Annotated in this window: 49 protein-coding genes, 1 tRNA gene and 1 riboswitch (1 of these 51 cut by a window edge); of the genes, 15 read left to right on the forward strand and 35 right to left on the reverse strand. The window is 68.5% G+C overall.

What is annotated here, in order from left to right; translation table 11 throughout:
- A protein-coding gene (locus NI1_RS15475) for a DUF1266 domain-containing protein (protein WP_067820401.1) crosses the window boundary here: on the reverse strand, positions 1-370 show its beginning. Its footprint begins 467 nt before the window's first position; the window shows 370 of its 837 coding nt (coding positions 1-370); its start codon is at positions 368-370; the stop codon falls past the left edge of the window.
- A 127-nt stretch (positions 371-497) separates the two neighbouring features.
- Between NI1_RS15475 and NI1_RS15480 the strand changes: the two genes are divergently transcribed.
- Positions 498-767 (forward strand): DUF2277 family protein, encoded by a 270-nt coding sequence (locus tag NI1_RS15480; protein ID WP_067820403.1) that lies wholly within the window; start codon positions 498-500, stop codon positions 765-767.
- Between the two features lie 33 nt (positions 768-800).
- On the opposite strand, the gene NI1_RS15485 is transcribed toward NI1_RS15480, so the two are convergent.
- Complete coding sequence (locus tag NI1_RS15485) at positions 801-2051, reverse strand: PucR family transcriptional regulator (RefSeq protein ID WP_067820406.1); 1251 nt, start codon at positions 2049-2051, stop codon at positions 801-803.
- 548 nt (positions 2052-2599) lie between these two features.
- Here NI1_RS15485 and NI1_RS15490 point away from each other — a divergent pair.
- From NI1_RS15490 to NI1_RS15500, 3 genes are read left to right on the forward strand one after another with little or no spacing between them, the layout of a single operon-like run.
- Entirely contained in the window at positions 2600-4180 is a 1581-nt protein-coding gene (locus NI1_RS15490; protein WP_067820609.1) for an aldehyde dehydrogenase family protein, read from the forward strand.
- Position 4181: 1 nt separating this feature from the next.
- Positions 4182-5015: an SDR family oxidoreductase gene (locus NI1_RS15495; protein ID WP_067820409.1), complete on the forward strand. Its 834-nt coding sequence runs from the start codon at positions 4182-4184 to the stop codon at positions 5013-5015.
- Between the two features lie 37 nt (positions 5016-5052).
- Positions 5053-5943: a PfkB family carbohydrate kinase gene (locus tag NI1_RS15500; RefSeq protein WP_067820412.1), complete on the forward strand. Its 891-nt coding sequence runs from the start codon at positions 5053-5055 to the stop codon at positions 5941-5943.
- Here NI1_RS15500 and NI1_RS38715 read toward each other — a convergent pair.
- The 3 genes from NI1_RS38715 to NI1_RS15515 are packed head-to-tail and all read right to left on the reverse strand — an operon-like array spanning position 5928 to position 12417.
- On the reverse strand, positions 5928-6611 hold the full coding sequence (locus tag NI1_RS38715) for a nucleoside/nucleotide kinase family protein (protein WP_067820612.1): 684 nt from the start codon (positions 6609-6611) through the stop codon (positions 5928-5930). The genes NI1_RS15500 and NI1_RS38715 overlap by 16 nt on opposite strands.
- Before the next feature lie 53 nt (positions 6612-6664).
- A complete protein-coding gene (locus NI1_RS39865; RefSeq protein ID WP_067820415.1) occupies positions 6665-9910 on the reverse strand; it encodes a protein kinase domain-containing protein in 3246 nt (1081 codons plus the stop codon).
- A complete protein-coding gene (locus NI1_RS15515; RefSeq protein WP_067820418.1) occupies positions 9907-12417 on the reverse strand; it encodes a serine/threonine-protein kinase in 2511 nt (836 codons plus the stop codon). The genes NI1_RS39865 and NI1_RS15515 overlap by 4 nt, the downstream gene beginning before the upstream one ends.
- A 434-nt stretch (positions 12418-12851) precedes the next feature.
- Here NI1_RS15515 and NI1_RS15520 point away from each other — a divergent pair, with 434 nt between their 5' ends.
- Positions 12852-14141 (forward strand): amidase, encoded by a 1290-nt coding sequence (locus NI1_RS15520; RefSeq protein WP_067820615.1) that lies wholly within the window; start codon positions 12852-12854, stop codon positions 14139-14141.
- Between the two features lie 135 nt (positions 14142-14276).
- Here the strand turns inward: NI1_RS15520 and NI1_RS15525 are convergent, their stop codons facing one another.
- The 5 genes from NI1_RS15525 to dacB form a co-directional block, all read right to left on the reverse strand.
- Entirely contained in the window at positions 14277-15167 is an 891-nt protein-coding gene (locus tag NI1_RS15525) for a LysR family transcriptional regulator (RefSeq protein WP_067820421.1), read from the reverse strand.
- A 389-nt stretch (positions 15168-15556) separates the two neighbouring features.
- Positions 15557-16114 (reverse strand): hypoxanthine phosphoribosyltransferase, encoded by a 558-nt coding sequence (gene hpt / locus NI1_RS15530; protein WP_067718685.1) that lies wholly within the window; start codon positions 16112-16114, stop codon positions 15557-15559.
- Positions 16115-16130: 16 nt separating this feature from the next.
- Positions 16131-17147 (reverse strand): tRNA lysidine(34) synthetase TilS, encoded by a 1017-nt coding sequence (gene tilS / locus NI1_RS15535; RefSeq protein WP_067820424.1) that lies wholly within the window; start codon positions 17145-17147, stop codon positions 16131-16133.
- Positions 17148-17225: 78 nt separating this feature from the next.
- On the reverse strand, positions 17226-18428 hold the full coding sequence (locus NI1_RS15540) for a zinc-dependent metalloprotease (RefSeq protein ID WP_084523269.1): 1203 nt from the start codon (positions 18426-18428) through the stop codon (positions 17226-17228).
- A gap of 13 nt (positions 18429-18441) precedes the next feature.
- Positions 18442-19902, reverse strand: a complete 1461-nt coding sequence (gene dacB / locus NI1_RS15545; protein WP_084523239.1) for a D-alanyl-D-alanine carboxypeptidase/D-alanyl-D-alanine endopeptidase — start codon at positions 19900-19902, stop codon at positions 18442-18444.
- Positions 19903-20058: 156 nt separating this feature from the next.
- Between dacB and ppa the strand changes: the two genes are divergently transcribed.
- Positions 20059-20550, forward strand: a complete 492-nt coding sequence (ppa, locus tag NI1_RS15550) for an inorganic diphosphatase (protein ID WP_067820427.1) — start codon at positions 20059-20061, stop codon at positions 20548-20550.
- A 45-nt stretch (positions 20551-20595) separates the two neighbouring features.
- Here ppa and NI1_RS15555 read toward each other — a convergent pair whose 3' ends face one another.
- Both NI1_RS15555 and NI1_RS15560 read right to left on the reverse strand, forming a co-directional pair.
- Positions 20596-22164, reverse strand: a complete 1569-nt coding sequence (locus NI1_RS15555; RefSeq protein ID WP_067820430.1) for an MDR family MFS transporter — start codon at positions 22162-22164, stop codon at positions 20596-20598.
- A gap of 109 nt (positions 22165-22273) precedes the next feature.
- Positions 22274-23095, reverse strand: coding sequence for a crotonase/enoyl-CoA hydratase family protein (locus NI1_RS15560; RefSeq protein WP_067820433.1), 822 nt, complete (start codon positions 23093-23095; stop codon positions 22274-22276).
- A gap of 146 nt (positions 23096-23241) precedes the next feature.
- Between NI1_RS15560 and NI1_RS15565 the strand changes: the two genes are divergently transcribed.
- Genes NI1_RS15565 through NI1_RS15575 form a run of 3 tightly spaced genes read left to right on the forward strand, consistent with a single transcriptional unit; the run spans position 23242 to position 24681 of the window.
- Positions 23242-23562 (forward strand): 2-oxo-4-hydroxy-4-carboxy-5-ureidoimidazoline decarboxylase, encoded by a 321-nt coding sequence (locus tag NI1_RS15565; RefSeq protein ID WP_067820436.1) that lies wholly within the window; start codon positions 23242-23244, stop codon positions 23560-23562.
- A gap of 40 nt (positions 23563-23602) precedes the next feature.
- Entirely contained in the window at positions 23603-24076 is a 474-nt protein-coding gene (locus NI1_RS15570) for a YbaK/EbsC family protein (RefSeq protein ID WP_067820438.1), read from the forward strand.
- Positions 24077-24132: 56 nt separating this feature from the next.
- The gene (locus tag NI1_RS15575) at positions 24133-24681 is read left to right on the forward strand and encodes a flavin reductase family protein (RefSeq protein WP_067820441.1); all 549 of its coding nucleotides are present in this window, start codon (positions 24133-24135) and stop codon (positions 24679-24681) included.
- Position 24682: 1 nt separating this feature from the next.
- Here the strand turns inward: NI1_RS15575 and NI1_RS15580 are convergent, their stop codons facing one another.
- Together NI1_RS15580 and NI1_RS15585 are read right to left on the reverse strand one after the other, a co-directional pair.
- Complete coding sequence (locus tag NI1_RS15580; RefSeq protein ID WP_067820443.1) at positions 24683-25303, reverse strand: LysE family translocator; 621 nt, start codon at positions 25301-25303, stop codon at positions 24683-24685.
- 202 nt (positions 25304-25505) lie between these two features.
- On the reverse strand, positions 25506-26183 hold the full coding sequence (locus NI1_RS15585; protein ID WP_067820446.1) for a biliverdin-producing heme oxygenase: 678 nt from the start codon (positions 26181-26183) through the stop codon (positions 25506-25508).
- Positions 26184-26365: 182 nt separating this feature from the next.
- A riboswitch (SAM riboswitch) is annotated at positions 26366-26479 on the forward strand.
- A gap of 53 nt (positions 26480-26532) precedes the next feature.
- On the opposite strand from NI1_RS15585, the gene NI1_RS15590 reads away from it, so the two are divergent.
- Complete coding sequence (locus tag NI1_RS15590; RefSeq protein ID WP_067820624.1) at positions 26533-27846, forward strand: aminotransferase class V-fold PLP-dependent enzyme; 1314 nt, start codon at positions 26533-26535, stop codon at positions 27844-27846.
- On the opposite strand, the gene NI1_RS15595 is transcribed toward NI1_RS15590, so the two are convergent.
- The 3 genes from NI1_RS15595 to NI1_RS15605 are packed head-to-tail and all read right to left on the reverse strand — an operon-like array spanning position 27843 to position 29151.
- Positions 27843-28031 (reverse strand): hypothetical protein, encoded by a 189-nt coding sequence (locus tag NI1_RS15595; RefSeq protein WP_067820449.1) that lies wholly within the window; start codon positions 28029-28031, stop codon positions 27843-27845. The two genes, NI1_RS15590 and NI1_RS15595, sit on opposite strands and share 4 nt — an antisense overlap.
- Positions 28032-28048: 17 nt before the next feature.
- Positions 28049-28498 carry a DUF2752 domain-containing protein gene (locus NI1_RS15600; protein WP_067820627.1) on the reverse strand — a complete coding sequence of 150 codons (450 nt, stop codon included), beginning with the start codon at positions 28496-28498 and terminating at the stop codon, positions 28049-28051.
- Positions 28499-28503: 5 nt separating this feature from the next.
- Complete coding sequence (locus NI1_RS15605) at positions 28504-29151, reverse strand: TetR/AcrR family transcriptional regulator (RefSeq protein WP_157535130.1); 648 nt, start codon at positions 29149-29151, stop codon at positions 28504-28506.
- 120 nt (positions 29152-29271) lie between these two features.
- Between NI1_RS15605 and NI1_RS15610 the strand changes: the two genes are divergently transcribed.
- Together NI1_RS15610 and NI1_RS15615 are read left to right on the forward strand one after the other, a co-directional pair.
- Positions 29272-30060: an SDR family oxidoreductase gene (locus NI1_RS15610; RefSeq protein ID WP_067820454.1), complete on the forward strand. Its 789-nt coding sequence runs from the start codon at positions 29272-29274 to the stop codon at positions 30058-30060.
- A 25-nt stretch (positions 30061-30085) separates the two neighbouring features.
- The gene (locus NI1_RS15615; RefSeq protein WP_067820458.1) at positions 30086-31150 is read left to right on the forward strand and encodes an NAD(P)H-dependent amine dehydrogenase family protein; all 1065 of its coding nucleotides are present in this window, start codon (positions 30086-30088) and stop codon (positions 31148-31150) included.
- Between the two features lie 57 nt (positions 31151-31207).
- Here NI1_RS15615 and NI1_RS15620 read toward each other — a convergent pair whose 3' ends face one another.
- From NI1_RS15620 to NI1_RS15645, 6 genes are all read right to left on the reverse strand, one after another.
- Entirely contained in the window at positions 31208-32611 is a 1404-nt protein-coding gene (locus NI1_RS15620) for a PLP-dependent cysteine synthase family protein (protein ID WP_067820461.1), read from the reverse strand.
- A 250-nt stretch (positions 32612-32861) separates the two neighbouring features.
- Positions 32862-32937, reverse strand: a tRNA-Thr gene (locus NI1_RS15625).
- A gap of 134 nt (positions 32938-33071) precedes the next feature.
- Positions 33072-34286, reverse strand: coding sequence for a DNA polymerase III subunit delta' (locus NI1_RS15630; RefSeq protein ID WP_067820630.1), 1215 nt, complete (start codon positions 34284-34286; stop codon positions 33072-33074).
- 108 nt (positions 34287-34394) lie between these two features.
- Entirely contained in the window at positions 34395-34898 is a 504-nt protein-coding gene (locus NI1_RS15635) for a DinB family protein (RefSeq protein ID WP_067820464.1), read from the reverse strand.
- Between the two features lie 125 nt (positions 34899-35023).
- Positions 35024-37960 carry a type I DNA topoisomerase gene (gene topA, locus NI1_RS15640; protein WP_067820467.1) on the reverse strand — a complete coding sequence of 979 codons (2937 nt, stop codon included), beginning with the start codon at positions 37958-37960 and terminating at the stop codon, positions 35024-35026.
- A 243-nt stretch (positions 37961-38203) separates the two neighbouring features.
- A complete protein-coding gene (locus tag NI1_RS15645) occupies positions 38204-38407 on the reverse strand; it encodes a cold-shock protein (protein WP_029925108.1) in 204 nt (67 codons plus the stop codon).
- A 434-nt stretch (positions 38408-38841) separates the two neighbouring features.
- Here NI1_RS15645 and NI1_RS15650 point away from each other — a divergent pair, with 434 nt between their 5' ends.
- A complete protein-coding gene (locus NI1_RS15650) occupies positions 38842-41238 on the forward strand; it encodes a DEAD/DEAH box helicase (protein WP_157535131.1) in 2397 nt (798 codons plus the stop codon).
- 360 nt (positions 41239-41598) lie between these two features.
- Here the strand turns inward: NI1_RS15650 and NI1_RS15655 are convergent, their stop codons facing one another.
- The 7 genes from NI1_RS15655 to ssd form a co-directional block, all read right to left on the reverse strand.
- On the reverse strand, positions 41599-41931 hold the full coding sequence (locus NI1_RS15655; RefSeq protein ID WP_245663234.1) for an Rv3654c family TadE-like protein: 333 nt from the start codon (positions 41929-41931) through the stop codon (positions 41599-41601).
- Between the two features lie 14 nt (positions 41932-41945).
- Positions 41946-42251 carry a TadE family type IV pilus minor pilin gene (locus tag NI1_RS15660; RefSeq protein ID WP_245663235.1) on the reverse strand — a complete coding sequence of 102 codons (306 nt, stop codon included), beginning with the start codon at positions 42249-42251 and terminating at the stop codon, positions 41946-41948.
- Positions 42252-42295: 44 nt separating this feature from the next.
- The gene (locus tag NI1_RS15665; RefSeq protein ID WP_067820638.1) at positions 42296-42490 is read right to left on the reverse strand and encodes a DUF4244 domain-containing protein; all 195 of its coding nucleotides are present in this window, start codon (positions 42488-42490) and stop codon (positions 42296-42298) included.
- Between the two features lie 75 nt (positions 42491-42565).
- Positions 42566-43165 carry a type II secretion system F family protein gene (locus NI1_RS15670; RefSeq protein ID WP_157535132.1) on the reverse strand — a complete coding sequence of 200 codons (600 nt, stop codon included), beginning with the start codon at positions 43163-43165 and terminating at the stop codon, positions 42566-42568.
- Positions 43166-44094: 929 nt separating this feature from the next.
- Complete coding sequence (locus tag NI1_RS15675; protein WP_067820473.1) at positions 44095-44904, reverse strand: type II secretion system F family protein; 810 nt, start codon at positions 44902-44904, stop codon at positions 44095-44097.
- 364 nt (positions 44905-45268) lie between these two features.
- Positions 45269-46453: a TadA family conjugal transfer-associated ATPase gene (locus NI1_RS15680; RefSeq protein WP_067820644.1), complete on the reverse strand. Its 1185-nt coding sequence runs from the start codon at positions 46451-46453 to the stop codon at positions 45269-45271.
- 352 nt (positions 46454-46805) lie between these two features.
- On the reverse strand, positions 46806-48320 hold the full coding sequence (gene ssd / locus NI1_RS38810; protein ID WP_218026750.1) for a septum site-determining protein Ssd: 1515 nt from the start codon (positions 48318-48320) through the stop codon (positions 46806-46808).
- 362 nt (positions 48321-48682) lie between these two features.
- Here ssd and NI1_RS15690 point away from each other — a divergent pair, with 362 nt between their 5' ends.
- A complete protein-coding gene (locus NI1_RS15690) occupies positions 48683-49483 on the forward strand; it encodes an HAD family hydrolase (RefSeq protein WP_067820476.1) in 801 nt (266 codons plus the stop codon).
- Between the two features lie 806 nt (positions 49484-50289).
- On the opposite strand, the gene NI1_RS15695 is transcribed toward NI1_RS15690, so the two are convergent.
- The 5 genes from NI1_RS15695 to NI1_RS15715 are packed head-to-tail and all read right to left on the reverse strand — an operon-like array spanning position 50290 to position 56177.
- Positions 50290-51036: an oxidoreductase gene (locus tag NI1_RS15695; RefSeq protein WP_067820479.1), complete on the reverse strand. Its 747-nt coding sequence runs from the start codon at positions 51034-51036 to the stop codon at positions 50290-50292.
- A 49-nt stretch (positions 51037-51085) separates the two neighbouring features.
- Positions 51086-52759: a dipeptide ABC transporter ATP-binding protein gene (locus NI1_RS15700; RefSeq protein WP_067820482.1), complete on the reverse strand. Its 1674-nt coding sequence runs from the start codon at positions 52757-52759 to the stop codon at positions 51086-51088.
- Positions 52756-53715: an ABC transporter permease gene (locus NI1_RS15705; RefSeq protein WP_157535133.1), complete on the reverse strand. Its 960-nt coding sequence runs from the start codon at positions 53713-53715 to the stop codon at positions 52756-52758. Before NI1_RS15705 ends, NI1_RS15700 begins: the two co-directional genes overlap by 4 nt.
- Positions 53716-53728: 13 nt before the next feature.
- Positions 53729-54655 (reverse strand): ABC transporter permease, encoded by a 927-nt coding sequence (locus NI1_RS15710; RefSeq protein ID WP_067820487.1) that lies wholly within the window; start codon positions 54653-54655, stop codon positions 53729-53731.
- A gap of 10 nt (positions 54656-54665) precedes the next feature.
- Positions 54666-56177, reverse strand: coding sequence for a peptide ABC transporter substrate-binding protein (locus tag NI1_RS15715; protein WP_084523276.1), 1512 nt, complete (start codon positions 56175-56177; stop codon positions 54666-54668).
- Between the two features lie 381 nt (positions 56178-56558).
- On the opposite strand from NI1_RS15715, the gene NI1_RS15720 reads away from it, so the two are divergent.
- On the forward strand, positions 56559-57260 hold a 702-nt coding region (locus tag NI1_RS15720; RefSeq protein ID WP_157535134.1), incomplete at its 3' end, for an AMP-binding protein.

Raw genomic sequence — 57260 nt, forward strand, 5'->3', positions numbered from 1 at the left:
CGAAACGATCGCGCTCGGCGGAGTTGATGGCGGCCATGACGAGCGGATGCACCAGCGCGTACAGCGGGGCGTGCATGCCGTCCAGCAGTTGCTCCATGGATGCCATGGCCTCGGTGCCGTCGGTGATGCCCCACGCGCCGGTCAGCGTGTCGATGGCCAGCTCGCGCCGGTCACCCAGCGGGTGCTGGCGTTCCGGTCCGAGCAGCAGGGCGTCGTGGAAGGCGTCCCAGCGCGCCGAATAGAAGCCGCCGAGCGCCAGGGCGCGCAGTTCGTCGTCGTTGACCTGCGCACCGGACCAGTGGTCGTCCTCGCGCTGGTCGAGCTCCGGGTACGGAAATGTCGTCAGCGTTGGCACGTCGCGGGCGGGCATACCGTCGATTGTTCCCCATCGATCTTGGAGTGGCCCACTATTCGCCGATAGCGTGTGGCGGCGCTCTCCGGACAGTGGCGAATTCTCGCCCTGTCACACAAGGTAATCGGGCGCTAACCTCTCGGGCATGAGCGGGAACATCACCCTCCTGCGTGGGCTGACACCGGCAGCCACGGAGCAGGAAATCTACGCCGCCGCACAGGAATACGTGCGCAAGGTCGGCGGGGTGTCTGGATTGACCACCACCACCAAACCAGCGGTAGACAAGGCGGTGGCGGCCATCGCGGCGGCGACCACCGCGCTGCTGGCCGAATTGCCGAGCCGGCCGGCGCCGGCGGAGAGTGAACCGCCCTTGCGGCGGCGGGCGGCGCGCGAGGCGCTGGACGACGCGAGTTAGCCCCGGCAGTTTCACGAACCGCCGAGCCGGTTTTCACACGCCGTAGACAGCGACACAGTCAAGGGCCATATCCAAACGCGCCCCACGCTGATCGATGGAGCGGCCGAGCAGTTCCTCTATGCGCTGAATGCGATAGCGGACCGTGTTCTTGTGCACGCCGAGGCTCTTGGCCGCGGCCTCGGGACTGCGCCTGGCGCGCAGATACGCGTGCAGCGTCTCGCGCAGCCGCGCCGATTGCGCGTCCGGCGCCGCCAGCGGCCCCAGTTCACGGGCGATGAGCGCCCGCATGGCGGTCTCGTCCACGCCGGCCAGATAGGCGACTTCGATCTCCGCGTAATGCAATACGCGGGGCAATCCCGGCCGGGCGCGCTCGGCCACCTGACGCGCGGCCACCGCCTCACGGTGACTGTCCCGGAATCCGGCGATATGCGCGGCCGGGTTACCGACGGCGATACGGACCGGCGGGACGGCCGCGGCGCCGAGGATTTCGCGGGCGGCCGCCTCGTCGTCCAGGCCGATCCAGGCCCAGAGTGCGGAGGCGCCGGCGGGGAGGGTGAGAGCGCTGCCGTTGCCGAGAGCGGCGGCGGTGCGGGCCACCACGCGTTCGAGCAGGCCGGCTACCACGTCCGGGCTTTCCGGGCGGACGACGGTCGGGTCCTCGTCGGTCCACAACAGCAGGGCCAGGTGACGCTGGGCGAGACGGTAGCCGAGGCGGGCGGAGGCTTGTTCGGGGTCCAGGTCGGTGCCGTCGAGCAGGGCGCGGACGGTGTCGGTGCGCTGGCTCAGGGCGGCGCGCAGGCCCTGTTCGCGTTCGCGCATGTAGGTGTCGGTGAGGGTTTCGATGGAGGAGCTGACCCAGCGGGTGGTGCGGTCGAAAAGGCGCAGCAGGACGGCTCTTTCGATATCGCGCGGGAGTGGTTCGCGAACCTCCAGGACGTCGGTCATGTAGTCGAGCACGGCCTCCTGGCCGACGTGGTAGACGCGCAACAGCAGGCGGACGTCGTGGCCGCGGCGGGCGAGGGTGCGGGCGAAGGCGTGCGCCTGTTCGGGGACCGGATAGTCGACGCGTTCCTGGGTGAGCCCGCTGAGCACCTCGAGCGCGTGGGCGCGGGTGCTGGCGGCGAGGTCGCGGCGCATATCGCGGTCGCGGAGTTCGGGGATGCGGGCGATGATGGCGTTGTCCAGGCGGGTCACCACGCCCTCGAGGGTTTCGGTGCGCAGGGTTTCGGCCACGAAGTCCGCGATCCACTGCCGAATCACCTCGGTGGTCGCGTCCGTTTCCACTCACCGCTCCCCTGTTTAGTTCCGGAGCACAAAACCGCCCGGAATACTTGAGCCGAGAGGCCAAGAAAGCCCCGCCGAAATTGTGTCACGATCATAGTTCAGTGAGCTGTGGCACAGCTCGAGGTCGGCCGTACGCAATGCAGCGCACGTGGGGAGAAGACAACGTGACCAATTCCGAACCCGCCGCGGGCCCAGCCCGCAAGGCCCCGGCGCGCAAGGCCGCCGCGAGCAAGGCGAACGGCGGACCGGCCCCGGCCGACCCCGCCGCGGCCGACGCGGCGCCCGCCGAACCCGCCAAGGCGGCACCGGCCAAGACCAGGACGGCCCCCGCCAAGGCGGCGAAGTCCGCACCGGCCAAGGCAGCAGCCGCGAAAACGGCCAAGACCGAGGCTGCGCAGGCGACCAAGACCGCATCGGTCAAGGCGGCCGAGGCCGAGTCCACCACGGAGTCCAACCGCGAATCCGTCGCGGCGGCGAAGGCCGACCCTGTTGCGGCGGCGAAGTCGGAATCAGTCGCGGCGGCAATAGCCGAACCTGTCACCGCAGCAATAGCCGAACCTGCCGGGGCGGCAAGGGCCGAACCTGTTGCGGAGGCAGCCCCGACCGAGCTCGAGGTGCGCAATCCCGCGAGCGGTGAAGTGGTCGGGACGGTGCCGATCGATTCGGCGGCGACCGTGGCCGCGAAGGTGCGGGAGCTGCGGGTGCATCAGCGGGAGTGGGAGGCCATCGGCCCGGATGGGCGGAAGGAATGGCTGCTCAAGTTGCAGGACTGGTTCGTGGACAACACGGATCGGCTGGCCGATGTCTTGCAGTCGGAGACCGGTAAGGCGCGTATCGATGCGCTCATCGACCCGGCGTTCTCCATCGACCTCACGGGTTATTACGCCCGGCGCGCGGCGAAATTCCTTGCGGACGAACATCCTTCGCCGCACAGTCCGCTCGCGCGGGTCAAGACGCTGACCACGGTCTTCCGCCCGTACCCGGTGGTCGGCGTCATCACGCCGTGGAACTTCCCGCTCGCCATGCCGGTCATCGATGTCATTCCGGCGCTCGCCGCGGGCGCCGCGGTCATTCTGAAACCGTCGGAGGTGACACCGCTTTCGGCGATGGAGCTGGCGCGCGGCTGGCGGGAGATCGGCGCGCCGCCGGTGCTGGAAGTGGTCACCGGTGCGGGCGCGACCGGCGCCGCCGTGGTCGCCAACGCCGACTACGTGCAGTTCACCGGCTCCACCCCGACCGGCCGCAAGATCGCCGCCGCCTGCGTGGAGCGCATGATCCCCTACAGCCTGGAGCTCGGCGGCAAGGATCCGGCCATCGTGCTGGCCGACGCCGACCTGGAGCGCGCCGCGCACGGCATCGCCTTCGGCGGCCTGTTCAACTCCGGGCAGGTCTGCATCTCCGTGGAGCGCGTGTACGTGGAAGCGCCTGTCTACGAAGAGTTCCTGAAGAAGCTGACCGCCGCCGTCAAGGAGGTCCGCCAGGGCGTGGACGGCCGCGAACCCAAGTACGACATGGGCGCGCTGGCCAACGAGAACCAGGCCGATATCGTCACCCGTCACGTCGACGACGCCGTCAAGGCGGGCGCGCGCGTGCTCACCGGCGGCAAGCGCACCGGGGTCGGAACGCTTTTCGAGCCGACCGTGCTCGCCGATGTCGACCACTCCATGACCTGTATGACCGAGGAGACCTTCGGGCCGACCCTGCCGGTCATGAAGGTTGCCGACGAGACCGAAGCCGTTCGCCTGGCCAATGATTCGATCTACGGGCTCTCCGCGTCGGTGTGGAGCGGCGACAAGGATCGCGCGGAACGCATTGCGCGGCAATTGAACGCGGGCGCGGTGAACATCAACGACGTGTTCTCGAACATGTTCAGCTTCGCGCTACCCATGGGCGGCTGGGGCCTGTCCGGCGTCGGCGCGCGCTGGGGTGGCCCGAACGGGGTGCGCAAATACTGCAAGCAGCAGGCCATCACCAAGCCGCTATTGCCCACGCAGACAAAGGAACTGCTCTGGTTCCCGTACAACACCACCAAGCTGGGCTTCGCGCTGGCCGCCATGCGCGCGGCCGGTTCGCGCGGTATGCGCCGGCTCTCCATTCAGGATGTCTTCAACACGGTTCGGGGGAAGTGACATGACCGACTTCGGTTCGATCGCCGGCAAGGTGGTCGTCATCACCGGTGGCGCCCGCGGTATCGGCCTCGCCACGGCGACGGCCCTACAGGCGCTGGGCGCCCGCATCGCCATCGGCGACATCGACGAGACCACCGTCAAAGAGTCCGGTGCGGCAAGGGGTTTCGAGGTCTACGGCAAGCTGGACGTCACCGATCAGCAGTCCTTCACCGCGTTCCTGGACGAGGTGGAGCAGCGCCTCGGCCCGATCGATGTACTGGTCAACAATGCCGGGATCATGCCCACCGGCCGCCTGGTGGACGAACCCGATCAGGTTACCCACCGCATTCTGGACATCAATGTGTACGGCGTGATCCTGGGCTCCAAGCTGGCGCTGGCGCGCATGCTGCCGCGCGGGCGCGGGCACGTCATCAATATCGCGTCGCTGGCCGGCGAGACCCATATTCCGGGTCTGGCCACCTACAACGCCTCCAAGCACGCGGTGCTCGGCTTCACCGACACACTGCGCGAGGAGTACCGCGGCACCGGTCTGCGGTTCTCCTCGGTGCTGCCGACGCTGACCAAAACCGAACTGGGATCGGGTGTCACGGCTCCCAAGCTGCTGCGCCCGGCCGAGCCGGAGGAGATCGCCGACGCCATCGCCAAGCTGATCGTCGAACCCAAGTCCAAGGTCCGGGTGACCGCCGTCGCGGGCATCATCGCCCAGGTGGTCGGGCTGCTACCCGAGGCGGTGGGCGATGCCATCGGCCGGGCGCTGGGTGCGCAGAACGCGTTCCTCGACGATGTGGACTCCGACGCCCGCAAGGCGTACGAGAACCGGGTCCGCAACGACTGAACGGCGGCGACCGGTCGGACCGGTATCGTCGTCCGCCATGGATACCGGTGCGGTCTTCGTCGGCTTGTCCACGCTGGATCTGGCCTACACGGTGGGCCGGTATCCGGCGGAGGACAGCAAGACCCAGGCCGACGATTTGTTCCTGGGGGCCGGTGGTCCGGCCGCCAATGCGGCGGTGACCTACGCCTTCCTGTCGAATCGGGAACCGGCGCTGGTCACCGCGCTGGGCAAACACGCACTGGCGGAGCTGATCCGGGAGGATCTGCGGCAGCACGGGGTACGGGTCGCGGACCTGACACCGGAGCGTGCGGCGCAGCCGCCGGTCTCCTCGATCGTGGTCGCCACCGAGTCCGCCACCCGGACCATCGTGTCGCTGGACGGTTCTCGCATCGAACCGGCCTTCGACACCTCGGCCGTCGAACTGCCGGCGGGCGCGCCGCTGGTGCTGGTCGACGGCCACTACGCGGAACCCGCACTGCGCCTGGCGGAAGCGGCGCAGCTCGCGGGCGTCCCGGTGGTGCTGGACGCCGGACGCTGGCGGGAGGTGCACGCCGATCTGCTGCCGTTGGTCGATATCGCCATCTGCTCGTCGGCTTTCGTTCCGCCCGGCGTGCAACAGCATTCGGCCGAAGCGGTGATCGAGTTCCTGCATTCGGCGGGGCCGGATCTGGTGGCGATCACGGACGGCGGGCAGCCCATCACCTATTCGCTGTACGGCGAGCGCGGTCAGGTCTCGGTGCCTGTCGAAGGAGCCGTCGACACCCTCGGCGCCGGCGATATCCTGCACGGCGCGTTCTGCCATTTTCATGCCCTCGGCGAACCGTTCCCCACCGCCCTGGCGCACGCCGCGGAGGTGGCGACCGAGTCCTGCCGTTTCACCGGCACTCGGGAATGGATGCGACACCGGACAATTCAGCCGAAGCGATAACCGCGCCCGTATTTGCGCAACACCAGATCCGCGGTGAACCGGGTCGTCTCCACCAGTCGCGCATTGAGCAGGTCACTCTGTGCCACTTTGTCCTTCGCCGCTTCCGGCGTGCGCCCGCCGCGAATATGCCTGCGCAGCAATCGCCTTTCGATGATCGGCCGCGGCACATCCAGATACCAGGTCTCGTCCAGCAGCCGCCGCACCGCCGACCAGCCGGGCGTCCCGTGATCGTCGAGCAGCAGGTAATTGCCCTCGGTGATCACGACCCGCTGCCGATCGAAAACCACGCCGCCGGGGACGGGTTCGTGCAGTTCCCGCGAGTAGGTCGGCCACGCCACCGTCTCCCCCAGTGGAGCCTCCCGCAGCGCCCGCAGCAGCCGCACATACCCGGCGACATCGAAGGTGTCCGGTTCCCCTTTGCGCGCCAGCTTCCCGTCCGCAGACAATCGCGCATTGCTGAAATGGAAGCCGTCCATCGGCGCGACCTCCGCGAACTCGCTGCCGGCGGCAATATTCAATTCGTCCCGAACCCCGCGCGCCAGCGTGGATTTCCCGGCTCCGGGCGGTCCCGCGATCCCCAGCACGAACCGTCCGCCCCGTCCGTCGGCACGCGCGCGAATCCGCGCCGCCAACTCCGCCAAGGAGGTCTCGACAGTGCCCCGGGTCACCCGCCCAGCGTACGGAACCGGCACCGGAATCCGGGCGGGCTCGCCCGGATGCGTCACCCTTGTCGCGCGCCCTGCGGAATCGCCCGCACCAGGGCGCGCAGGTCCGCCTCCAGACGCTGAAAAAGCAGGAAGCTGAGCACGAAGGCGAGTATGCCGCCGACGCTGAGCCAGCGCACCGTCACGATCACCACCGCCATCTCCGCCCCGGAGACGAAGGTCGCGCTCGCCACCCCGAGCAGCGGCACCGAGGCCGCCACCGCCAGATAGAAATTCGCCCGCCGCGCCAAGGCCGACAGCTGCCGCCGATCCTCCGGCCCGATCGCGCCCCGAGCCAGCAGCTGCGGATACAGCGAGCGCACCGAGTACACCGCGATCAGGAAGAACGGATAGGCCAGCGCGATCGCCGCACACACCACTTGCGCCGCGAAGAAGTGCGCGTACGCCTGCCCAGATAGATGCGCCCCCATCCGCGAAAGTCCCAGTGGCCAAGCCACTCCCGCGAGTATCCACATGGCGAACGGCACCCATACCGTCCGCTCCCCCATGAGCAAGGTATCCCGCCGCGCCCGCTCCAATTCCGCCGGCGCATAGTGCCGCCCGCGCGCCAGCCGATAGGTGACGGTCAGCGGTCGCCGCGCCAGCCACAACAACACGAACGCGGCCAACGGAAACGCGATCCCATTGTTCACCAGCGCCACCGTCGCGAACCGCTCCTGGTCGGCCGCCGACAACCGATCCACGATCAAACTCTGATTCAGCCGAATGTTGTACACACTCGCCAGCAGATTCGGCAACCCCACACACAAGGCCGCGATCGGCACCGGCCACCCCCGCAACCGCGCCCACGAACTCCGCGGCGGCGCATCCACCAGATCCCGAGCCCGCGCATCCAAACAAAGATCCAACTGCCCCGCCAACTCGGCCCCGTTCTGCCACCGCCGCTCGGGATCGACCTCCAAACAGGTAGCCAGCACCCGCCGCAACGTCGCAGGCGTATCCGCGGGCAGACCCTCGAACGCCCCCTCAGGAACCCCGATCATCCGCTGCCGCAACAACACTCGCACCCTGCCATCACCGGCCGACCCCACCGAAGAGCCGCCCAGGTCCAACGCCGCCCCGGCCGCACCTCCCCCGCCGGGGGTTGCCGCCGCACCCACCGAAGAGCCACCCCGGTCCAATGCCGCCCCAGCCGCGCCACCCACACCCGGCACCGCCGCACCTCCCTCGCCGGAAGTTGCCGCCGCACCCACCGAAGACCCACCCCGCTCCAAAGCCGCCCCAGCCGCGCCACCCACACCCGGCACCGCCGCACCTTCCCCACCCGAGGTTGCCGCCGCACCGCCCACGGTCACCGCTCCACTCGACGCGCGTGCCGAAATGCCGCCCGGGCGTGGATCGCTTTCCGGCGCATCCGCCACCGCGCGATGCCCGTCCGGCAGTCCATCTGTCACCGGCTCATCGAAGGGCAGTGTGCCGGTGAGCATTTCCCATAGCAGCAGGCCGAGTGAGTAGATGTCGCTGCGCGTGTCGGGGACAGCCGATGCACCCTGTCCTTCGGCACCCGAGGCGACGTAGCCGGCGTCCAGTGCGGCGCGCGGGTCCAGTGCGGCGAGCGCTTCCGGCGAGCGGTAGCGCAGCGTTTCGATGCCTGCGCGATCGTCGGGGGGATACAGCGGTCCGACCGTGAAATCCGCCAGCTTCGGCACGCCTTCGGCCGTGAAGATCACGTTTCCGGGCCGGATATCGTGATGCAGCACCCCGTGCCGCTGCGCGTACTCGAGCGCCTCCGCCAGCCGCCGGCCCACCCAGGCGACGGTCTCCGGCCAGCTCAGCTCCGCGATCTCCGCCCGCACCGGCGACGATGCGGCGGAACGAATCTCGCCCCGCGCCTCCATGGCCGCATCGACCGCCGCGAGCAGTACCGCGCCGGTGATGCGGGGTACGTCGGAATGCCCGCGCCCCGTACGCGCGGCCGCGACCGCTCGCCCGATCCGCACATCGGCCCGCAGTCGCTCCGACCGAGGGACAACTCTGCCCACGTCGGTCGGCATGGAGTCGCTGTCCACGTCGGTCGGCATGGAGTCGCTGTCCACGTCGGTCGGCACCGAGTCTCCGGCCGCATCGATGGTCACCGAGTCTCCGGCCGCATCGGTCGAAGCCGAGACTTCGGCCGCATCGGTCGACGCGGAGACTCGGGCTACGTCGGACGGCGCGAAGCCTTGAGCCGCATCGATCGGCACGGAGACTCCGGCCACGCCGGACGGCGCGAAGCCTTGAGCCGCATCGATCGGCACGGAGACTTCGTCGACGTCGCTCGACGCGGAGACTTCGTCGACGTCGCTCGACGCGGAGACTCCGCCCACGTCGCTCGGCACGAAGACTTCGTCCACATCGGTCGGTCCGGAGACTCCGCCCGCGTCGCTCGGCACGATGACTCCGTCCACATCGGTCGGAGCGGAGACTCCGTCCGCGCCGGTCGACGCAGTGACTCCTGGGCGACCGGCTGGAGTAGAAACTCCCGAATGCTCCACCGGGACCGGTTCTCTCGCGTGCGGATTCGAATCTCGTTCCGCCGGGGTCGATTCGGTTGCGCGGGCGTGGCGGAGTTGGGTGAGGACGCCATCCACGGTGCCGCCGGGGTGGTATTGCATGTAGAGCAGGCGGAGGGGTTTGCCGGTGCTGCCGTCGGCGATGAGGCGCTGGTCGTAGACGCGGACGATGTGCTGATGGTCGAGCTGGGCGACGGTGGGGGTGTCGCTGTCGGCGCCGGATTCCACGCGGACGGCGACGAGGCGTTGCATGGAGCGTTGGCGGGCCAGGAACATGCGGCTGTGGTCGGTGCCGCCGAGCCGGGTGAGCAGGTCGAAATCGTCCAGGCGGCGGCCGGTTTCGATATCGTCGGGCAAGGAGGTGGGGTCGGGGCGGGGAGCGGCGGCTTCGGTGGCGCGGCGGCGGATCTCGTCCGCCACCTCTGGGTAATCGACGACGAAGGTTTCGACGTCCGGTTGCCCGCGGCGGCCGCAGGCGAGGAATTCCTCGAAGACCAGGTCGGCGTATTCCGGGCTGGCGGTGACCTCCGGGAATTCGGTGCGGTAGTCGAGGATCCGTTTCTCCAGACCGGCCCGCCGCCGGCGCCTGCGCACATCCATCCACACCAGTTCGGTGAGCAGGGCCAGGCGCGCCTGCCGTCCATCGGGCAGGAAGGGCTGGAGTCGGGGCGGTTCGTTCCGTTCCCCGCGCAGCGTGGATTCCCATTCGGCGGCGAATCGGGAAACCGCCTGCGCCGGATGCTCGTTCACGTCCGGCTGCCTGATGCGTCCCCGCCCTCGTGTGCCGCCCGCCCCGGCGCCACCACGCGTTCCAGCGCCAGCAAGTCCGCCTCCAGCGCCCGGAACATGGCGTACACCGCCACGAAGGCCGCGATCCCGCCCACGCTGAGCACCCGTACGGCCACGATCACCCGCGGAATGTCCTCGGGTGGCAGGAAGGTCACCCCGGCGACCGCCAGCAGCGGCACCGACGCGGCGATGGCGAGGTAGGTGGTGCAGCGCCGTCCGAGCCGGCGCAGGCAGGCGGCATCGTCGACGCTGATATCGCCGTGCCGCAGGAACATCGGATAGATGCAGCGCACCAGATAGAAGGTTACAAGGAAGAACGGATAGGCGACCGCGATAGCCCCGCACACCACCAGTGACACCAGGAAATGCACCACGCCCCGCATCGGCAGATCCCCGCTCGCCAAACGCAATGCGACCGGGAAGGTGAGCCCCGCGATCACCCACAGCGAGAACACCACGAACGAAATGCGTTCCCCCGTGAGCAATACGTCCGAACGAGCCCGCCGCAACGTCTCCGGGTCGTACACCTTGCCTTTGCGCAGCCCGCGCGGCACCACGATCACCGCCCGGCACAGATAGGTGATGACCACCGCCCCTAACGGGAAGAACACCAGGTTGACCAGCGCCGTGGTGAGCGTGAACGTCCGCATGGCCGACTCCGACAACCGGCTGATGATCAGGCTGTCGTTGTGCGCGATGTTGTAAAGCGAGGCGAGCCCGTTGGGGATCGCGACCGCCAGCACGACAATGGGAAGCAGGTAGGGCCGCAACCGTTTCCGCCAGCTGTCGGGCGGCGGATCGACCAGATCGCGGGCGCGTTCGTCGAGGCACAGCTCGAGCTGCTGAGCCAGCACGCCGCCACTGCTCCAGCGCTGATCGCGATCCGGGGCCAGGCAGGTGAGCAGCACCCGGCGCAGCGCGGCCGGGCAGTCGGCGGGAAGCCGTTCCAGGGCAGCGGCTTCCACCCCGCCGTGGCGGCGATCCAGCATCGCCTCCAGGGTGGTGCGGTCGCCGTGCTCACCGGGCCCGGCCGTGCTGTCGTCGAATGGTTTTGCCCCCGTGAGCAATTCCCACAGCACCACGCCCAGCGAGAAGATGTCGGCGCGGGTGTCCAGGTCGGCGGCGCTGGTGGCCCGGCCCGGATGGCAGGCCTCCAACTGTTCGGGCGACATGTAGGACAGCGATCCGCCGAAGTAGGCGACCGGGCTGGCATCGTCGAGATTGCGGCTGAAGCTGATATTGAAGTCGGCGAGTTTGGGCACGGCTTCGGCGGTCAGCAGCACATTGGCGGGCTTCACATCCCGGTGCAGCACCCCGTGCCCGTCGGCGTATTCGAGGGCTTCGGCGAGCCGGCGGCCCAGCCACGCAACGGTTTCCGGCCACGACAGGGCCGCGATCTCGGCTCGCACGCTGGAATCGGTGGGCCGGATCTCGCCCTTCTCCTCCATGGCGGCGTCGACGGCATCGAGCAGCAGTTGCCCGCTGCGTTCGGCGGCCGGGGTGGCGCGCACCCAGCGCAGCACGCCGAGCAGCGTCCCGCCGGGCAGGAACTGCATGTACAGCAGCCGCAGCCGGCGTCCGGTCTCGGTGCGCATACCCGACATCAGCCGCTGATCGAAGACCCGCACGATGTAGTCGTGATCGAGCTGGGCCAGGGTCTGCGGTTCGGTGCCGTGATCGGCGGAGATCTTCACCGCGACCAGCCGTTGCAGTGAGCGCTGCCGGGCCAGGAACACCCGGGCGAACGCGCCGCTGCCCAGCCCGGTGAGCAGATCGAAATCATCGATCCGCTGCCCGATTTCGATGCGGTCCAGCAGGTCCGAGCTGCCGGGGATGGACATGCCGCCGGTGGCCCGGGTCGAACCCTCGGCCGCCGCGGTGAGCTGGGAGGCGTCCAGCCGGGTCAGCTCCCCCGCGTCCGGGACCCGGGTGCTCTCTTCCCCGGGCAACGGCCGGGCCTCGGGCGCCGCGTACGTGGTATCACCGAGCGCGGTGCCCTCCAGCCTGGTGCCCCCGAGCGTCGACTCGTCGAGAGCGGCGCGGCGGGTGCTCTGATCCTCGTCGTCGGCATTGAGCAGCTCCCGCAATTCGGTCGCCTGATCCGGGTACTCGAGCAGATAACCCCGGGGATCGACGCGTTCGCCGCTGTGCCGGCGGATCACGAACTCCTCGTACACCAGCCCCGCGGGCAGGTCGCGCGCGGTGAGCTCCGGGAACTCCGCGCAGTACTCGCGCAGCCGTTTCGGCACGCGCGCCCGCTGCCCCACGGGCCGCAGCCAGCGATGCCGCATATCGATCCGGATCAACTCCAGCAGGGCGCTGCGCCGCAGCGTGCGCGCGTCGGGCAGGAAGTCGGCGATGCTGGGCGGCGCGGCGCCGGTATCCCAGGCGGCGGCGAACGCGGCCACCGCGCTGAATTCCGTTCCCGCCGTATAACGGCCGGAACGGTGGTCGGAACCAGAAGTCATGTCCGCACCCCGCTGGCTCGGCACGGAAACAGTCGAATCCGCACAGTCGATCCGTGGCTGCGACGAAGAATTTCCGCCACACCCGACACCATCATCCCCGAGCAATAGCCCGAATGATAACTTGCGGCTGAACAGCGGATCACCCGATTTCGACCACGAAGCGACGGGGGAACACCAGCATGTACGACGAGGGCACCCAGCTGACGGGCGGTATAGCGGCGGGGGACGGCCCCCGAACTCCCGGCGAAACGCAACCGGCGGCAGCAGCCGGCGTCTCCGCACCGGATGCACCGGCCACCGCGTCCGAGCCGGATTCCCCCACCCCGTCCGAGCCGGATTTCCCGGGCACCACCGTCCGCGCGGCCAGCGAAGTGAACCCCGCCCTGCTGCCCGGCGGTACGGCCGGACAGATCGCGGCCGCCGTGCAGAACGGGATGGTCACGCCCGAAGAGGTGGTGGCGGCGACGCTGGAGCGGATCCGCGCGCGGGATCGGAAGTTGAACGCGTTCAGCGTCGTTCGCGTCGATGCGGCGCGGAGCGAGGCGCGGGCGGTGGCCGAGCGGCCCGAACTGGATGTGCTGCCGCTGGCGGGGGTGCCGGTGGCGGTGAAGAACAATGTCGATGTGGCCGGGGAGGTGACGCGGGGCGGATCGCTCGCGGTCGCGGACCGGCGGGCCGAGGATGATCACCCGGTGGTGCGGCGGCTGCGCGCGGCGGGGGCGGTGGTGGTCGGGCTGACGACGATGCCCGAGTTCGGGTTGTGGGGCGTCACCGACGGGCCGGACCGGATCACCCGGGGGCCGTGGAATCAGCGCTTCAGCGCCGGGGGCTCCTCCGGTGGCGCGGGCGCGGCGGTGGCGGCGGGCATGGTGCCGGTCGCGCACGGCAATGACGGGCTGGGCTCGATCCGGATTCCGGCGGCCTGCTGCGGACTCGTCGGTATCAAGCCCGGACGGGGCCTGGTGCCCGCCGAGGTCGGCGTGGATTCTTGGCACGGGATGACCGAGAACGGGGTGCTGGCAACGACTGTCGCGGATGCGGCGCTGCTGCTCTCGGTACTGGCCGACCGCCCCGATCTCGCGGATCTGGAGACCCCGCCGGCGCTGCGGATCGGCCTGGCCACCGCGGCCCCGCTCCCGCTGATCCGGGTGGATCGGGCCTGGACCGCCGCCGCCGACAAGGCCGCCGCCGCGGCCTCGGCCGCCGGGCACACCATCGGCGTGGCCGAACTCCCTTATCAGGGTGCGGCTTTCGCGACGGCGTTGCGCTGGCTGGCGGGGGCGGCGGTGGAAGCCGCGGCCGCCGCGTATCCCGAACGGCTGCAACGCCGTACGCGCACGCACGCGAGGCTGGGGCGGCTGGCGCTGAAGTCCGGCCTGCTGCGGCCGTCGCAGGTGGATCGCGTCGAGGCCCGGCTACAGGATTATTTCGAACGCTACGACGTGGTCATCACGCCCACGCTCGCGACGCCGCCGCCGCGCGCCGGGCGCTGGCATGCCCGCCCCTGGTTCGCGAATGTCGTTGCGAATACTCGCTTCTCGCCGTTCACGCCGCTGTGGAATCTGGTCGGCTGGCCCGCCATCACGGTTCCGATGGGTTTCCATCCGCGCACCGAGACCCCCGTGGCCGCTCAGCTGGCGGGCCCGCCCGGCAGCGAATCGACCTTGCTGTGGCTGGCCGCCCAACTCGAGTCCGCTCATCCCTGGCCGCGCACGACCGCTTAGCCCGGTACGCGCAAGAGCCGCCCGCAGCGGTGCTGCGAGCGGCTCCTCGAATTCGGTTCGGCGCGAACCTCACCCGCGGCGGCGGCAACCTCCGACTCCTGCCGCCGCCCGGCGCGGGCGCACGCCGGTGACGCGCTACTGCGCGGCAACCGCTTCCTTGGCCTCCGCGAAACCACCTTCGAGCACACGCGCGGCGAACTCCAGAATGGTCGGGCGGTCGTCGTCGGCGCGCCAGGCCACCGCGAGCTCGCACGGGGCGAGGCCGGTGAGCGGGCGGGCGGTCAGACCGGGCCAGCGGTACATCGGGACATTGTTCTCGGCCAGCAGGCAGACGCCCAGCCCCAGCGAGACGGCCTCCAGGCGCTCCTCGGCGGTGGCGGCCTCGGCGCCGATCTTGATCTGGCGTCCGGCGCGGGCGTCCGCACCGAGCCAGAAGTCGCGGGCCGCACCGGCTTCGGCGGGCATGGCGATGAAGGGCTCATCGGCCAGATCCGCGAAGTCGATGGTCTCCTGATTGGCCAGCGCGTGGTTCTCGGGCAGCAGCACCCAGCGCGGCTCGGTACGCAGCACCTGCCAGCGATAGCGGCTGGTGTCGGGTACGGGCAGCCACATCAGCGCCAGGTCCGCCTGTCGCCCGGCCAGGCCGGAGGAAGGGTCGGTCCAGGATGCCGAGTGCAGGGCCAGGCGGTGTCCGCTGGCGCTCTCCAGATCGGTGATCAGCCCGCGTCCGATGGAGGACTGGATGCCGACGCGCAGCACCTCGCCGGCCTCCTGGAGCGCCACGTTGGTGACCTCCCAGAGCTCCAGGATCTTCCGGGCGCCCTCGAGCAGTTCCTTGCCCGCGACGGTCAGTGCCACGCTGCGCTGGTTGCGGTCGAACAGGACCACGTCGAGCTGCCGTTCCAACTGACGGATCTGCCGGGAGAGGGTGGGTTGAGCGATGTGCAGCCGCTGCGCGGCATTGGTGAAGTGCAGTTCCTCAGCGACGGCGACGAAATACCGCAGGTCGCGCAAATGCGGGTCCATAGCCCCTTGCTATCAGAATCGGTCTTGAATTTCCAGCTGAATCCGACCCGAAAGTTTGCAATCGAGTCAGAAAACAGCCGTCAGGTTTGTTACAGACAGCATAGGGCTGACTCGAAACTTTCCGGTAACCGGCGTCGCGAATTCCTGGCCATTCTCTGCGACGGGCTGTCTCACGCATCATGTGAACATGTGACCAGCAGTAACATACGCCACGGTTTATCCGGGCGCTCACCTGGGGACAGCACGCGCGGACTTTCAGCAACGGGACCCGGCAACCGGCCGCACCGCCCCTGCGTACCAGAAGTGAAATTAGTCACATAAGACGAAAAGCCGCCCACCGAAGTCGGTGGACGGCTTGAACTCGAGCGCCCGTTCAGCAGTCTCGCGGGCTATTTTCCGCCGTAGACCTTCGGGTCCAGGGTGCCGATGTACGGCAGGTCGCGGTAGCGCTCGGCGTAGTCCAGGCCGTAGCCCACCACGAACTCGTTCGGGATGTCGAAGCCGACGGCCATCACGTCCACCTGGGTGCGCAGCGCATCGGGCTTGCGCAGCAGGGTGACGACCTCCAGGGAGGCCGGGTTGCGGCTGGAGAGGTTGCGCAGCAGCCACGACAGCGTCAGGCCCGAGTCGATGATGTCCTCGACGATCAGGACGTTGCGCCCCGCGATGTCCTTGTCCAGGTCCTTCATGATCCGGACCACGCCCGAGGAGGAGGTGGAGGATCCGTAGGAGGAGACCGCCATGAACTCCATCTGGGTCGGCACGGTCAGCTTCTTCGCCAGATCGGTCATGAAGAAGATGGCGCCCTTGAGTACGCCCACCAGCAGCAGATCGCCCTCGGGCGCACCGGCCGGATAACGCTTGGCAACCAGTTCCGCGAGCTCGTCGACCTTGGCCGCGATCTGGTCTTCGCTGATCAGCACCGACGCGATGTCATCCCCGTACACGTGCGCTGGTTTCCCTTCAGTGATGATGTCGACCCAGATCGGGTCCGATGTGGTGCAAGCCCAGTATGAGCCTGCCATGTTCACGCCCGGCAACCAACCTGGTCCCGCTGATCGAACCGCCCACGGCCACCCCGCCCTGCCCGCGCCACGCCGTGACCAGCGCTTCCACCGCGCGTAAATTGCTGTCCGTCAATGATTTTGCGCCGGCTGAAAGCAACCACGCCCGAATGACCCGGCGGCGCAAGGCGGGCGCCGCAGTGGCGAGCGTCTCGATCACCAGCGTCTCGCCATCACGCGCCTCCGCCAGCAACTTCTCGGCGAGCCCATCCAGCACCGCCCCGTCCTCGCGCAACTGCGCCGCGGTCCGCCCCAGCGCCGCGGCCACCCCGCCGCCGAGTACCTCCTCCAGCAAGGGCAGCACCTCGGTACGCAATCGCACCCGGGTGAATTCGGGCGAGCTGTTGTGCGGATCCTCCCAAGCCGTCAACCCGAGATCCGCGCAGACCTGCCGCGTCGTCTCGCGCCGCACCCCGAGCAGCGGCCGCCCCCACGGATCATCGAACTCCGCCATGCCTTGAATGGACCGCGCACCGGACCCTCGCGCCAAGCCCAGCAGGACGGTTTCGGCCTGATCATCGAGGGTGTGACCGAGCAGCACCGGTGCCCCCGCGACCTCGATGCGAGCCGCCCGCAAGGCCGCGTAGCGAGCACGCCTGGCGGCCGCCTCGAGGCCGCCGGCCCGTCCGACCTCGACGCGCAGCACCCGGGCGGATCGGCATCCCAGGCGCAGCGCGGCGGCCACCGCGTCGGCCGCCACCACGTCGGACCCGGCCTGCAATCCGTGATCGACGACGAAGGCATCCACCGCGTCCGCTTCGGTCACGGCGGCGGCGGTCAGCGCCAGCGAATCGGCGCCACCGGAAAGCGCCACGGCCACCACGCCTTCGGGCAGGTACCGCCCCAACCACCCCCGGACCGCGTGCCGCACTGCCAGCACGGCCCGCGTCTCGGGCAAACGGGGACGATCGTTCACGCCCCGATCGTCGCATGCGCCGACCTGCCGTCCGGCATCTCGGGATCCGATCTTGCCGCCTGCCGGGTCGCCGTGGCCTCAGCCGAGAACGCGCCGGACCCAGAGCTGGGGTTCACCGATCTCGTCGGTGCGGGGCAGGGTTTCCGGATCGGTCCAGATGGTGTTGAAGCGTTCCATGCCGACGGTGTTCACCACTTCGTCGACAAAGGCTTTGCCTCGAACATATTGCGCCACTTTGGCATCCATGCCGAGCAGCGCGCGGAGTAGTCGTTGCAGCGGATTGCTGGGGCGTTTGCGGCGCTGATCGAAGGCGGCGCGAATGCGGGCGACCGAGGGGACCACGGCGGGGCCGACGGCGTCCATGACGTGATCGGCGTGGCCTTCGAGGAGGGTGCCGAGCATGAGGAGACGATCGAGGGCGTCGCGCTGAGGTTCGGCCTGGGTGGCGCGGAGCAACCCGACCACGCCGGCGGCGGCCGGATCCTGGGTGCCGTTGCGACGGTCGCGCACCGCTTCGGCCAGGCGGGCGAGCATATCGGCGAGGGGTTCCTCACCGGCCTCGCCGAGCGTCTCCACGTTCTGCTGCATGTAACCGGCCAGCCAGGGCGCGGAGGAGAACTGCACGCGATGGGTGACCTCGTGCAGGCACACCCAGAGCCGGAAATCGCTGGGCGGCACGCCGAGTGCGCGCTCCACCGACATGATGTTGGGCGCGACCAGCAGCAGCGTGCCGTCGTCGCCGGTGAACGGGTCGTACTGCCCGAGGATCGCGGTGGACAGGAACGCCAGCATGGCGCCCGCCTGCACGCCCGCCGGTTTGCCGCCCAGCATGCCCTTGGCGGGCCCGTCCCCCACCCCGGTCCCGGTGAGCTGGGCCATGGAGTCGGCGGCGGCCCTGATCCAGCCGGGCCGGTCCACGATCAACGCCGCGGGCACCGGGGCGTCGTCGACGAGCCGGCTCACCTCCCGCACCGGACCTTCGGCCCGCACCGAAGCCTCCGCCAGTTCGGTGACGGCCTGCTCGGCGGAGTACCGGCTGGTGCGCGGCCCGGAGGGCACCAGCGCCGCACCCGTGCGCGCGGCCAGCCCCCAATCCACCGACCCGGCCAGCTGCGACCGTTTTCCGGTCGGCTCCTTCGTCTCGGTATTGCTCACCGTCTGCTCCCTCCGGACGAATTCACCGTGCTCTCGTGCCTTCCGGCCGGACTCCGGACCGGGATCGCCGGAGGCGTGCTCCCCGGGGCCCGGCCGGCCGGCCGAATTCGGTTCGGGTTCGGTCATGTTCATCCACCCGTCAGGAGCAGCCACAGTTGCGCAGTGCGGTGGCGACGGCGTCCAGCGCCGGACGGCTCGCCTCGGGCGGCCGTTCGTTGGACATCAGCGCGAAGGTGAGCACCCGGCCGTCGCGATCCAGCACATACCCGACCAACGTGCTTGCCACGGAAAGAGTTCCGGTCTTGGCCCGCACCCAGCCCGCACCGGCCCGGTCGCGGGTGACATAACGGCTGGCCAGCGAGCCGGTGCCGCCCGCCACCGGCAGGTAGTCGAGCAGGCCGGCGAGCGGATCGTCGGCGGCGCCGGCGGGGGTGGGGTCGCCGGTCGAATTGCCTTGGCCGCCAGCGGTGTCGGGCAGCGCGGCCACCGTCAGCACCCGATTGAGCAGGCGGGCGGGGATGCGGTCGTCGGTGGACAGGCCGCTGTTGTCGAGCATGGTCATGCCGGTCAGATCGAATCCGGCGGCGCGCAGCACGGTGCTCATGGCGGTGACCGCGCCGGTGAAGGACGGCTCCTGCCCGGTGGCCACGGCCAGTTCCCGCCCGACGGCCTCGGCCAGCACATTGTCGGAGTGGATCATCAGATCGCGCAGCCGGTCCCGCAGCGGCGCGGACTGCACGGCGGCGAGCTGGGTGGCCGCGGCGGGCTTGCCGCCGAGCTTCACCCGCGCCGGATCCACCCCGAGCGCGGCGGCGAGTTTGCGGCCCGCGTCGAGCGCGGGCGAATCGGTGCGCGGCGAGTACTCCACCAGCGGATCCAGCCGCCCGCCGTCGATCATCACCGAATCCATCGGCGCGATGGAGCCGCCCGCGATATCGGGCGCCTCCCAGCCCGGAGCCATGCTCGGCCCGGTATAGGCGGAGTTGTCGACCACGATCGAATCCACCCGCTGCCCAGCGGCTTTCACCTGTGTGACGAGATCCGAGAGCTTGGCCGAGTTCGGGTAGTAGCCCTTACCGTCCGGCTGTGCGGTGATGGTCGGATCGCCGCCGCCCACCAGCACGATCTCGCCGGGCGCGGAACCGGTCACCACGGTGGTGGTGAGGCGATGATCACCCGGCAGCGCCAGCAGCGCCGCCGCCACGGTAATGATCTTGGCGGTCGAGGACGGGATCATCGGCTTATCCGCGTCCTGCGTCCAGAGCACCTGCCCGCTGTCGCCATCGGAGACCGAAGCGGCGAAGATCCCCAGGTCGGGATTGCCGACCACGGGTGCGAGCGCCGCCGCCAATCCGGCCGTGCTCGGGGCGGGCGCGGTCACCGGCGCGGGCGCGACCTGCGGTATCGCCTTGACCGGCGCGGGCGGCGCGGCGATCGTCAAACCACCGTGCCGGAACTCCTCCGTCCACGGTTTCACCGTCAGCACCACGGCCGCGACCGCGACCACCACGACGACCAGCGCTGACAACACCACGATCCAGGTTCGCTTGCGGCGCTTGGCCTCCAGACCACCGATGTTCTGCTTGTTCTTGACCGACACCTGCCCGCTGTCTCCCTGATACCTGTGGTGGGGAATGCCCCGGGCGTCCCTGCCGAACCCACACGCCCGCGCTCCACACTATCCTCGTTGCGCAGTCGTTCCCCCGAACGAGCTGGCGAGTCGGCAGCCATACCGCCCACTGAAGAAGGAGTTGACGTGGAGTTCGACGTCACCATCGAGATCCCCCGGGGTCAGCGCAACAAGTACGAGGTCGATCACGAGACGGGACGCGTGCGGCTGGACCGCTACCTGTACACGCCGATGATGTACCCGGCCGACTACGGATACATCGAGAACACCCTCGGCGGCGACGGCGATCCGCTGGATTGCATGGTGCTGCTGCCCGAGCCGGTGTTCCCGGGTGTGCTGGTCGAGGCGCGTCCGGTGGGCGTGCTCATCATGAGCGATGAGGCCGGCACCGACGAGAAGCTGGTCGCGGTCCCGAACAAGGACAAGCGCTGGGATCACATCCAGGACGTCGAGGACATCCCGGAGTTCCAGCGCAAGGAGATCGCGCACTTCTTCGAGCGCTACAAGGACCTGGAGCCCGGCAAGTGGGTCAAGGTCGAGGGCTGGGAGAACCGTGAGAAGGCCGAGAGACTGGTGACCGAGGCGTACGCCCGGTTGAAGGAGCAGGGCTCGCACTGAGTCGCGGGTGAGGGGGCGTGGGCCGGATCGGTTCGCGCCCCTTCGTCATTCTCCGGCTCCGAGCCCGGCGGTGGTGCGGAGCGGTACTTCCTTCCAGAACAGGACCAGGATCAATGCCACCAGCGTGACCGCCGAGGTGGTCAGGAACACCGTGGACAGCGATTCGGCGAATCCGTCCTGGAAGGCCCGCGCGATCTGCGGGGGCAGGTGTTTGATGATCGAACTGTCGCTGAGCACCTTCTCGGTCGGCGCGTTCGAGGTCTCTACCGTCACACCGAGTTTCGACTTGATGTTCGGGACGAGCCGGGTGAAGAGAATCGACAGGAAAACCGCCGCGCCCAGCGTGCCGCCGATCTGCCGGAAGAAGGTGGCGGCGGCGGTCGAGACGCCCATATCCTTGGGCGGCAAGGCATTCTGCAAGGCCACGATGAGCGGCTGCATGAGATTCCCGAGCCCGAATCCCACGCACAGCATGTACAGCACCACGATCCAGAACGGCGTATCGGTGCGCAGATAGTGCAGCAGGAACAGGCCCAGCGTGATCATGGCCGCGCCCAGAACGGTGTACGGCCGATAGCGCCCGGTCCGCGAGATCAGCTGCCCGGACAGTACCGAGCCGAGCATCATGCCCAGCACCATCGGCAGCATCTCCAGACCGCCGACCATCGGGCTCGCGCCCCGCACCACCTGCAAATACTGTGGCAGCAACAGGATTCCGCCGAACATGCCCGCGCCCACCACGAACGAGATGATCACGCCGAGCGCGAAGGTGCGGTTGGCGAAGATGCGCAGCGGGATCAGCGCGGCATCGCCCATGACGGCCTCCACCGCCACGAATCCGAGCACGCCCAGGCCGCCGATGACGTAGCAGAGCACCGAACGTCCACTGCCCCAGCCCCATTCGCGACCCTGTTCGGCGACGATCAGCAAGGGCGTGAGGCCGATGACCAGCACCAGCGCACCCCAATAGTCCACGCGGTCACGGGATTTCTCCCGCACCGGCAGCTGCAAGACGCGCGTCACCACCGCCAGCGTGAACAGGCCGATCGGCACATTGACCAGGAAGACCCAGCGCCAGCCCGCGATTCCGAGAATGCTCTCCTGCCCCGCGAACAAGCCGCCCAGCACCGGGCCGATCACGCTGGAGGTGCCGAACACCGCCAGGAAATAGCCTTGGTAGCGCGACCTTTCGCGCGGGCTCACGATATCGCCGACGATGGTGAGCGCCAGCGACATCAATCCACCCGCACCCAAACCCTGAACGGCCCGGAAAATGGCCAGCTCGTACATGGATTGCGCGAAGGTGCACAGCAGCGAACCGGTCAGGAAGATGGATATGGCGGCGAGGTAGAAAGGCTTGCGCCCGTACATATCCGAGAGTTTGCCGTACAGCGGCGTGGCCAGCGTGGCGGTGATCAGATACGCGGTGGTGGCCCAGGCTTGCAGGGCGTAGCCGTCGAGATCATCGGCAATGGTGCGGATCGCCGTGGAGACGATGGTCTGATCCAGCGCCGCGAGCAGAATGCCGAGCAGCAGGCCACTCAAGATCACCAATATTTGCCTGTGGGTGAAGTCGCCTTCGCCGGTCGACTCGCGCACTTCGGATGTAGCCATGAAGAACCTCCAGCCCCGACCAACCATAGGCCGGGGAACCGGAGGTGCACAGTCCTTTTAGCAGATCCCAGGGGGTTCGGGGCGAAGCCCCTGAGAGCTACGAGAGTCGTTACCTACCCCGGAAACGCGGGGGGCGCTTCTCGAAGACCGCCGTGATGGCCTCGGTGAGGTCCTCCGACGGCAGGAAGGCCGCGTTCCAGGCCGAGACGTAGCGCAGACCGTCCGCGACCTTGCCGCGGTTCGGCTGATCGAGCACGTCCTTGATGCCCTGCACCACCAGCGGCGGGTTGGCGGCGATCTCCCGCGCCATCTCGTGCGCCGCGTTCAGCACCGCGTCCTGATCCTCGAACACCTCGTTGATCAGCCCGATCTTCTCGGCCCGCACGGCGTCGATGTCCTTGCCGGTGAGGGCGAGCTCGCGCACATGCCCCTCGCCGATGATCCCCGGCAGCCGGTGCAGCGACCCGATATCCGCCACGATCGCCACCTTCGCCTCGCGCAGGCTGAACTTGGCGTCCGCGCTCGCCAGCCGCACATCCACGGCCGCGATCAGATCCAGCCCGCCGCCGATGCACCAGCCGGAGATGGCCGCGATGACCGGCTTGCGGCAATCCGCCACCGCCGTCACCGCGTCCTGCATCTCGCGCACGTGCTTCAGGAAGTCGGTGCGCGGCCCGGCCAGGGCCTTGTCGGCCAGCAGCGGCCCGAACAGCGGGCTCATGGCGGGCAGGTCCAGCCCGTAGGAGAAGTGCTTGCCCGACCCGGTCAGCACGATGGCCCGGATCTCCGGGTCGGCATCGAGTTCGCGGAAGACGAGCGGCAGCTCGCGCCAGAAGTCCGGGCCCATGGCATTGCCCTTGCCGGGGCCGGTCAGGGTCACCTGGGCGACGTGGTCCTTGCTTTCTACCTCGAAAGCCTTCCAATCGGTCATCGGTCCAGCGTATCGGGGGTGCCGGTGTCCCGGACAGGCAGTGTTAAAGGTGTGCTAATTCTGCTGGGCCGCACTGTTTTACGCATGGTTGCGGACGCACGATTAGGGGGTCCGCACAAGCTACACCCCCAGTGTGTGAGGTCACGATGTTGATGCATCACGGAATCGGCCTCGACCGCTTCAATCACCTCCCCAGGACCCGGGCCATCCACGCCCTCTACGAATGCTGTTGCAACGTCACCTGGGCCGCGAAGCTGGCCGACGGCCGCCCCTATCCCGGCTACCGAGCGCTGCAAACCGCGGCGACCGCCGAAATCCACGCCCTCTCCCCCACCGATCTGGAGCGCGTCTTCGATTCCTGTGTCCACGAACAGGTTTCGGAGCACTCCACCGCGGAGCTGATCCGCATCACCGAAGCGCGAATCCTGCGAATGCTCGGCCCCGAGGACGGCTATCCCGATTACTGATCCCCCGCACATCCACCGCAATCGCTCTACCCTGGTTGCCATGCGCAGGTCCCTGCCACCGGTCGCGACAAGGGTTTCCGACACCTTGATCCAGCGCGGCCATCACGGGGTGATAGTCACCCAGCCCACGCCCACCCACACCGCGGCCGAGGCGGCGGAAGCCCTGGGCGTGGACGTCGGAGCCATCACCAAATCCCTGGTGTTCCTGCTGGACGAGGATCCGGTGCTGCTGCTGGTCTCCGGCGCGCACCAGGTGCATCTGGCCAATACCGGAAAGCGCCTGGACGGCACGCTGACTCGGGCGCCGGCGGCCATGGTGCGCGAGGTGACCGGGCAGCCGATCGGCGGGGTGGCTCCGCTCGGGCATCCCACCAACCTGCCCACCTTCATCGATAACGCGCTCGCCCGGCATCAGGAGTTGTGGGCGGCGGGCGGGCATCCCAGCACGCTGTTCCGGACCACGTTCGGGGAGCTGGTGCGGATCACCGCGGGCCTGGCCATCGACGTGGATTGAGCGAGATTTCGCACAGCCTGGGAATAAGCGGCCGGGCGCGGGCGTAGGTTCGAGGCGTGAGCGATTCTCCGGTGCCCGGGTCCGAGCTACAGGTGCCCGATGATCTGAGCGGTATCACCGCGCAGCAGTATCGGGCGGCCATGCGGCATTACCCGGCGGGCGTCACCATCGTGACGCTGAACTCGAAGAACGGTCCGGTCGGTTTCACCGCCACCTCGTTCGCGTCCCTCTCGGCCCAGCCACCCCTGATCTCCTTCAATATCGCCCACACCTCGTCGAGCATCGAGGCACTGCGGCACGCCGACTCGGTGGTGGTGCATTTCCTGGGCGAGCATCAGAAACATCTGGCGCAGCGCTTCAGCCGCACCGCCGAGGAACGCTTCACCGACCGGTCGCTATGGAACACCCTGGAGTCCGGCGAGCCGATCCTGCACGGCACGCCGATCTGGGTGCGCGCCACCATCTACCAGCGCATCGAACTGGGCGACCACGATCTGATCATCGGCCTGGTGACTCGGGTCTACGACCAGACCCAGGACACCCCGGCCGCGGGCCCGCTCGTCTACTACAACGGGGCCTACCACCGCGCCGAGATCGCCGACTGATTCACGCCGCCGACGCGGCCGTACCGATCCCGAGCGCCGCCAGCACCGCCGCGCTCGCCCGCTCCAGCCGCCGGCGCACCCTGGGCCGCCGCAACAGCGCCACCGCCCGCGACGCGGCCACCGCCAGCAGCACCATTTCGACTGCGGCCACACTGGATTCGATGGCCCCCAGCGTCAGCGTGTTCACGAAAGTCACGTCGGCGAGAAACTGCGGCAGCACCGCCAGATAGAACAACCCCACCTTCGGGTTCAGCACACAGGACAGCAATCCCGCAGCGAACGCGGAGCGAACCCGCGAATCCGGTTCCGGCACCGCGCCGGACTGCTCCGATTCATCGCCACGACGAGCCAGCAGCGCGCGAACTCCCAAGTACACCAGGTAGATTCCGCCGATCACCTTGAGCGTGCGATAGGCAGCCGCAGACTGCTCCAGCAGCGCCGCCACCCCCGCCGCGACCACCACCGCCCACACGATGCCCCCGGCCGCCGATCCCATCGCCGCCGCCACGGCCTGACGTCGCCCGGCCATCGAAAAGCGCAGGACCAGAAAGGTATCCGGCCCGGGCGTCAGAGCGAGCAAGACGCACAATCCCACAAAGCTCAACAGCAGCGGAAGACTCATGCCCTCTATGCCAACTCACAATGTGATGACCAGGCAAGTCCCACAATGACAAGACCGCTGACCTGTCCCCGACAGGCGGCCATTGATACCAGCGGGACAACTGATTTCGTGAGACCTGGGTAACTCGCCGGGTACGCCCAAAATTGTCTCGGCACCCGACCGCAGGCACGGGTCGACGACGCCGACGTCCCTCAGCCGACCGCTAAATACGCGAAGAGGCGGGGGAGCACTCTGTGCCCAGTTCACGGAAGAGGTCGGTGTTCATGGTGAAGGCGAGTCGCGCTTCGTCGAGGACCCGCTCGACCTCGGCTCCGGCGATCGGCATGGCGTCCAATGCCTCTCGGTATTCGCGCTTGAACGCGGCCGGATTCGAGATGCCTTCGAACACGTAGAACCGCACGCCGTCGCCCTTCTTGGGCAGGTCCCACAGCTTCTCCGCGGTGCCGCGAATGACCTGGCCGCCAGAGAGATCGCCCAGGTAGCGGGTGTAGTGGTGCACCACGTACCCGGCCGGCCACTCGTTCGCGCACTCCTCGATGCGGGCGGCGTAGGCGGCGGTGGACGGCAGCGGGGTCAGCTCGTCGCGCCAGTTCGCGCCGCCCAGGTAGTCGAGGTCGGTCTCGAGCGCGGCCAGGCGGTCCAGCTCGGGGCGCACGAACGGACCCGCGACGGGATCGGAAGCCAATGCGGCGGAATGCTTTTCGAGTGCTTCGTAGACGAACCAGAGCTGCCCGGTGTAGCGGTAGAAGGCTTGGACGCCGAGCTGTCCGGTGAGCAGATCGCGCATGAAGGTGGAGTGCTCGGCCTCGCTGTGCTGCTGTTCGGTCGCGGTGCGAATGAGCGTCGAGAACGGCGTAGCGGCGTCTACCGTGCTGGTCATGGTCGAGCTCCCTCGTGATCAACTCCGGGCGCACTCTTTAGGCCACCCTAACTTCGTCTCCGACTGTACGCCTCAGCAACGATCTCGCGATTCGAACTTCGGCACCCTCCCACTCCAACTTTCGGATGATTTTCGCGGCGGGGTTGACAACCACCCGAGCCATCTGCCAGCCTCTCCAATCAGGTCATGAGTACCAGCGTCAAGCCCTGGCTAGCTGGTCGGCAACCCTCCTCCGCGGTGGGGTGCTCCAGGTGACGACCGGGCCGTAGTCCGACCGGACACGGCAAGCGCGGACTCTCGATCACCTGTTGTGCTGATCGCGCGTCCCATGATCCGACGGGATTTCGTGATGACTGCTTTCGCCGACCAGACCTGTGCCCCGCTCGCCGCCGTCTCCGGCTGCGACCTCCAGGTCCCCCTCGTCCAGGGCGGAACCACCACCTACGCCAACTTCGACTACGCCGCCAGCGCCCCCGCATTGCGGCAGGCCACCGACCGTATTTCGGAGCTGCTGCCGTACTACGCCAGCGTGCACCGCGGCGCCGGCTACGCCTCCCGCGTCTCTACCGACTGCTACGAATCCGCCCGCGGCTCGGTCGCGCGCTTCCTCAACGCCGCCGACGATCAGGTCGTGGTCTTCACCCGCAACACCACCGACTCGCTCAATCTGCTCGCCTCCTGCGTACCCGGCGACACCGTGGTGCTGGATGTGGAACACCACGCCAATTTCCTGCCGTGGGAGCGGCACGGCCGCCGGGTGGTGCCGGTCGCGGACACCATCGAGGAGACGATTCAGCGGCTGGTCGCCGAATTGTGTTCGAAACCCGCTGCGCTGCTTGCGGTTACCGGGGCGTCGAATGTGACCGGCGAACTGCTGCCCATCGAACGCCTAGCCTGGATCGCGCACCAGTGCGGCACCCGCATCCTGGTCGATGCCGCCCAGCTGGCCCCGCACCGCCGCATCGATCTGCGGACCTCCGGCGTCGACTACCTGGTGTTCTCCGGCCACAAGGCGTACGCCCCCTTCGGCGCGGGTGTACTGGTCGGTCGCCGCGACTGGCTCGACGCCGCCGAACCCTACCTGGCCGGCGGCGGCGCGGTCCGCTCCGTCACCAGCGACAGCGTCGAATGGGCTCCGGCCCCGCAGCGCCACGAGGCCGGCTCGCCCAATGTGCTCGGCGTGGCCGCGCTCGCCGCCGCCTGCGATGCGCTCGCCGCCATCGACGAGACCACCGCCGTCGAACACGAGCAGTACCTCACCCATCGCCTGCGCTACGGCTTGAAAACCGTTCCGGGCGTGAACTTCCTGCGCATCTGGCGCGACAGCACCGACGCCGTCGGCATTGTCGCCTTCACCGTCGACGGGTTCGAACCCGCCCAGGTCGCCGCCTATCTCTCCGCCGAGCACGGCATCGGCGTGCGCGACGGCCGTTTCTGCGCGCACCCGCTGCTGGCGCGCCTCGGCGTCGATGCCGCCCTGCGCGCCAGCATCGGCCTCGGCACCACGGCAGCCGATGTGGACCGGCTCATCGATGCCGTCGCCACCCTCGTCGAATCGGGCCCGAAGTGGAATTACGCTCGCACCGAAGGGCATTGGAACCCGGTGCCCGAAACCCGCCCGTTCGGCAGCGGCACCGACGGCGCCGCGCCCTGCGCGTTCTAGAAGACCAGATAGCGGGCGGCGAGCTCCTCGATCAGGGGGTCGCCGTCCGCGACCGCGTCGAGTGTCTCCAGGTCGTCCTGCACCGAGATCTGGCGTGGATCATCCTGATCCGGATCCGGCGCACCGTCCTCGTTCAGTTGGCGAAGCAGCTTGGCACGTACACGTTCCTTGAGGGAATCGGTCATATCCAGAGCATTACCGATTACACGGGAGCTAGCCAGCTACCCCACGGGGTATTTCGGAAAACCGTATAGCCGAGGAGAAAGGCGGCGGCGATCCAGACCGCGCGGGGCGGCAGAATCCGCGGGAGCGCCGGAACTCGGCCGTCGCCGCGCCGCACGCGCGCCAGCCAATTCACCCAGTAGGCGAAGAAGCCGAGGACCAGCGGCAGCACGAAGATATTGCTCTGGATCGCATCGAGAATCCGGCCGTCGGTGAGATTGTGCAGGCCGCGCAGGCCGCCGCAGCCCGGGCACCAGTAGCCGGTCAAGGTGTAGAAGGGGCAGACGCCGTAGGAACCTTCGGCGTGCGGATCCCGGAAATGCAGCAGCGCCAGCGTTCCGGCTGCGGCCGCGCCGGTGAGCAAGGGCAGGCCGACGCTCACCCAGCGCGGGCGGTTCGGGGCTTCGAGCTCGGGCGAGGCGGTGTCCACGAGGATCAACGGTAGCCGCGCGCCCGATCCACGGCCAGGCCGATGACCGGTGCGATCAGCGCTCCGGCGAGCAGGTCGATGACTTCTCCCCAGGCATCCACATCCCCCGCGCGCACCTTCCCGGCTTCCACGGCGCGTTCGTGATCGGCGAGCAGCGCGAAAAGCATTGTGGTGAGGGCACGTAACCGGCGCACCCGCAGGCGCGGCGGCAGTTCGTCCAGTTCCCGCTCGAGGCCCTGCATGATCACCCGCACCGAAGTGCGGTCAGCGCCTTCCAGATTCTGCGCGTCGGTCACCACGGGGTGGGTGTGGATCTGCTCCAGGAAACGCGCGTAATGGTGGGCCCCGTGCCGCTCGCCGAGTTCGAACATCGGGATGACCAGTGCTTCGAGCAGGCCGTGCACGCCCGGTGGCCGCCCCGAACCCGCTTGTTCGGCAAGCAATTCCAGCCGCCGCACCTCCAAGGTGGCCAGCCGCCGCTCGACCACGGCTTCGATGAGCCCGTCCCGGGAGCCGAAGTGGTACTGGATCGCCGAATTGTTCCGCTGTTCCGCGGCCGCGGCGATATCCCGCAGCGGCACCGCCTGCCCGCGCTCGGCGATCAAGCGTTCCGCCGCGGCGATGATCCGCTCCCGCGCGTCTGTCCCTGCCACAGTCAGCAGAGTAGCCGCTCACCAGCACATAAAGAACTCATCCTTGACACTTAAGAGCTAGTTCTTAAAACTGCTTGTAACCGCCGTCACGAGCGGGCATCTCCGAGAAGGACTTACGCCATGATCCTGGACACCTTCCGACTCGACGGCCGCGTCGCCGTCGTCACCGGCGCCGGCCGCGGCATCGGCGCCGCCACCGCGCTCGCCCTCGCCGAAGCCGGTGCGGACGTCGCCATCGCCGCCCGCACCGCCGGACAGCTCGACGAAGTCGCGGGCAAGATCCGCGCGCTGGGCCGCCGCGCCGTCACCGTCACCGCCGACCTGTCGGACCTGTCCGCAGTCAAGGACTTCGCCGAAACCGCCGCCGCCGAACTCGGGCGCATCGACATCGTGGTCAACAATGTCGGCGGCACCATGCCCAACACCTTCATGACCACCTCGCCGCAATTCCTGGAAGACGCCTTCCGGTTCAACGTCTCCACCGCGCACGCCCTCACCCAGGCCGCGGTCCCGCATCTGCTGAAGTCCGGCGGCGGGTCGGTCGTCAACATCACCTCGATGATGGGGCGCACCGCCGGGCGCGGATTCCTGGCCTACGGCACCGCCAAGGCCGCGCTCGCGCACTGGACGCGAATGGCCGCCACGGATCTGTCGCCGCGGATTCGCGTCAATGCCATCGCGGTCGGATCGGTGCTCACCTCGGCGCTGGAAGTCGTTGCGCAGCAACCGGAAATCAAGGCCAAGATGGAGGCGGCCACGCCATTGCAGCGACTCGGTGAGCCCTGGGAGATCGCGGCCGCCATCGTCTACCTGAGCTCGCGCGCGGGCGGCTACGTCACCGGCAAGGTGATCGAGGTCGACGGCGGCATCGAACACCCCAACCTCGACCTCGGCCTGCCGGACCTGTGATCGCTACCCGCACAAAGGATTTGCCATGACATATCGCGTAATCCAGTGGAGCACCGGCAATGTCGGTGCGCGAGCGCTGCGATCGATCATCGCCCGGCCCGAACTCGAACTCGTCGGCGTCTGGGTGTCCAGTGACGCCAAAGCCGGTAAGGACGCGGGCGAACTCGCCGGTCTGGACGTCGAAACCGGCATCGAGGCCAGCACCGACGCCGATGCCCTGCTCGCCCTGAAGCCGGACTGCATCCTGCACACCGCCATGGCCGATGACCGGCTGATGGAATCGGTCGAGGATCTGAAGCGGTTCCTGCGGGCGGGCATCAATGTGGTCTCCAGCAGCCCGGTCTTCCTGCAATTCCCCTACGGCGTGCTGCCCGACGAGGCCATCGCGCCGATCGTCGCGGCCGCCGAGGAGGGCGGAGCCTCGCTGTGGGTCAACGGGATCGACCCCGGGTGGGCCAACGACTGGCTGCCATTGCTGCTGAGCAGCGGCTCCGAGCGGATCGACAAGATCATCTGCTCGGAGATCATGGACTACTCCACCTACGACAATCCCAAGGTCGTCTTCGACATCATGGGCTTCGGCAGCGAGCTCGACGCCCTGCCCATGCTGCTGCAACCCGGCATCCTCACCCTGGCCTGGGGCAGCGTCATCCGGCAGCTGGCCGCCGCCCTGGATATCGAACTCGATTCCGTCACACAGCATTTCGAACGGCTACCGGCGACCGACAAGATCGTAATCGGGGACCGCACCATCGCCCCCGGCACCGCGGCGGCACTGCGCTTCCAGGTGCACGGGGTACGCGGCGGACGCGAGATCCTCACCCTCGAACACGTCACCCGGCTGCACCCCGACCTAGCTCCGGAGTGGCCGCAGCCCGCCGGAAAGGGTTGCTACCGAGTGGAAATCCAGGGCGACCCGGACTATCAGCTCGATCTCCAGCTGTACAGCAACGGCGACCACGCGCTCGCCGGCGTCGTCGGCACGGCGGCCCGCCTGGTCAGCGCCATCCCCGCCGTGGTCGAGGCCCGCCCCGGCCTGCTCACCGCCGTCGATCTTCCGCTCACCACCGGTCGCGGCCTGGTCTCCTGACCCACGCGCCCATCGACCTGCGTGCGATGGGCGCCGAACTCGACGCGCGAGCTGAATTCAATCGGCCGCGCGCGCATCAGCGAAGCGGGCGGCAGCCACGACGGCGACCGCCCGGCCTTCGTGCGCGATGACCACCGGCCCGGTATGTTCACCGAGCCGGGCGAGCGCCGTCCGTACCGGCTCGGTAGTCCCGGCCACCGGCAGCGGCGAGCTCAGATGGTCGCGTACCAGATCCGAATCCGGCACTGCGGCAAGATCTTCCGCCGTGACCGCACCGATGATCTCGGCGACCACGACCGTGTCGGGCTCTTCGCGCTGCAACAGCACCGGCAAGGCGGACGCCGATCGGAGCAGTTCCCGAGCCGCCGCGGCGGTCGCTCCCGAAGGCACCACCCGCGCCACCCCGCTCGTATCAGGTGCGAGCAACTCCCCCACCGTCACCTCGTCGACCGGGCTTGCCAGCGGAAATCCCAAGGCCCCCAGCCATTCATCGTTGTAGTACTTCGACAGGTAGGCCCGGCCGGAATCCGGCGCGATCACCACGACCGTGTCCTCAGGCCCCAATTCCCGCGCGATGCGCAGCGCCGCCGCGATCGACGTCCCCGACGACCCGCCCAGCAGCAGCCCCTCCTCTCGCGCGAGGCGGTGCAGCACTCTGATCGCCTCGACATCCGGAATGCGCTCGATCCGATCCACCACCTCGGGATGAAAAGCCTCCGGCCACAGATCCTCCGCGGTCTCCGGATGCCGGAAATGCCCCACCGCCTCCATGTACCAGATCCGCCCGTCACCCCCGCCGTACACCGAGGTCTCCGGGTCGGCCCCGATCACCCGCACCGCACCCCCCGACGCCTCCTTCAAGAACTCCCCCGCCCCCGTGATCGTCCCGCCGGTCCCCACACCGGCCACGAAATGCGTTACCCGCCCGCCGGTTTGGGCCCAGATCTCCGGCCCGGTAGTCGCCCGATGCGCCGCCGTATTCGCCGGATTGTCATACTGTCCCGCGAACCAGGCCCCCGGAATCTCCTCCACCAATCGCAAAGCGACACTGCGCAAATGCTCCGGATGCCCCACCGGCCGCAGCCCGGGCGTCTCCCGCACCTCCGCCCCGTACGCCCGCAGCACCGCCTTCTTCTCCTGGCTCACCCGATCCGGCACCACCACGATCGTCCGATACCCCCGCGCCGCCGCCAACGCCGCCAGCCCCAACCCGGTATTCCCCGAAGTCGCCTCCACCACCGTCCCGCCCGGCCCCAGCTCCCCGGACTCCTCGGCCGCAACCAACATCCCCAGCGCAGCCCGATCCTTCACGCTCCCACCGGGATTCAAATACTCCAGCTTCACATAAACCGCGGCCCGAATCCCCGCCGTGACCCGATTCAACCGCACCACCGGCGTATGCCCGACCGCCTCCGCGAACGACTCGTACGCCCCCGCCTGGAACTCGACACCGACAGTCACGCCACACCCCTGTCATCCACTGACCCCGGCGAACCCGGACCAGCTCAGATTCCCAGAAACCCACCCCACCCGAACATCTTTCGCCGCACCCGGAATACAACTCGCCGCACCGGCCCCGGCGGCACATCGCCACCGAGTAAGAGCGGAACGGCATGACTCGCCGGTGTCACGGTGCGCCGCCGCAGTGCGGACCGCCGGAACGCAAAACACCCCACTCACTGCGAATCCGCAGGACGAGTGGGGTGTTCGATGGAGCCGCCTGGGGGAATCGAACCCCCGACCTTTTCATTACGAGTGAAGCGCTCTACCGACTGAGCTAAGGCGGCGTGCCTTCCGGCGCTGCGAGTCTATCGTCTCCCGCCCGGATCACGAAAACGGGTGGTCGGACTCCGCCTCGAACGGCCGAGCTCACGTGAGCAGGACACGCTCGGACGGGCGCCCGCGATGCAGTGCCGCCGGGCTATCCGGAGCGGGCGGCTATCAAGGTGGCGGCCATGGCGGCGACGGCGAAGCGGGGCTTGACGTTCGTTTCGAGGGCTTCGCGGCAGTCGAGGACAGCTTGGATGGAGCGGAGCAGGCCCTCGGGGCGGACATCGGTGGCGAGTTCGCGGATCTGGTCGGCCATGTCGGGGTGGGTGAGGGTGACGCCGGATTTGGAGTCGGCGGTGGCCGCTCCGAATCGGACCGCGAGAGCGTCGCGGTAGAGGCCCGCGACATCGATGAGCGCCCGGTCCAGGGCGTCGCGGCCGGTGCGGGTGGCGCGCGACTTCTGGCGTTTCTCCAGGTCTTTGAGGGCTCCGGCCGATCCGCGGGTGGCTCCGGCGGTGCCCTTGCCGGTGCCGCCGGCGCCGAGTGCGGTCGCGAGTTCCTCGCGTTCCTTGTCATCTCGTTCGGAGCTGACCTGTTTGGCCTCATCATCGGCCAGTTTCACCAGTGCGTCGGCCGCGGCATAGGCGGCCGCGGGGCGGGCAGTGGCGGCGACCAGGGCCAGGGCTCGTTTACGCCGGGCCCGGGCCTCCTCATCGGTGGCCAATCGGCGGGCGCGGCCGACATGCCCGCCGCTGACCGAGGCCGCCCAGGTGGCGACCTGATCAGAGAGCCCGTCACGTTCGCGCAGCACCTGCGCGATGGACGGCACCGACGGCGTGGCCAGATGGACGTGACGGCAGCGCGAGCGCAGGGTGATGGAGATGTCCTCGGGGTCCACCGAGGGCGCGCACAGCAGGAAGACCGTCCGCTCCGGCGGCTCTTCGACCACCTTGAGCAGCACGTTTCCGGCGGCCTCGGTCAGCCGGTCGGCGTCCTCGACGACGACCACCTGCCAGCGCCCGGTGCTGGGCCGCCGCGAGGCGACCTGCACGATCTCGCGCATCTCCTTGGTGCCGATGCTCAAACCCTCCGGCACCACCCGGCGCACGTCACCGTGGGTGCCGGCCATGGTCGTGGTGCAGGCATGACACTTGCCGCACCCGGGCGTTCCCGAGTCCGTGCACTGTAGAGCCGCCGCGAAGCACAGCGCCGCCACCGACCGCCCCGATCCGGGCGGGCCGGTGAACAACCACGAATGCGTCATTGCCGACGAGGACCCCGCGCCGTCGCGCGCGGCCACCGCGGCAGCGGTCAGTTCGGACTCGACCGCACCTTGGCCGACCAGCCGATCGAAGACACCCGCCACGTCGTACACCCTAGCGGCCCGCACCGACAGCCCAGCCCGGCCCACCCGCGCGGCCGCGACACACCCCGCCCGCACCCGATCCGGCGCGGGCATCGAACGAATCGGGTGTCAGGCGCGCTGGTAGGTGGTGTTCGCGCCGTCCAGCGCTTCGCGAATGATGTCGGCGTGCCCGGAGTGGTGCGAGATCTCGCGCAGGATGTGCAGCAGGATGAAACGCGCTGTCCACCACATGCGTTCGGGCGACCACGGGGCGGTCGGAATTGGAATGGAGTCGTCCAGGTTGTCCAGCTCGCGAATGAGCTTGGTGGTCTGTTCGACGACCGCATCCCATTCGGCCAGCAGACCCGCCACCGTCTCGTCCGGCCCCATCCGATATTCGGTATCCATACCGGAGACGTCGAACTCGGCGTTCTCGTCCCGCTCGACAATGACCGTGGTCCAATGCCGTTCGGTATTGATGACGTGGTGTAGCAGCCCGCCCAAGGTCAACTCACTGACCGTGCTGCGCTGCCGCGCCTGATCATCCTCCAGCCCACGCAGGGTGATGCGGAAAATCTCGCGCTGTTCGGCGAGCAGGTCGATCAGATCCTCACGGCTCCGGTCCACGGTCATCGAATGTCCTTCCGCTGGTGCGTGTTCCGGATTACACGCTACGGCAGGCCACCGACAGAAAGAACCGCCTCAGACCAGTCGGTACGGTCTGAGGCGGCCCCCAATTCTCTCGGCATCGAGCCGGCTCAGGACTTCGAAGCCGCCGCGGTCTTCTTCGCGGGAGTCTTCTTCGCCGCCGTCTTCTTGGCCGCGGCCTTCTTGGTGGTGACGCCGTCGGCGGTCTTGGCCGCCGCCTTCTTCGCCGCCGCCTTCTTGACCACGGTCTTGGCGACCGCCTTCTTGGCCGGCGCCTTCTTCGCGGTCTTCTTGGCGGCCTTCTTCACCGGCCCGCGCGCCCGCCGATCCGCCAGCAGCTCCGAGGCCCGCTCGTCGGTGATCGACTCGACCTCATCGCCCTTGCGCAGGCTGGCATTGGTCTCACCGTCGGTGACGTACGGCCCGAACCGGCCGTCCTTGATCACCATCGGCTTCTCCGACACCGGATCCACCCCCAGCTCACGCAGCGGCGCGGCACTGGCCGCCTGCCCGCCCCGGCGCTTGGGTTCGGCATAGATCTTCAGCGCCTCGTCCAGGGTCACCGTGAAGATCTGATCCTCCCCGGCGAGCGACCGGGAATCGGTGCCCTTCTTCAAATACGGCCCGTATCGCCCGTTCTGCGCGGTGATCTCGTCACCGGAGGTCGGATCCACACCCACCACGCGCGGCAGCGACAGCAGCTTGAGCGCATCGTCGAGCGTGATCGAGGCCAGGTCCATCGACTTGAAGAGCGAGCCGGTGCGCGGCTTGGGCGCGGTCGCCTTCTTGGCCGGCTTCTTCGCCTCCGGCTCCTCGGCCGGCTCGGGCAGCACCTCGGTCACGTACGGACCGAAACGCCCTTCCTTGGCGACGATCTCGTGCCCCGACACCGGATCCACGCCCAGCGAGCGACCCTCCTGCGGCGTCGAGAACAGCTTCTCGGCGACCTCGGGCGTCAGCTCGTCCGGCGGCAGATCGTCGGGCAGGTTCGCCCGCTGCGAAACCGAATCCCCTTCCGGGTCATCGGGATTGACGATCATGCGCTCCAGGTACGGACCGAACTTGCCGACCCGGACCACCACATCGCGGCCTTCTTCGTCGGCGAACAGCTTGATGGAGTTGACTTCTCGCGCATCGATCCCGTCGAGATTGTCACCCACCATCCGCTTCAGCCCGCCGGAGCGCGCCACCGACCCTTCGGCGCCGTGATCGCCGCCGAAGTAGAAGCTGGACAACCAGTTTCCGCGCTGCTCGCGCCCACCGGCGATGGCGTCGAGGTCGTCCTCCATGGCCGCGGTGAAGTCGAAGTCCACCAGCCGCCCGAAGTGCGCCTCCAGCAGCCCGACCACCGCGAACGCCACCCACGACGGCACCAGCGCGCTACCGCGCTTGTACACGTAACCGCGATCGAGAATGGTCTTGATGATCGAGGCGTAGGTGGAAGGACGCCCGATGCCGAGCTCTTCCAGGGCCTTGATCAGCGAGGCTTCGGTGAACCGCGCCGGCGGATTGGTGGTGTGCCCGTCCGGCAGCAGCTCGATGGCCGTCACGCCCTGACCCTCGGTCAGCGCGGGCAGGCGCGATTCGGCGTCGTCGGACTGACCGCCCGCCTCCTCGTCCACGCTCTCCACGTAGGCCTTCAGGAAGCCCGCGAAGGTGATGGTCCGGCCGGAGGTCGAGAAGACGCATTCCTCACCGGTATTCGCCACCCCGGTGACCCGCACGGTCATGGTGGTGCCGCGCGCATCGGCCATCTGCGAGGCCACGGTGCGCTGCCAGATCAGTTCGTAGAGCCGGAACTCGTCGTTGTCGACCCGCGAATGCACCTGGCCGGGCGTCATGAAGGTGTCACCCGAGGGACGAATCGCCTCGTGCGCCTCCTGCGCGTTCTTGACCTTGCGGGTGTACTGCCGCGGCGTCGGGCTCACGTACTCCGCGCCGTACAGCTGCGTGGCCTGCGCCCGCGCCGCCTGAATCGCGGTGTCCGACAACGTGGTCGAGTCGGTACGCATGTAGGTGATGTAGCCGTTTTCGTACAGCCGCTGCGCCACCCGCATGGTGCGCTCGGAGGTGAAGCGCAGCTTGCGCGCCGCCTCCTGCTGCAAGGTCGAGGTCATGAACGGCGCGTACGGTTTCCGCGTGTACGGCTTGGACTCGACCGAGGTGACCGCCAGGTCCACCCCGTGCAACGATTCCGAGAGCCGCTGTGCGTACCCGGCGTCCAGCACCACCACACCCGAGGGCTTCAGCTGTCCATCCGGTCCGAAATCCCGGCCGCTCGCCACCCGCGAACCATCGACGGCCACCAGGCGCGCCCCGAAGACGCTCGGATTCCCGCCCTCCTGGGTACCGGCGTCCAGCTTGGCCGCGATATCCCAGTACTCGGCGGACCGGAACGCCATGCGCTCCCGCTCGCGCTGCACGATGACGCGCGTCGCCACCGACTGCACGCGGCCCGCCGACAAACGCGGCATGACCTTCTTCCACAGCACCGGCGAGACCTCGTACCCGTAGAGCCGGTCCAGGATGCGCCGCGTCTCCTGCGCGTCGACCAAATCTTTGTCCAGCTCGCGCGTGTCGGCCGCCGCGGCCTGAATCGCGGACTCGGTGATCTCGTGGAACACCATGCGCCGGACCGGCACCTTCGGCTTCAGCGTCTCCAGCAGATGCCACGCGATGGCCTCGCCCTCGCGGTCGGGGTCGGTGGCGAGGTAGAGCTCGTCGGCGTCGGCGAGCAAGCTCTTGAGCTCACTGACCTTGGCCTTCTTATCCGGGCTCACCACATAGATGGCCTCGAAATCGTTATCGACATCGACGCCGAGCCGGGCCCACTGCTGGCCCTTGTATTTGGCGGGCACGTCCGCCGCACCGCGCGGCAGGTCCCGGATATGCCCCACCGAGGCCTCCACGGTGTACCCGCGGCCCAGGTAGGGAGCGATCTTGCGGGCCTTCGTCGGCGACTCGACAATGACGAGACGACGCAGGGGCCGGCCCTGGTCGGGCGCTGCCTGGGAGTTCGGCGCTGCACCGCGGTCTCGTGTTGCCACCGGCGAACACACCTTTCGTCTCGATCCGCGGGGCGCGGCGGGCGCGCAATACGCGGCTTGGGGCAAGCGGCTGCGACTACATATATCGCTGCCAGCAACGTTTATACCGTGTTGAAGAGCTGCACCTGCTGTGCAGCGACGATGTCGCCCCGGGTTGTGATCGAGTGTAATGGGTCCGGATATGGGTCGTCCCCCACCGCCGGGGAGGCGATGGGGGACGGATACCTGTGGGTAGGCCCGCTATCAGAGCGCGCGAACACCAGTGGCCTGCGGGCCCTTGGTGCCCTGACCGACCTCGAACTCGACCTTCTGGTTCTCCTCGAGAGTGCGGAAGCCCGAACCCTGGATCTCGGAGTAGTGGACGAAGACGTCAGCGGACCCGTCCTCGGGCGCGATGAAGCCGAACCCCTTCTCCGCGTTGAACCACTTCACAGTTCCCTGTGCCATTCTGTTCCTTCTCTTTCCATACCGGAACGGCGGACAAGTAGGTTCATCCACCGGGTCCGTTCCGACCGTTGTACTCTGTTCCCCCTGCAGGAAAGCACCCAGTACACCGTTCGCAACATCGATCCTGCTGATGGTTTGGACTTTGGATCCGTCCCTCGAACACAGAAGCTTGCGACCAGGACCCACTTAACCATGTCTCCGCTCAATTCAACAGCCGAGTTACCCACAATTTGCAAAAAAGTTGATCTTGCGAATGCGCAGGTGAGGGGCACAATGCCCAAATCCGTACTTGAAGTAGGTTTGCTTCCCGATAACAGAGCGAGCATCCGGCAAACTGGGTGTGAGGCGGGTCGCTACTCGGTAGTGAAATGGCAGGTAGAGCAACGGACGTACACACCGTTCGCAGCGCGCGGGCGTGTCGCGGCAACGGTTCGATGAAAGTGACGGAGCCGACGAGCCGGGACGGCCACGGATGCGAAACGAGCTACGGTCAATCGTTGCTGAATCGTGTCCTAAATGGCTTCGGGAATGGTGACCCCCGCCTCACCCATATAGCCGAGCTACCGGCGCGCGCCGCCCAGGTCACGAATTGGCCCGAATGGATATCGCCCGAGGTGATCAGCGCAGTTCAGGGCCTCGGGGTGGAACAGCCGTGGAGTCATCAGAGCGCGGCGGCGGATCTGGCTTACCGAGGGCGACATGTCGTGGTGTCCACCGGAACGGCCTCCGGCAAGTCGCTGGCCTATCAATTACCGGTACTCACCACGCTGCATCAGGATCCGCGGGCCACCGCGCTGTACCTCTCCCCCACCAAGGCGCTGGGGGCCGATCAATTACGCATGGCCTGCGAACTGACCGGGTCGGATGCGTTGCGCGGCATTCAACCCGCCTCCTATGACGGCGATACGCCGACCGAGATCCGGCAATGGGTACGAGCCAATGCACGCTGGGTTTTCACCAATCCCGACATGCTGCACCTGGGTGTCCTCCAGTCGCATCAACGGTGGGCGCGGCTATTGCGGCAGTTGAAGTACGTGGTGGTCGACGAATGCCATACCTACCGGGGCGTTTTCGGGTCGCACGTGGCGCTGGTGCTGCGCCGGCTGCGGCGGATCGCGCAGCGTTACGGGGCCGATCCGGTCTTCGTGCTGTGCTCGGCGACCACGGCGGAACCGGCCGACACCGCCTCCCGGCTCATCGGCGCGCCGTGCGCCGCGGTCACCGAGGACGGGTCGCCGCAGGGTTCGCGGACGGTTGGATTGTGGGAGCCGCCGCTCATCGGTGCGGGCGTGACCGGGGAAAACGGTGCGGCAATCCGGCGTTCGGCCGGGGCCGAGGCGGCGCAGGTGATGGCCGAGCTGGTGGCCGAAGGGGCGCGGACGCTGACCTTCGTACGGTCCAGGCGCGGCGCGGAACTCATCGCGATGGATACGAAGCGACTGCTCGCGGACGTGGACGTGACGCTGCCCGGGCGGGTGGCGGCGTATCGGGCCGGATATCTCGCGGAGGACCGGCGGGCGCTGGAAGCCGCCCTGTCGGAGGGGTCACTGCTGGGTGCGGCGACCACGAACGCGCTGGAGTTGGGCGTGGATATCGCCGGGCTGGATGCCGTTGTGGTGGCGGGATATCCGGGCACCGTGGCCTCGTTCTGGCAGCAGGCGGGGCGGGCCGGGCGGCGCACCCAGGGGTCGTTGGTGCTGCTCATCGCGCGCGACGACCCCCTGGATACGTATTTGGTGCACCACCCCGAGGCGCTGTTGGGGCGGCCGCTGGAGGCCAGCATCACCGATCCGCACAACCCGTATGTGCTGGCGCCACATCTGCTCTGCGCGGCCATGGAACAGCCGCTCACCGATGCCGAAGTGCACGGCTTCCAAGCCTGGGAACTGCTCCACGACCTGGCCGGACAGGGCTTGATCCGGCGCCGGGACGGGGTGGCGCGGGACGGGGGCGCGCGCTGGTTCGTCACCGCCGACGCGCATCCGCACGATGCCGTGGACGTGCGCGGCGGGATCGGATCGGCGGTGGCCGTGGTGGACGGTGAGACCGGGCGGATGCTCGGCACCACCGATGCCGGGCGCGCGCCCGCCACGCTGCACCCGGGGGCCGTTCATCTACATCAGGGCGAAAGCTTCGTGGTCGATGAACTGGACCTGGAAGCGGGCGTCGCGCTGGTGCACGCCGAGACGCCGGGGTGGACCACCAGTGCGCGGGCGGTGACCACCACCGAGCTCGGGGAGGTGACCGAGCATCGGCTGTACGGGCCGGTCACGACCGCATTGGCACAGGTCCTGGTGACGCGGCAGGTGATCGGTTACCTGCGGCGGCTGCCCAGCGGCGAGGTGCTCGACATGGTGCCGCTGGACCTGCCGCCGCAGACGCTGCCGACCCGGGCCGTGCTCTATACGGTCACGCCGGATCTGCTGGAACGGGCCGGGATCGACGCGAAGCGGGTGGCCGGGGCGCTGCACGCCGCCGAGCACGCCGCCATCGGCATGCTGCCGCTGGTCGCGACCTGTGATCGGTGGGATATCGGCGGCGTGTCGACCGCGGCACATCCCGATACCGGGCTGCCCACGGTCTTCGTCTACGACGGGCATCCCGGTGGAGCCGGCTTCGCCGAGCGGGGATTCGCGCGGCTGCGGCACTGGCTGGGCGCGACCCTGTCCGCCATCGAATCGTGCGGGTGCGCGGGCGGGTGCCCGTCCTGCGTACAGTCTCCGAAGTGCGGAAACGGCAATAATCCCCTGGACAAGGCCGGTGCGGCGCGGCTGTTGACCGCGGTGCTGGCCGAGCTCGGGCTCGATGACGGTGACGCCGTCCAACCGTGACCCGGCCGCCTCCGGAGCGAGACCGGAGGGCCATCGGAGCGGCCGGGCGGCCAGATCAACTGGTTGGTATCGGACACGGTCCGAGAGGCCCGGCACGAGTCATGCACCGCGGAGCCCGTAGCCGAATAAAAAGGGATGTGATCCTGTTAACTGGGGGGTTGCCCCGTTCGATAATGTCGCTAGCGCATTTACCTGTGCATTCTTTCGAATCAGACTTCCGCAGCGAATAGGAAAGTGATCGATACCCAATCCTTCCGGCTCCGACTTTCATCGAATTTCGACATTGATCGACAGGTTGTGTGGTCCGCGCCATCGCATTTCTAACCAACCGCTCGGTACGAGATTGCACCTTTGTTCGCACTACTCCCATTCGGCCACCGGTCCCGCCCGCGCGGTGCCATGAACCACTCGCGCACCGAGTGGTCCGAGTGACACTCGCGCCTCGGCAGTGACGGTCACATCCCAATCCGCCGCCTCGCATTCGACTACCCGGCCGCCCATTCGTCGCACCACCACCGCCGCCTGCGCACAGGCGGACGTGCGACCGGCATCCAGTCCGCCCGCCGCGGCCAGGGCGCCGAGGTCGGCCGCCGCCTGGATCCGGTGCTTGGCCGCGACGGCCACCCCGATCTGCACCATCAACACCGTCATCGCGAGCATCGCCAGCAGGGCCAGGCACGTGGTGATAGTCACGCCACCGCGCTCGTTCACGGCGCTTCCCCCGGCTCTCGTACCGCCACGGCCTCCGCGCGCAGGGTCAGCGGTAGCAGTGGCGCACGGGCGCTGACGGTGGCGACCACCAGCTCGCCGTCCACCCGCACCTCGACGGCAGCTCCCGGCGGCGCGACCCGCCGGGCGACCGGCACTGCCCGCTCGGTATCGCCCCGCGCGGTCAACCGGGCAGCCTCCCGGGCGGCATCGACACAGCGGACCTGCGCCGATGCCGTCAGCAGCGCGCCGGCACACAACGCCAGCACCGTGACCAGGGCCGCCAGCGCAATGGCCAATTCCACGGTGGCCGAGCCGGTGTCATCGCGCAGCCACCGCCCGGCCGGACTCAGCCGACCGAGGTCTTCAGCGCCTTGTCGATGATCTTGGTCAGCGCATTGACGATGCTGTCCCCGGTCACCACCGCGTACAGCACCGCCCCGAACGCCGCCGCCGCGATGGTGCCGATCGCATACTCGGCCGTACTCATCCCCTCCTCCCCCACCGCCGCAGCCAGCAGCCGCGCGCGCAGTCGCCAACCCATGCCCCGCACTGTCGTTCCCACGGTCGTCCCTTCTCTCGGTCCGGCGCGGACGTTCCGCACCGGCACGCTCTTCACTCACCACAGACCTCCGCCCGCAACCCGTCCCGCCAGACCGATGACGACCGGCACGATGCCCAGGCAGACGAAGGCCGGTAGGAAACAGAGCCCCAGCGGCCCCGCGACCAGCACTCCGGCACGTTCCGCACGCGCCGCAGCGGCGTCCTCGGCCTCGGCCCGCCGCCGCTCCGCCAATTCGGCTACCGCGGCGGCCAATCCGGCACCGGATCGAGCGGACCGCCGCGCCATCCGCCCCAGCGCACCCGCCGTCTCGTCCGCCCGCCCCACCGCCGCCTGCTCCCAGGCCGCCACCGGATCCGCGCCCAGCGACAGCAGATCCGCCGCCCGCCGCAGGACCGAGCTCAGTGGCTCCGGCGCCGCCGGGGCAACGGCGGCCGCGGCGGTCGCCGCCGGCAGACCGGCCCGCAGACAGGCCGCGAACAGATCGAGCGCACCCGCCCCGGCGAGCGGATCGGGTGCGGACCGTACAAATCGCCTACGCACACCGCTTCTTTCAGCCGGCTGATCCCGCAACCGCCGCAGCCGCCGCACCGCACCGCCGCCGCCCGGCAAGACGAGCAGCGCGAGTGCGCAGAGCAGCAACGGCATCGCGGTCATCCCCACACGTCCTTCGGATGGGGCGCAGTCATCGCCGCACGCCTGTGACGGTCCGTGCTCATCGCCGGACTCCGTTCCAGAGAATGACAGCCGCCCACACGAGGGAGGCGAACGGCGCAATACCGGGCATCGAAAGCCCGATCATCGAGTCGCTGCCGGTCCAGAGCTCTCGGCTGTCAGCCGCGAAGCACCGTCCGCCAGCGGCCGTACCTGCGTCGCTACGGGGGCTGCGGACACGAATACGACTGCGGGACAAGCCGAGACGGTTCGCGTGGGCAGGACGACGAGACGAGGCAGTTGAGCGAGGCGCATGCGTCGTCATCGGATCGCCTTGCCCGAGCTCCTGACCGCGGCCAGTTCGCAGTGAGGGGCCGCATCGGTTCCCGGTGCACCAGGAATCCTGTCGGCATGAGTTCGCGGGCGATGCGAGGAGCCCCGAAGGGCTTGCGGGCGAGCATGAGCCGCCAGGGTGTCACCTTGCTTGCGGATCCAACCGGGCCGTACGTACTTCATCGTGGATTCCTTTCTCGGGAGCGCCGCGCCGGCCACGGGGACACCGCCGGCCGGTCTGGCTGTACGTCGTGCGAGCGAATTCGGTTGTGCGACAGCCGCCGGTTCAGCTGTGCGACAGCCGCAGCCTTGGCTAGGAGGCAGCCGGCAATTCAGGGCGATCACGCCGTAACCGCCACTCCACGGCCGACCACCTCCGATTCGGCGATTCGACAGCCGCCGATTCGGTTGTGCGGCAGCCACACTCGGTTCGGGCGAGAGTCGCGGACTCGGTTGCGCGGCCACCGCAACGCAGTTGGGCTGGAGCCCCAGACCCCGGTCGGGCTGCGGCCGATGAGGTAGGCGCTCGGGTCGGCTTCGCAGACTTGGTAGCGACGCTTGGAAACGCCGTCCGGCGCGGCGGAGGAGAGTAGCGGTTCTCATCGCAGAACTCGTTCGGTGATGGCGTCGGTCCAGAGCAGACCGGCGCAGCTGAGGGCGGCGCCGAGCGGGAGCAGGACGGTGCCGGCCGGGGCGGCGAACAGGATGTGCAGAGGAGCGGCACCCATCAGTTGGCCCAGGCCGATGCCGAGGAGTGGCAGCAGCGCGAGGACGGCGGCTGTCGCGCGGGCGCCGGCCAGTGCCGCGCGCGTGCGGTCGCGAAAGCGGCGGCGCCCCAACAGGTCCAGCCGGGCCGCGGAGAGGAGTTCGGCCAGGGCGAGCCCGTGTTCCTCCGCGACTTGCCAGGCGTCGGCGATTCGGGACAGCTCCTGCGACACCGCGGCCTCGCTCTGTCGCAGGCCGTCCGCACCGGAGCCACCGAGCCGGCTGCGGGCGGCGCTGACGGCGAAGGCGTGGGCCACTTCGCCTTTCGTCTCCCGTGCCGCGATCGCGGCAGCGGCACTCGGGTGCGCGCCGATGCGCAACTCGCCGATCACCGTCTCGAGTCCTTCGAGCAGTTGCGCGCACCCGTCGGCCCGATGCTGTTCCCGCGTGCTCCGGCGCCGGCGCAAACCGAAAGTGCCTGCCAAACACACGGCCGCGAGCATCGGACCGACACCGAGAACGATCACTGCCACCGGCGCGAGACAGGCCGCGAGTCGAATCGTCCGCCCGATCCTCGGTTTTCGCACCCGCCGCCGGGTCCGGAAGACCGCGTCGAACCGGCGGCGGGCAGCCGGTGCGGGCAGCATCACCAGGGCGACGGCCAGGCAGCCCAGCACCGCGGGAGCGGGTCCCGGCCCCGACATCACGCTCCACCGTGGCCGTCCCGGCCGTCGGGAGCCCAGCCGCGATGACCGGCTGGCATCGCGCGGTGGTGGCCGAACCGCCAGCGGCGTAGGCCGGGCGGCTGCGAGGGACGCCACCAATAGGGCTTGCCGCGACGAAGATCCGGGTTGTGACGTCCCGCCGCGCTCCGCACACTCGGGCCTGGCCACCAGGTGCGACCACACGAACCTCGCTCCGCCGCGCGGCCACCGGCCGGAACAGCGGCGCAGCCGGCCGGTTTTCCGACACGGAGGTCGGCATTGAATGATCCGCCGCGCTCGGGAAGGGTTGCGCGGTACCGATCACTGCGGAACGAGCGGCCGGGTTGAGAGGAATTGCGCTTGGTCATCGATCTGTCCTTTCGGCGATCAGGCGGAACAGGGTGGGAGCGGCGGGCGTGGGGTCGCCGCGGGCGGACCAGGCGGGGGTGATGCGGACCTGGTTGTCGGTGGGTGTCACCAGGCCGATTTCGCGGAGGGTGCGGGTGCCGTCGGGGTGGCGGTGGACGTGCAGGACGACCTGGATGGCAGCGGCGAGCTGGCTGTGCAGGGCGGCGCGGGACATGCCGCCGAGGGCGGCGAGCGCCTCCAGGCGGGCGGGGACCTCGCGCGGGGAGTTGGCGTGCACCGTGCCCGCACCGCCGTCATGGCCCGTATTGAGCGCCGTCAGCAGATCGACGACTTCCGGACCACGTACTTCCCCGACGACGAGCCGGTCCGGGCGCATACGCAGGGCCTGGCGAACCAGGTCGCGGACCGTAACCTCGCCCGCGCCTTCGACATTGGCGGGACGAGCGACCAACCGGACCACGTGTGGATGGGGTGGCGCCAGCTCGGCAGCGTCCTCCACGCAGATGATGCGTTCGGCGGGGTCCACCTTGGCGAGCAGTCCAGAGAGCAGCGTGGTCTTGCCCGCGCCGGTTCCACCGACGACGAGAAAGGCGAGCCGGGCCCGAACGATGCTCTCCAGCAACGCTTTCCCCTCGGGGAGGACAGCTCCCGCGGCCGCCAACGCATCCAGCCCCTGTGCGGCCGGTCGCAGTACCCGCAGCGATAGGCAGGTACCGCCGTGCGCGATGGGCGACAGCACCGCATGCAAGCGCACCCCGAACGAATTACCCACGGCCGCTTCGGTGCCCGCCAGCCGCCCATCCACCCAGGGCTGCGCATCGTCGAGTCGCCGCCCCGCCGACAATGCCAGCCGCTGCGCCAACCTGCGTACGGCCGCCTCATCGGGAAATCGCACCGAGGTGCGCCGCAGTCCCCGGCCACGGTCGACCCATACCGCATCCGGCCCGGTCACCAGCACATCCGCGACGTCGGGATCATGCAACAGCGGCTCCAGCACACCCGCGCCCGTCATCTCGGTCTGCAAGAGCCGCAACGCCCGCAGCAGATCGGTATCCCCGAGCATTCCGCCCGCCTCGGCCCGGATGGCAGCCGCCACCCGCGCGGGATCCACCTCTCCCACTCCCTCCGCCAGCCGCTCCCGCACCCGATCCAGCAGCTCCGCCGTCACCAAGGCACTCATCGCGCACCCATCGCCCAGCACACGGACCCACATACCCGCGACGGCACGGGCCCGTCGCACCGGCATTCGCCGATGCGAGTCGAATCGCTGCCACTTACGGCCGCGACCCGGTCGGCCGCCGCTTCCTGGGCGGTGTGATCCGGTTCTGAATTCGACTGCACACCAGCATCTTTCGCCGGATTAGCGCACTGTCCCGCGCCTGTCTGCGGCGAGAAGACACTCGACGATGAACCCTGAGTCGTCGATGTCGTATCGCGCGGGCCGTAGCTGGCCGTGCCAAGCTCGGTCGGCGAATCAACAAAGCTCCCGGACGAAACATGCTGCGCGTCGGTCTTTTTGGCGAGAGACACGGTCATCGGAACACCTTCGAGTTTGTGGGATTCGACGCAATCGGGTCGGCGTGCGCGGGCACGCAGGTGGTCGTCGGCGTTCGCCGGCGCGGGGCCGACCGCGTTCCCGAGGAGGTGCGCGGGAGTTCGGTCGCGAGTGGGAGTGCTTGGAGGACGGCCGCCGCTGCGGTTCGAAGGGGGCCGCGGCGGTTGACGGTGAGACCGGCGCGTTCGAGACGTTCGGGGAGGCCGGGCTGAGGTGGTACCGCGGCGAGCAGGGGCAGGTCGAGAGTGGTCGCGATATCGGCGCCGCGGAGGCCGCCGGGGGCGGGGCCGCGGACTACCAGGCGCACGTTGGGGTTTCGGGCGATGAGGTGGGCACGGACGGACTCAGCGGCGGCGACCGCGCGGAGCCGGGCGGGGGTGATGAGGACCACCAGGTCGGCGGCTTCCAGGAGGTGTTCGGTGTGCGCGCCGCGTTCGGCGGACAGGTCGCAGACCACGAGATCGCCCGCGGAGCGACCCGCTTCCACCACCGCCGCCATACCGACCGGGGAGAGAGCCGCCGCGCCTTCTCGGGTGACCGGATCGGCAGAAGCGGCCATCAGCTCCACGGCGGACCACGGGGCGGCGGAAGCCGATCCTGTTGTCGCGCCGACCGCAGCGACGGCCGATTTCCCGATAGTCCCGCTAGCGGTGATCGGAGTTCCCGCCACTGCTTCGCCGGTTGTCGCCGATGAGTGAACTGCCGCTGCATGTTCCGCGTCCGACGCACCGAATTCTGTTGCTGCCATGCCGAATACCGGATGTCTCTCGATGAGCATGTTTGCGGTGCGAGGTACGAATTTCGCGCCGTTGACGGCCGTTTCATCGTCGAAATCGGTTGGTGCCGAACCTGTTCCGCAGGACAGCACGGAGACTCCGGAGATGGCAGGGAGAGCTTGATGGAGGGCCGCGGCGGAGATCCGTCCGTTCTCGATCACCAGGTCGGGCCAGCGGAGGCCGGGAGTCTGCTCTATGCCGAGGAGCAGGTCGAGTCCGCCGCCGTACGGGGCGGCGTCCACGAGGAGGGTGCGGTCCCGGAAGTGCGTAGCGGCGGTCAGGGCTACGGCGGCGGCGAGGGTGGAGGCGCCCGCACCGCCGCAGGCACCGGCTATGGCGACGACGGCGCCGGTGGTGCGGGAATGGGCGTTATGGGTGGCGAAAGCGGTGATCAGGGTGTCGGATTCGGCGGGCAGCTGGAGGACCTGTTCGGCGCCTACCCGGGTGGCGGTCTGCCAGTCGAGCAAACTCGGTTCGTCGGCGGTTACCAGGAGGATTCCGGGGCGGCGGGGGTGTCCGGCTGCCGCGCAGTTACGTGCGGACAGGGTGTCGAGGATGATCACCGGCGCGGCGAGGAAGGGGTGCCGGGCGGGCAGGGTGGCGTGTTCGTCGATGGTCCGACCGGCGGCGGCCGCGATCCGGCGGACCTCTTCGCACAACGGGCTTGCCGACACCAGCACGAGAGCCGGGGTGGGTGCGGCGGTGTGATTGTCCATGCAGGTCAGCGTCGCGCCGAAAGCGAAGCGGAAACAGGGGGCGCTCGGCGAGTGTGGATAACACGCGAGTTGTGGACAACTAGAAATTCGGCGACGGGAACAACCGAACTGTCCGGAAATAGAGGACGGCCCCAGCCGGGGGGGGAGGAGGCTGGGGCCGTCGGGTTCAGCCCCGGGGGGTCGGGCTGAACGCGCCTGGACCATGTCCAGGTAACAGCGATACTACACCCATGACCCGCCAGGTTTGCAAGTCCGTCCGGCGAGTCTTTTTCCCGCCGACACCCTTCGGCTTCCCCCTGGCTAACCCGGTCGAATGCCACCGAAGCACGCGTCTGTCACCCGCAAAACATATTCTGGACGGCGTGACAGCCGAGCGCGGACGAGTCGCCGCCTTCTTCGATCTCGACAAAACGGTGATCGCCAGGTCGAGTGCCTTCGTGTTCAGCAAGCCATTCCTGGACCAGGGCCTGCTCAGCAGGCGTGCGGTGCTGGAGAGCAGCTACGCGCACTTCCTGTTCCTGCTCTCCGGCGCGGACCACGACCAGATGGAGCGCATGCGCGAGCACCTCACCAAGATGTGCGCGGGCTGGGACGTGGCGCAGGTGCGCTCGATCGTCGCCGAGACGCTGCACGACATCGTCGATCCGCTCATCTACGCCGAGGCGGCGGATCTCATTGCCGACCACCGGATTCGGGGCCACGACGTGATCATCGTGTCGGCCTCCGGCGAGGAAATGGTCGCGCCGATCGCGGCCGCGCTGGGCGCCGACCACTTCGCCGCCACCCGCATGGTGATCGAAAACAACAGGTACGCGGGCGAAGTCGAGTTCTACTGTTACGGCGAGGGCAAGGTCGAAGCGATGAAAAGGCTTTCGGCGCAATATGGTTACGACCTTGCGCGCTGTTATGCCTACAGCGATTCCGTGACCGATCTGCCGATGCTGAACGCGGTCGGGCATGCCACCGCGGTGAATCCGGACCGCGGGCTGCGGCGCGAGGCGCAGGCGCGCGGGTGGCCGGTGCTCACCTTCTCCAATCCGGTATCGCTGTGGGCGCGACTGCCCGCGCCGACCACCACGACGGTCGCGGCGAGCGTGGCGGTGGGGTTGGGTGCGGTCGCGGCGGGGGCACTCAGCTATCGATTGATTCGCCGGCGGCGTTAATGCGCCAGTGCGCGAAACGCCATACCCGGAAGTGCGGGACACGCCGAGTATTTGAATGTTTCCCCAGCTCTTGATGTGATGGCCGTCACGGGGTAACAATGGATGCACGGAAGGACGGAAGGCCAAGACCGGACCGGAAGAGAAGGTCCGACCTCCCATCCCACCCTTCCCAGCACGGACACCAGGCACCCACGCGGAGCACGCCGCGACAAGGGCACGAGTGTTGTGGGCCTGCGTTATCCGGGATTTCGAGGGCGAGGGCCTCGCACGATGCGGGGATGAACCAGCGGATTCCGGAGAGCTCGCCGAGGCCATTACACAACCCGAAGAGCACGCTTGGTAACCAGGTGGTCCGTGCTAGCGGGCGGTGAGGTCGCAATTCGCGACAACGCCGCCCGCTTTGATATTTGCCAACTCTCGGCGCTCTTAGGGGCTTCGCCCCCGAACCCCCTCGCGATCCTCAGGGGCTTCGCCCCCGAACCCCCTCGCGATCCTCAGGGGCTTCGCCCCCGAACCCCCGATGACTCGGGAGAGCTCGCGCCCGCACCCCCGCTGCTTCGGTGGGCTCGCGCCCGCACACGCTGCTTCGGGTGAGCCCGCACCCGAACCCGCTCCTTCGGGTGAGCCCGCGCCCGCACCCACTCCTTCGGGTGAGCCCGCGCCCGCACCCACTCCTTCGGGTGAGCTCGCGACCGCCCCCTCCTTCGGGTGAGCCCGCGCCCGCACCTCGCCCGAACTCGTCGGAAGTCGGCCGGCACTTCTCTTGAACCTTGCTGGGGCGTAAGGGATCTTGACTGCGGCGCGGGTTAGTTGACGGCGGAGTCGGCGATGGAGCGGGCTTCTCGGGCGCCGTCTTCGAGGGCTCCGCAGGTGAAGAGGACCCAGCCGCCTACGCCTTCGGGGGTGCCCATGCCGAAGGAGGCGGCGGCGTCGAGGTAGGGCTGGTGGCGGCGGAGGTAGAAGACTTCGGGGACGCCGAGGCTGTGCGGGTCGAGGCCGGTGGAGACGGCTACCAGGCGGGCGGCGGCGCGGGCGACTATGCCGTCGGCGGTGCCGAAAGGCTTGAGGGACAGCAGTTCTCCGTGCACGACGGCGGCGATCACCGGGGCGGGGGCCTTGGTGGTGGTGATGGTTTGGGTCAGCAGGTCCAGGCGTTCGGCTACGCCGGGGACATTGCGGGGGCGGCCCAGTTGCTGCTGGTCTTCGACCAGGTCGGCGGCGGCCAGCAGGTGGAGGCGGGCGAGCGCTTGGAGGGGGGCGCGTTGCCAGACGCCGACCAGGTTGGTTAGGGCTTCGCCGTCGAGGGCTTGGCCTACGCGCAGGGCGCCCGCCAGGATCGGGTCTTCGACATTGCCGTCGGCGGGGAGGTCGATACTGCCGCCTTCGATGGCCGCCGAGGAGCGCGCCGCGCGGACCGCCGCCTCGGCCGCGGTGGTGGGCCAGCCGCGCCGGTTCGCCCGGTGGCGATGCACTTCGGCGAGGGCGTCGCGGGCCTTGTCGGCGGCTTCGCGGACGCCGGGCAGGTCTACCAAGGGCTGGAGCGGATCGGTCACGAAATACGAGACTAGCGGTCCTGCCTCCCAGCCACTTTTGTGCCCGGGCTCAGCTCACCAGGAGGTCGCGGCCGGGGATGGCGTCCAACAGGCGCCGGGTGTACTCCGATTGCGGGTTGTCGAAGACCTCGGTGGTGGTCGCGGCTTCGACCACCCGGCCCTGTTGCATGACCACCACATTGTCGGCGATCTGACGGACCACGGCCAGGTCGTGGGTGATGAAGAGGTAGGAGAGGCCCAGTTCGGCTTGGAGTTCGTTGAGGAGCTGGAGAATCTGGGCTTGGACGAGAACGTCCAGGGCGGAGACGGCTTCGTCGCAGACGACCAGATCGGGTTCCAGCGCGAGGGCGCGGGCGATCGCCACGCGCTGGCGCTGTCCGCCGGAGAGTTCGCCGGGATAGCGATCGGCGACGGAGGCGGGCAGGGCGACCAGTTCGAGGAGTTCGCGAACCCGCGCGTCCCGTTCCGGCCGGGTGCCGATGCCGTGCGTGCGCAGCGGTTCCACGATGGTGCGATGGATTGAGTAGGAGGGGTCCAGCGACCCGTACGGGTTCTGGAAGATGGGCTGTACCCGGCGGCGGAAGGCCAGGGAGGCGCGTTTGGCGGCGTCCGCCACCTCGCGGCCGTCGAAGGTGACGCTGCCGGAGGTCGGGGGCACCAGGCCGAGCACCATTTGCGCGACGGTGGTTTTGCCGGAACCGGATTCACCCACGATGGCGGTGGTGGTGCCGCGGCGCAGCCGGAAGGAAACCTGGTCGGCGGCAACGAGTTCGGTGTACTTCCAGGGGACCGAGCCGCGGATGCGGTAGCGCTTGGTGAGCGAGTCTACGACGAGGATGTCGTCGGGCACCGCGCCCTCGGTTTCGGCGGTCGCGACGTCCTCGGCGAGTTCACGGATCTTGGCGCGCGTGCGCACCACCGAGAGTCGCTGCGAGGCGATCGACGGAGCGGAATCGACCAGGCGGCGGGTGTACTCGTGCTGCGGGTCGCGCAGGATCGCCAGTGCCGGACCGGATTCCACGACACGGCCGCGATACATGACCACCAGGTGCTCGGCGCGTTCGGCGGCCAATCCGAGATCGTGGGTGATGAGCAGAACCGCGGTGCCGAGCTCCCGGGTGAGCCCGTCGATGTGGTCGAGAATCTGCCGCTGCACGGTGACGTCGAGCGCGGAGGTCGGTTCGTCGGCGATCAAAAGCTTCGGCCGCGCGGACAATCCGATGGCGATCAGCGCGCGCTGCCGCATCCCGCCGGAATATTCGTGCGGGTACTGGTTGACCCGCCGTTCCGCATCCGGGATGCCGGCTTCGGCCAGCAGTTCCACCGCTCGCTGCCGCGCTGCCCGGCCGCGCGCTATCCCATTGGCGGCCAAGGTTTCCGAGATCTGGAAGCCGACCTTCCAGACCGGGTCGAGATTGGACATCGGATCCTGCGGCACGAACCCGATCCCGTTGCCGCGCACCGCCACCAGTTCCGCGGCCGAGGCGGCCGCGAGATCCTTGCCGTCGAAGCGGATCTGCCCGGACTCCACTCGCCCGGTCCCGGGCAGCAATCCGATGACGGCATGCGCGGTGGTGGATTTCCCGGAGCCCGACTCCCCCACGATGGCCACCGTCTGCCCCGGATACACCGTCAGGTCGACGCCCCGCACCGCCTCGATCCGCCGCTCGCCGGAGCCGAAACACACACGCAGATCCCGGATTTCGAGCAAGGGCGCAGTCATCGCCGCTCCTTCGGGTCGAGGGCGTCGCGCAGCGAATCGCCGAGCATGATGAAGCCGAGCACGGTCAACGCCAGCGCGGTCGCCGGATAGAACAGGATGAGCGATCCGGCACGCAGCTGCCGTTGCCCGGCGGCGATATCCGCGCCCCAGGACACCTCGGTGGGCGGCAGGCCGACGCCGAGGAACGACAGGGTGGCCTCGGTGACGATGAACACGCCCAGCCAGATGGTGGTCACCACGATCACCGGGCCGAGCGCGTTCGGGATGACATGCCGGAGCAGGATGCGAAACCTGCTGACGCCCAGCGCTTGTGCGGCGAGCACGTAGTCGCTGCCCTTGACCGAGAGCACCGAGCCGCGGGCGATGCGCGCCACCTGTGGCCAGGTGAAGGACGCCAGGATGGCGATCACCACCCAGATGGTGCGATGCCCGGCCAGCTGCATGAGCACGATGGCGGCGAGCATGAGCGGGATCGCGAAGACGATCTCGGCGATACGCGAGATCACCGAATCCAGTACTCCGCCATAGAATCCCGCCAGCGCGCCGAGTGTCCCGCCGATCGCCAGGAACAGCAGCGTCGCCCCGATCCCGGTGAGGACCGAGGCCCGCGCCCCGTAAATGGTGCGCGCGTAGATATCGCACCCTTGCAGGTCGTAGCCGAACCAGTGGTCTCGGCCGGGCCCGACCAGGCTGTAATCGACCACGCAGTGCCGCGGATCCTGTCCGGTGAACAGGCCCGGGAACGCCGCGACCAGCACGACCAGCAGAATGAGGGCCGCCGCCACCAGGAACAGCGGTTTGCGCCGCAGCTGCCGCCACGCCGACCCCCAGAACCCGGCGGGCGCGCCGTGCACCTCGACCTTGTCGGTGGCGACCACCTCGACCTCGTCGGGCGGCGCCACCCAGCGTTCTTGCCCGGGCCGCGGACCGCCCTGTGGCGCATCCTTTTCCAGCATCGGTGGCTCCCGTTCAGGCATAGCGGATCCGTGGGTCGAGCACGGCGTACAGCAGGTCCACGATCAGGTTGGAGATGAGGAAGACCACGATCAGCGCGGTCACGAAGGACACCACGGTCGGCGCCTCGCCGCGCACCACGGCTTGATAGAGCGTGCCGCCCACGCCCGGGATATTGAAAATGCCCTCGGTGACGATGGCCCCGCCCATGAGCGCGCCCAGATCCGCGCCGACGAAGGTGACGACCGGGATCAGCGAGTTCCGCAGAATGTGCACGACCACCACTCGCCGCCGCGGGAGCCCCTTGGCGGTCGCGGTGCGCACGTAGTCGGCATCCTTGTTCTCCGCCACCGAGTTCCGGGTCAGCCGCAGCACGTAGGCGAAGGAGAGCGAGGCGAGCACCAGCGCGGGCATGATGAGCCGCGGGATGCTCACATCGGAGCCGACGGTGACCGGCGCGATATGCCATTTCACGCCGAACAGGAATTGCGCGAGGAAGCCGATGACGAAGATCGGCATGGCGATCACGATCAGGCTGGCGACCAGCATGGTGGAGTCGAACCAGCCGCCCTTGCGCAGGCCCGCGATGACGCCGAACACGATGCCGAACACCGCCTCGAAGAAGACCGCGAGCAGCGCCAGCCGGATGGTGATCGGAAACGCGTGCGCCAGTACGTCTTTCACCGGCCGACCGGAGTAGGACGTGCCGAGGTCGAAGGTGAAGATGCCCTTCAGATAGTGCAGATACTGTTGCCAGAACGGCTGATCCAGCCCGTACTGCGCTTTGAGCTGCGCCTCCAGCGCCGGCGTCAGTGTGCGCTGCCCGGCCAGCGCCGTCACCGAGCCGCCGGTCACCTTCCAGATCAGGAAGTAGATGAGCAGCGTCGCACCGAAGAACACCGGGATCATTTGCAGCAATCGCCGCACTATGTACCAAGTCATGCGCGCCAGCTCATTTCAGCTCGATGTTCTCGAAGTCGAGGAGCCCGTTCCAGGTCATGGTCACCGAGGTGACCCGCTTGGAGTAACCCGCCGAAGCGGTGTAGTCGAAGATCGGGATGGTCGGCAGGTCACGCAGCAGCAGCGATTGCGCCACCGCGACCCGCCGCCAGGACTCCTGTTCGTCCGGTGCGGCCTCGGCCGCCGCGATCAGCCCGTCGAATTCGGCACTGTGGTAGTCGACGTCATTGGACTCCGAGGTGGAGAGGAATCCCGGCTCCAGGAACTGGAGCATGGTCGGATAGTCGCCCTGCCAGCCGTACCGGAAGGGTTTGCCGATCTTGCGGGGCACGATCTGGTCCCGGATCTGCTTGAAGGTCGGGAACGGCGCACCCACCGCCTCGATGCCGAGCGTATTGCGAATGCTGTTGACCAGCGCGTCGATCCACGCCTGATGCCCGCCGTCGGCGTTGTAGGCCAGCTCGAATTGCCCGGTCCAGGGCGCGATCTCATCGGCCTGCGCCCAACGCCGGCGCGCCTCGTCGGGGTTGTAGTCCAGGACTTCCGCCCCCGGCAGTTTCCCGTCGAACCCCGGCAGCACCCGGGAGGTGTAGTCGCGCGCGGGGACCCGGGTGCCGTGGAAGATCTTCTGCCCGATCTGTTCCCGGTCGATGGCCATCGAAATGGCCTGCCTGCGCAGCAACCCCTCCGGACCGCTGAAATGCGGCACATTGGCTTGGATGCCGATCCATTGGTTCTGCGCGGTCGGCGCTTCCACGGCCCGTTCGCCGAGGTCCTGCTTGAACACCCGGACCGCGCTGTCCGGAATCGTGTCGAGCATGTCCAGGTTGTCGGCCAGCAGATCCGAGTACGCGGCGTCGAAGTTGGAGTAGAAGACGAAGGTCAGGCCCTTGTTGCGGGGCGGCCGGCCACCCCGGTAGCTCTCGTTCGGCACCACGGTCAGCTGCACGTCGTGCTGCCAGGCGTCGCCATCGGCCAGGCGATAGGGACCGTTGCCGATCGGGTGCTGTCCGAACGCCTTCATATCCTGGAACGCCGCCTCCGGCAGCGGATAGAAGGGCGCGTACGCCAGCCGGGTCCGGAACTCGATGGTGGGCGCGATCAGATCCACCGTGAAGGTCAGATCGTTGACCACCTTCAACCCCGACATGGTTTGCGCCCGTGGCGGATCCGCCTGCACATCGGCGAATCCGACGATGGGCGCGTAGGTGTAGCTCTGCAACTGGGCATTGGTGATCAGCGCCCCGAAGTTCCAGGCATCCACGAAAGACCTTGCGGTGACCGGTGATCCGTCACTGAACGTCCAGCCGGGTTTCAGCTTGATCCGGAAATGCTGCTGATCGGTGGTCTCGATGGATTCCGCCACCTCGTCGTGCAGCGCGCCCTTGGCATCGATGTACCGCAGCCCCGCGAAGAGCCGGTCCACGATCCGCCCGCCACCGTTCTCGTTGGTATTGGAGGGAATCAGCGGATTCTGCGGCTCGGTGCCGTTGACCGCGATCATGTCCCCGAACACGGGCTTGATGGTGCAGCCGGACAGCAGCGCCGAGAGCAGGGCCAGCACCGCGGCCAGCGCCACCGCGCCACGGCGTATCGCCGGTTTCGCCAGTTCCACCTGCGCCCCCGATTCGCTTCACGGTTCGGTCATACAGAGCCTGGAAAGTTAGGAGCCGACGTTACGTGGGTTCGGCGCGCTTGTCCCGATAGTCCGGACTTCGCGCGCGACACGCCGAGCGCCGGGTCATCGCGGACGGACGTGAAAACGCTCACCATCCGCCGAGTGAGACCGAACCGGACGGGCGAACCCGACGCAGGTCACAGTCGGTTAGTGTCGAACGTGGCCGCGGTCACCCCGCCGGCCGTACGCGAGAGAAGAAGAGACGAGATGACCGAAACCGCCGATCACCTGGATGCGTATCCTCCGAGCGCCGAGTTCGCTGCCGCCGCCAACGGCGACGCGTCTCTCTACGATCGGGCCGCCGCCGACCGCGAGGGCTTCTGGGCCGAGCAGGCGCAGCGGCTGCACTGGCATCAGCCCTGGGACCGCGTCCTGGATTGGGACGACGCGCCTTTCGCCAAGTGGTTCGTGGGCGGCAAGCTGAACGTCGCCTACAACTGCGTCGACCGGCACGTGCTGGACGGGCACGGGGACCAGGTCGCGATCCACTGGGAGGGCGAGCCCGGCGATTCCCGTGACATCACCTACGCCGAACTGCTGGCCGAGGTGTCGCGGGCCGCGAACTACTTCACCGCGCTGGGCCTGGTGGCCGGGGACCGCATCGCGATCTACATGCCGATGGTGCCGGAAGCCATTGTGGCCATGCTGGCTTCGGCTCGGCTCGGCCTGACGCATTCGGTGGTGTTCGCCGGGTTCTCCCCGAGCGCGCTGCGCCAGCGGGTCGACGACGCGCAGGCGCGGCTGGTCGTCACCACCGACGGACAGTGGCGGCGCGGTAGTGCGGCTCCGCTGAAAGACGCTGTGGACGAGGCGCTTTCGGCCGAGGGCAGCAGCGTGGAGCATGTGCTCGTCGTGCGGCGCACCGGGCTGGACGTGCCGTGGACCGAGCAGCGCGATCTTTGGTGGGAC

The sequence above is a fragment of the Nocardia inohanensis NBRC 100128 genome (assembly GCF_001612945.1).
Classification (GTDB): Bacteria; Actinomycetota; Actinomycetes; order Mycobacteriales; family Mycobacteriaceae; genus Nocardia; species Nocardia inohanensis.

What these genes read in the sequence shown, in the direction of transcription:
- NI1_RS15480 (WP_067820403.1), top strand. Translation starts at nt 498, where the DNA reads ATGAGCGGGAACATCACCCTCCTGCGTGGGCTGACACCGGCAGCCACG.
- NI1_RS15495 (WP_067820409.1), top strand. Translation starts at nt 4,182, where the DNA reads ATGACCGACTTCGGTTCGATCGCCGGCAAGGTGGTCGTCATCACCGGT.
- NI1_RS15500 (WP_067820412.1), top strand. Translation starts at nt 5,053, where the DNA reads ATGGATACCGGTGCGGTCTTCGTCGGCTTGTCCACGCTGGATCTGGCC.
- NI1_RS15515 (WP_067820418.1), bottom strand. Translation starts at nt 12,417, where the DNA reads ATGACTTCTGGTTCCGACCACCGTTCCGGCCGTTATACGGCGGGAACG.
- NI1_RS15520 (WP_067820615.1), top strand. Translation starts at nt 12,852, where the DNA reads ATGGTCACGCCCGAAGAGGTGGTGGCGGCGACGCTGGAGCGGATCCGC.
- NI1_RS15525 (WP_067820421.1), bottom strand. Translation starts at nt 15,167, where the DNA reads ATGGACCCGCATTTGCGCGACCTGCGGTATTTCGTCGCCGTCGCTGAG.
- NI1_RS15540 (WP_084523269.1), bottom strand. Translation starts at nt 18,428, where the DNA reads ATGACCGAACCCGAACCGAATTCGGCCGGCCGGCCGGGCCCCGGGGAG.
- NI1_RS15555 (WP_067820430.1), bottom strand. Translation starts at nt 22,164, where the DNA reads ATGGCTACATCCGAAGTGCGCGAGTCGACCGGCGAAGGCGACTTCACC.
- NI1_RS15560 (WP_067820433.1), bottom strand. Translation starts at nt 23,095, where the DNA reads ATGACCGATTGGAAGGCTTTCGAGGTAGAAAGCAAGGACCACGTCGCC.
- NI1_RS15565 (WP_067820436.1), top strand. Translation starts at nt 23,242, where the DNA reads ATGTTGATGCATCACGGAATCGGCCTCGACCGCTTCAATCACCTCCCC.
- NI1_RS15570 (WP_067820438.1), top strand. Translation starts at nt 23,603, where the DNA reads ATGCGCAGGTCCCTGCCACCGGTCGCGACAAGGGTTTCCGACACCTTG.
- NI1_RS15580 (WP_067820443.1), bottom strand. Translation starts at nt 25,303, where the DNA reads ATGAGTCTTCCGCTGCTGTTGAGCTTTGTGGGATTGTGCGTCTTGCTC.
- NI1_RS15585 (WP_067820446.1), bottom strand. Translation starts at nt 26,183, where the DNA reads ATGACCAGCACGGTAGACGCCGCTACGCCGTTCTCGACGCTCATTCGC.
- NI1_RS15590 (WP_067820624.1), top strand. Translation starts at nt 26,533, where the DNA reads ATGACTGCTTTCGCCGACCAGACCTGTGCCCCGCTCGCCGCCGTCTCC.
- NI1_RS15595 (WP_067820449.1), bottom strand. Translation starts at nt 28,031, where the DNA reads ATGACCGATTCCCTCAAGGAACGTGTACGTGCCAAGCTGCTTCGCCAA.
- NI1_RS15610 (WP_067820454.1), top strand. Translation starts at nt 29,272, where the DNA reads ATGATCCTGGACACCTTCCGACTCGACGGCCGCGTCGCCGTCGTCACC.
- NI1_RS15615 (WP_067820458.1), top strand. Translation starts at nt 30,086, where the DNA reads ATGACATATCGCGTAATCCAGTGGAGCACCGGCAATGTCGGTGCGCGA.
- NI1_RS15635 (WP_067820464.1), bottom strand. Translation starts at nt 34,898, where the DNA reads ATGACCGTGGACCGGAGCCGTGAGGATCTGATCGACCTGCTCGCCGAA.
- NI1_RS15645 (WP_029925108.1), bottom strand. Translation starts at nt 38,407, where the DNA reads ATGGCACAGGGAACTGTGAAGTGGTTCAACGCGGAGAAGGGGTTCGGC.
- NI1_RS15650 (WP_157535131.1), top strand. Translation starts at nt 38,842, where the DNA reads ATGAAAGTGACGGAGCCGACGAGCCGGGACGGCCACGGATGCGAAACG.
- NI1_RS15665 (WP_067820638.1), bottom strand. Translation starts at nt 42,490, where the DNA reads ATGGGTTGGCGACTGCGCGCGCGGCTGCTGGCTGCGGCGGTGGGGGAG.
- NI1_RS15670 (WP_157535132.1), bottom strand. Translation starts at nt 43,165, where the DNA reads ATGACCGCGATGCCGTTGCTGCTCTGCGCACTCGCGCTGCTCGTCTTG.
- NI1_RS15675 (WP_067820473.1), bottom strand. Translation starts at nt 44,904, where the DNA reads ATGTCGGGGCCGGGACCCGCTCCCGCGGTGCTGGGCTGCCTGGCCGTC.
- NI1_RS15680 (WP_067820644.1), bottom strand. Translation starts at nt 46,453, where the DNA reads ATGAGTGCCTTGGTGACGGCGGAGCTGCTGGATCGGGTGCGGGAGCGG.
- ssd (WP_218026750.1), bottom strand. Translation starts at nt 48,320, where the DNA reads ATGGACAATCACACCGCCGCACCCACCCCGGCTCTCGTGCTGGTGTCG.
- NI1_RS15700 (WP_067820482.1), bottom strand. Translation starts at nt 52,759, where the DNA reads ATGACTGCGCCCTTGCTCGAAATCCGGGATCTGCGTGTGTGTTTCGGC.
- NI1_RS15705 (WP_157535133.1), bottom strand. Translation starts at nt 53,715, where the DNA reads ATGCTGGAAAAGGATGCGCCACAGGGCGGTCCGCGGCCCGGGCAAGAA.
- NI1_RS15710 (WP_067820487.1), bottom strand. Translation starts at nt 54,655, where the DNA reads ATGACTTGGTACATAGTGCGGCGATTGCTGCAAATGATCCCGGTGTTC.
- NI1_RS15715 (WP_084523276.1), bottom strand. Translation starts at nt 56,177, where the DNA reads ATGATCGCGGTCAACGGCACCGAGCCGCAGAATCCGCTGATTCCCTCC.